Here is a 57,325-nt window from a genome sequence, read left to right as displayed (position 1 = left end):
TACCCGCATCGACCACGCCTTCGCACAGCGCAAGCTGGAGCCCCGCATCGTGCTCGAAGCCATCGACTCGGACGTGATCATCACCTATGTGCAACACGGTCTGGGCGTGGGCATCGTCTCCGAGATGGCCATGGTGCATGACCCCAAGCCCGGGCTTGTCTATCGCCGGCTGGGCACGCTGTTCGGCAAGAATGTCACCCGCGTCGCCTTCAAGCGCGGAGCGTATCTGCGCGACTTCGTGTACGAGTTTGCCGAATCGCTGAGCGAACGGCTGCCTCGCCAGCTGGTGATGAAGGCCATGACCGGCCAGTTCGAAGACTACGGACTCTGATCTTTCCGCTCCCATCGGACCCATCCGATGGGATGGCCCGAGGTACTGCTCTCATGAACGCACCCTGCAAGCCCCTGCTGTCTCCCCTGCCCTCGCGTCTGCCCGAGGTGGGAACCACCATCTTCTCGACCATGTCGGCACTTGCGGCGCAGACCGGCGCCGTCAACCTGGGTCAGGGCTTCCCCGACTTTGGCTGTGATCCCGCCCTGATCCGCGGGGTCACGCAGGCCATGGAGGCAGGATGGAACCAGTACCCGCCCATGCCGGGTGTTGCTGCGCTGCGCCAGGCCATCAGCGACAAGATTGTGCACCTGCACGGCCGCCGCTACGAGGCAGAAACCGAGATCACCGTCACGGCGGGCGCCACGCAGGCGCTGCTCACTGCGATTCTGGCACTGACGCAGCCCGGCGACGAAGTGATCGTGCTCGATCCGTGCTACGACAGCTATGTGCCCGCCATCGAGATGTCCGGTGCCGTGCCGGTGCGCGTGCCCCTCACACGTGGGAGTTTCCGGCCCGACTTTGCGGCGCTGGCTGCCGCGCTGGGTCCCAAGACCCGCCTGCTGCTGCTCAACACGCCCCACAACCCCACGGCCACCGTGTGGACCGAGCAGGAACTGCAGCAGCTTGCCGATCTTCTCGCTCCCACCGATGTGCTGGTGCTCAGCGATGAGGTGTACGAGCACATGGTGTACGACGGCCGAATGCACGTCAGCGCGGCGCATGTGCCGGGCCTGGCCGAACGCGGCATGGTGGTGAGCAGCTTCGGCAAGACCTACCACGTGACGGGCTGGAAGGTCGGCTATGTGGCAGCCCCTGCGCCGCTGATGCAGGAGTTCCGCAAGGTGCACCAGTTCAACGTGTTCACGGTCAATACCCCGATGCAGCATGGCCTGGCGGCATACATGCAGAACCCGGCTCCCTACATGGACCTGTCGGCCTTCTACCAGCGCAAGCGCGATGCGTTTGCGCAGGGACTGGCGCGCACCCCGCTGCGCCTGCTGCCCTGTGAGGGAACCTACTTCCAGTGCGTGAGCTACGCCGATCTGCGGGGACCGGAGCGTGATCTGGGAGAAGCGGATTTCTGCATCTGGCTCACCCGTGAACTGGGAGTGGCGGCCATTCCGGTGGCTGCCTTCTACGGCGATGGCACCGAGCAGAAGACCATTCGGTTCTGCTTTGCCAAGCAGGAAGCCACCCTGCAGGCGGCACTGGAGCGGCTGGCCCGGCTGGGCTGAGCCTGCGGGAGCACAGTGCGCTGCACCTGGGACCCCCAGCTCCTCAGCCACCCAGACAAGACAAAGGCGCGATGTGCCTCCCACAGGAGGATTCCATCGCGCCTGATGCAGACGGACCCGGCGCACGCCGGGGCCCGATTCAAAGAAGACGGAATCAGTCTTTCTTGGCAGCTTCCTTGGCCTTCTGGGCGGCTTCGTTGGCCTTCTGGAGAGCGTCGTTGGCGGTGTCCTTTGCCACGTCCTTGGCGTCCTGTGCAGCCTGCTTGGCTGCACCCTTGGTCACTTCGGTCGCGTGCTTGGCACCATCAGCGGCAGCCGATGCAGCCATGACTGCCGAAGAAGCAGCCATCTGCGCAGCCTGGTTGGCCTGATCGGCGGATTTCTGGGCCTGATCATCGGCCTTCTTGCCGCAGGCTGCGAGGGAAACGGTGCAAGCCAGTGCCAGCAGGCCGGCCATACGGGTCATGTTCATGGGAATCCTTTCATGCAACGAGGATGAGCACTGCATCCCTCCGTCCCCATGGACGGGCAGGACACGTGGCCGGGATGGAACACGCTTTCCACCAGGGGGGCAGCCAAGGCTGACAATTAATTGACGGTTCCTCCCGGTGCATGCAATGTACTCCATCCGTTGTCGCAGGGGTATGGTACGGGCCAACGAAATGTGACAAATGGTGCATTTCTCCCGGATGGATGCACGCCTCCGGTTCGCCGCCCGTCTGCTGGACACCCATGAAAACAACAAGGCTCCGGGAATGCCGGAGCCTTGCGGTGGGATGCTGCCCTGCCAGCGGGATGCCTGCACCGAGGCAGGGCCCGCCGGGAGCTGCACAGACCTTACTTGATCTGGGAGGTCATGTACTTGACAGCGGACTTCACTTCGTCGTCGGAAGCGGTGGAGCCGCCCTTGGGAGGCATCACGCCCTTCTGACCCTGGAATCCTTCCAGAGCGTGCTTGAACAGCACGGCATCGCCCTGGGCGATGCGGGGGCCCCAGTCGGCCTTGTCGCCGAACTTGGGCGCACCGGCCACACCGGCAGCGTGGCAGACGGAGCAGGTGGACTTGTACAGGGCTTCGCCTGCAGCGGCGTCGATCTTGCCGCCCTTGGCATCGCCTGCCACCTTCTTGGCGGTGTCCTTGACGTCGGCTGCGACGGACGCAGCGCTGGCGGCCGTAGCGGCTGCAGCAGAAGCAGTGGCCGTGGCGGCAGAAGCAGCTGCGCTGGCAGCGGAAGCAGCCACGTCGGCAGCGGATGCTGCGGCGCTGGCGGCAGCCTGGGCGTCATCCTTCTTGCCGCAGGCGGTCAGGGCTGCAGCAGCAGCCAGGGAAAGGATGAGCAGGGAACGTTGGAATGGCATGATGTCCTCTTGGAGATGAGACCAGCGGCAGAGACGCCGGTGGCCCCGCTGAACAGAAATGAAAAGGCAGTGCGTATACCACCATGACATCACGTCCCGCCCGGGGCGTTTGATGTCGGTTAAAACTATAGACGGTTGAATTACAGTTTTCTGTCAGGGTGGGGGTTTTCTTGATTCAGGTGAAGTGAATCTATGTTTTTTTGATGTATTGGCGCCACTGACCCGCAGACAGGGCCTCCGGGTCAGTGGATGAGCTGCTGCCAGGTTTTTTCGAGGCGCTTGACGCTCACCGGCTGGGGGGTGCGCAGCTCCTGCGCATAGAAGCTCACACGCAGTTCTTCGAGCATCCAGCGGAATTCCTGCATGCGCGCATCGACCTTGCCCTTGCGTTCGGCCACGAGCCGCCAGTAGCGCTGCTCCAGCGGACGGTGCTCGGCCATGCGGGCAGCATCGCGGGCGGGGTCGGCCCGCAGCTTGTCGAGCCGCATGACGATGGCCTTGAGATAGCGCGGCATATGGTGCAGCTGGGCCCAGGGGGTGTCGGCCAGAAAGCGCGAACCGCACAGGCGCTGGAGCTGCTGGGCGCAATCGGCCACGGCCTCGGGCTGGATGCGGGTGTCCTTGATCTTGCGGCTGGCGGCAGCAAACTCGGCGAGGACGCTGCCGGCCTGGCGGGCGACTTCCTGCGCGATGAGGGTGAGACGGGTGCGCCCTTCCTCAAGCCGCTGGCGGAAGCTGTCGGCATCATGCGGCAGGGGCTCGATCAGGAAGGCCCGGTCCATGGCCACCTGCAGGATCTGCTGGCGAAGCTCCTCTGCCGTACCCAGCGGCATGTAGGCTGCGGCCATGCGCTGGAAATCGGGCAGATTCTTTTCGAGATACTTGAGCGCGTCGCGGATGTGCAGCGCAAACAGGCGGCGCAGTCCGGCACGGTGGCGGGCCTCGGCCACCTCGGGTTCATCGAATACCGACAGGCTCACCGCAGTCTGCTGATCGACCAGCGCCGGGTAGCCGATGAGGGTCTGCCGTCCCCGACGGATTTCCATGATTTCGGGGAGTTCGCCGAAGTCCCAGGCGGTGTAGCGCTGGTCCTCGTCGATGCGCAGGGCATCGGGCGCATGCGGGGCTGCAGCGCCTCCGGAACCGGTGTCCGAGCTGCCGGTCTGGGTGGCCGGCGTGTGTCCACGCGAAGAGGGTATGGCAGCAGGAGATTCCGGGGCTTCGGCCCCTTCCGCTCCGGCATCGGGTCGCGTTCTGAGCACGGCGAGCGCCTGGAATGCACCCCGGGCCTGGGAACCGAGTTCCGCCTTGAGTGCCCCCAGATTGCGCCCCATGCCCAGCTGGCGTCCATGCTCGTCGGTGACGCGCAGATTCATGAACAAATGCGGGGGCAGCATGTCGAGCTTGAAGTCCGTGCGCTTCACGTCCAGTCCCGAATGGGCACGCACGGCCTGCAGCAGGGCCTCGACCAGGCTTCCATGGGCGAATCCGGGAGCCTCGTCCTGCAGCTGGGTGGCCAGACGCTGGGCGCTCTCGGGCAATGGCACAAAACGGCTGCGCGGACGCTGCGGCAGGCTCTTGAGCAGGGCCTGGATCTTGTCCTTGAGCATGCCGGGCACGAGCCATTCGCAGCGCTCTTCGTCCACCTGGTTGAGGGCAAAGAGCGGGATGTCGGCCGTGACGCCGTCGCGGGAGTCGCCCGGCTTGTGCAGGTAGCTGGCCCGGCAATCGACTCCGCCCAGCCGGATGGTGCGGGGAAACAGGTCGGTGGTGATGCCGGCAGCCTCGTGCCGCATGAGTTCCTCGCGGCTGATGCGCAGCAGCCCTGGCTGGCCACGGCTGGCGGCGCGATACCATTTTTCGAGCTGGTGGGCGTTGGTGACGTGTGCGGGAATCTGGGCCTCGTAGAAGGCGTAGATGAGTTCGTCGTCGACCAGCAGGTCCTGCCGGCGCGACTTGTGTTCCATTTCCTCGACCTGCCGGATCATCTTGCGGTTGGCGGCCACAAAGGGCAGCGGGCTGTCCCAGTCGTCGCCCACCAGGGCCTGCCGGATGAAGATTTCCCGCGCTGCCACGGGATCGACCTTGTCGTAGTCGACCTTGCGGTTGTTGTAGACCACGATGCCATAGAGGGTGGCGCGCTCCAGTGCCACCACCCGGGCCGCCTTCTTCTCCCAATGCGGATCCAGCAGCTGGCGGCGCATCAGATGGGCGCCCACTTCCTCGATCCACTGCGGCTCGATGCTGGCCATGCCGCGGCCGAACAGCCGGGTGGTCTCGACGAGCTCGGCACAGACGATCCAGCGCCCGGGCTTCTTGCGCAGATGCGCACCGGGATGGCGGAAGAACTTGATGCCCCGGGCTCCGAGGTATTCGCCGTGGGCATGCTTGCCATCTTCCTCGATGCGGCATCCCACGTTGCCCAGCAGCCCGGCGAGCATGGACTGGTGGATCTGGACATAGCTCGCCGGGGTGGCATTGAGCGTCCACTTCTGCTCACCGGCCACGGTCAGCAGCTGGCTGTGGATGTCTCGCCACTCACGCACCCGCCGCACGTTGATGAAATGCTGACGCAGCACGCTCTCGTACTGCCGGTTGCTGAGACGGTGGGTCGCAGGCGCAGCGGCGGGATGGGAGACTGCGGCCGGCTCCACGGCGGGTGCAGCCGCCTGCACACTGCGCTGTCCGACCGGCAGGACGGCATGGGAGGTGGGACGTCGGGCAGCGGCTTCCTGCTGGCGGGCCGAAGGCAGGGAGGGGTTGCCGCCCCGCACCTCATGCAGCCACTGCCACAGCTTGAGGTAACTGGAGAATTCGCTTCGATCGTCCTCGAAGCGCGCCTGCTGCTGGTCGGCCTGCGCCTGGGCGTCCAGGGGACGGTCTCGCACGTCCTGGACGCTGAGTGCGGAGGCAATGACGAGCGCTTCCTGCAGGGCTCCGCGCTGCTGGGCTTCGAGCAGGATGCGGCCGATGCGCGGATCGAGCGGCAGGCGGGCCAGCGCCTGTCCGACAGGCGTGAGGGCGAGGGCGTCGTCGACGGCACCGAGTTCGGCCAGCAGCTGGTAGCCATCCGAAATGGCCTTGGGACGGGGTGCCTCCAGAAAGGGAAAGGCGTCGATGTCCCCGAGATGCAGGGACTTCATGCGCAGGATCACGCCAGCCAGGGAGCTGCGCAGGATCTCGGGGTCGGTGAAGCGGGGCCGTGCGGCGAAGTCCTTCTCGTCATAGAGCCGAATGCATACCCCGTGGGCCACGCGCCCGCAACGGCCAGCGCGCTGGTTGGCTGCTGCCTGGCTGATGGGTTCGACCTGCAGCTGCTCGACCTTGCTGCGGTAGCTGTAGCGCTTGACGCGGGCTGTGCCGCTGTCGATGACATAGTGAATGCCCGGCACCGTGAGCGAGGTTTCGGCCACGTTGGTCGCCAGCACGATGCGGCGCCCCCCGTGCGGCTCGAAGACGCGGTCCTGCTCTGCCTGGCTGAGGCGTGCAAACAGCGGCAGCACTTCCACCTGCCGGCGGGCGGCCTCGGCCCCGAAATGGGCCCGGAGGTGATCGGCCGCTTCGCGGATTTCACGTTCACCTGGCAGGAAGACCAGGATGTCGCCCCCCGCCTGCGGATTGCGCCAGAGCTCGTCCACGGCATCGGCGATGGCGGTGTAGAGGTGGGTGTCGCGGCCCTCCTCAAAGGGGCGGTAGCGCACTTCCACCGGATACAGCCGCCCCGAGACCATGATGACGGGGGCCGGCCCCTGGGCAGAGGCAAAGTGCTGGGCAAACCGCTCCGCATCGATGGTGGCGGAAGTGACCACAATGCGCAGATCGGGGCGGCGCGGCAGAATCTGCCGGAGGTAGCCCAGCAGGAAGTCGATGTTGAGGCTGCGTTCGTGCGCCTCGTCGATGATGAGGGTGTCGTAGGCCTTGAGGAGCGGATCGCTCTGCGTCTCGGCCAGCAGGATGCCGTCGGTCATCAGCTTGACCGAGGCGCCCTTCTGCAGGCGATCGGCAAAACGCACCTTGTAGCCAACCACCTCGCCAAGGGGGGTGTCGAGCTCCTGGGCAATGCGCTTGGCCACCGAGCTCGCGGCAATGCGCCGTGGCTGGGTATGGCCGATCAGCCGGGGACGCTGCCCCGGGGCCGCATGCATGGCCCCACGGCCCAGCGCCAGGGCAATCTTGGGCAGCTGGGTGGTCTTGCCGGACCCCGTCTCGCCACACACGATCACCACCTGATGGGCGCGCATGGCCTGCATGATCTCCTCGCGACGGGAGGACACCGGCAGATTTTCGGGAAAGTGGAGAGAAACGGTCTGGGAAGGCGCGGGCTGCGCCTCCTGATGGGTGGACATGTATGCGGAACGGAAAGGGACAAAACGCCCGATTATCCCAGTCCCTCCCCTGCACTGCCAGCGGCACCTGATGCCGGCTCTGCCCTCACGGGTCCGTGCGGCTGCGATCCGGCAGGTTTCCGACCGTGGGGGCAGCCGTGGGGGCTCCAGCGGCAGGCACCGGCGTCGGCGGCTGACTCGCATCCGCCTGCACGCGGGGCAGTTCGAGGCGCAGCCGCGTCCCGCCTGCCGTACCGGACACCGCATCCGCGCTCACGTCGAGCCTGGCGCCGATCCCCTGCGCACGGTGCCGCATGCTGGCCATGCCCTTGCCCCCCGAGGCAGCGGACGACGATGACGATGCCTCCAGGCCACGGCCGTTGTCCCAGAGCTCGAGCGTCACCCTGTCGGCAAGGGCGTCATACCGGCAGGACAGCCCCATGCGCTGCGCCCCCGCGTGCCGAATGGCATTGGCCAGCCCCTCCTGCACGATGCGCAGCACCTGGCGCGCTCGCTCGCCCCGAACGTCATCGAGCTGGGGGGCCAGATCGACCTCCCACTGCAGCAGCACCCCCAGACGCGAGAGCACCGGCTGCACGCGGTAGCGCAGCGACGCCAGCAGATCGACGAGCGTCGCGGTACCGCCCCGGTCGCCCACCTCGTCGACCATCAGCTTGAGGTCGAGCAGGCACTGTTCGAGCGCCAGGGCGAGCTCCTGCTGGTGGACATCGCGGCGATCGAGCCCTGCGAGCAGATGCACCAGCTGCGACCCGACCCCGTCATGCAGTTCGCGGGAGATGCGCTGGCGCTCTTCGTGCAGCACAGATTCGCGCAGCCTGAGCTCCTGCCTGCGCAGGGCACGCAGGCGCCCGCTCGCCACGAGCCACAGCACCCCCATGGCACAGGCGTAGAAGAAATGGAAGGCCGTCACCATGGGCACGAGCTCGATCGAATGGTGCATGTCCACCATGAACAGACCGAACCCTGCGAGCGACAGAATGAGCAGAGCCGCACCCTGGGGATGGTCTCCGCGCAGTCCGAGGGTGGCGAGTGCCACGCAGTATCCTCCACAGAAAAGGGCGTTCCACCATTGCCAGACCTGCAGGCTGTCGAACAGCGCGCCATCGGGCCACATGGCGGCGCGCAGCACGATGATGAGCGAACCTCCCAGCCACTGGATGAAGCTGACCCATACGGTCAGCATGTGCAGCTGGTTGACCACCTCCAGAAAAAAGAGGAGCGCAGCCAGCAGGGTGAGCTGGTACCACAGCTGCACCTGGATCGAGGCAGCGGAGGTGTCTACCGCCGTCTGGCGCAGCGGGGTCCACGCCAGAAACACGGCCAGCGCCATCATGGACAGGGCGAACAGCACATCCAGGCGCCTGCGGCTGCGGCGCCAGAACACCGTGGCCGAGCCGCCATAGACCGACAGCACAAACGCTCCCACCCACGCCATCCAGTCATGCGATTGAATCAGCAGCATGATCTCCCTCCCCCACCCTCGCACTGAAGGCCATACAACAGCCTGAGGCGCCGGGTCTGCACCGCACCGCCACGACACCCCAAAGGTGCGCCTTCTCCTGCGCTTTGATGCCAGACGAACACCGCCCGGCCATCGTCCTTTTGGGTATTAGCACCATTCATTTCACCCGTCTACAGGGTAACCACTCAGTTTTGCATTCCCCTGCCATTTTCTGTCTGCTGCAACCGCACTGCTCCCATCTGGTGCACCTGCCATGGCTTGCACTGGTTCGCTGCCGCCGCCCCCTGCTACAGCCACCCGTGGGTAGTGGCCTTGTTGACGGCCTGGGCCCGGGTGCGCACCTGGAGCTTGCGGTAGATGTTCTTGATGTGGGCGTTGACGGTCTCGACGCTGATCATGAGCTTGCCGGCTGCTTCCATGCTGGTGTAGCCCGAGGCCACGAGCCGCAGCACGTCCTTCTCGCGCTGGGTGAGGTGTTCTGCTTCCGGCGCGGAACCGCCCGAGGCCGCGCCGGGAGACGCAATGCGCCAGAAAGGCGAGGTGGGCGTGCTGTCGAACCGGCGCAGAAGCCGCCGCGCGAGATTGGGGGTGATGGAGGCTCCTCCGTTGACCACCTGCAGCACGGCCTGCGCATAGGTGCCGAACCACGAATTCTTGACCAGATAGCCCGTGGCCCCGCAGGCAAAGGCCTTGAGCGCAAGGTCTTCGTCCTCCATGGCGGACACCACGACCACCTCCGCCATCGGACGATGCTGCTTGCAGCATTCGATAAGGGCAAAGCCGTCGCCATCGCCAAGATTCAGGTCGACCAGCAGCACCTCGAATTCATGGTGTGCGATGAGCTTGCGCCCCTCCTTCTGGCTGGTGCCGGTGGCCACGAGCTGCACGCGCATGTCTGCCATGAGCTCGTTGGTCACTACCCGCCGCATCTGGGCATCGTCATCGACCAGAAGCACCCGCACGGGCTGCCCCGGCTGGCCAGCCAGAAAGTGCGGCCATGCGGGTGTGTCCATGGCGATGACGCCCGAAGAAGTGCCCGTGATGTCCGCATGCTGTCGGGCATCCATGTCCTGCTGCAGGACGGAAGAAGGACGGGGAGGAATCATGGTCGTCTCCGGTCAGGGCCGACATACCCAAAAAGGTGTACCCAATATGGATATGAAAGTATCAATAAATATTGCTGCAGTGCGGGAATCTGAGTAAATGTTCCAACATGTGACTGATTTAAACAAAAAATGACGTTTCGGGGAATTTTTCACCAACTCAGGTCATTATTTTTTCACACTGTTTAATTCGTCACATTACGTTACTAACCTTTTCAGTATTGCACAAATTCGGTGCAAGTCCTTGAAACCCGTACGTTTTTTCCCGTCTGATCGCCCATGGATCCCCTCTTTCCGTTACCCCTTGCCGGCGATTGGGGGAGCTGGTCATCGGCCTGACACTGGCCTCGACTTCTGCGAAATCTCACTTTTCTACCGAGTTCTGCAGATGTCGGGTGTCTGGAATGAGCCATCACCCTTTTCGCTTGAGTTCACCCCCCAATGGAGGTTCATCATGAAAAAGCTTGCTCTCATCGCCGTCGCAGTTTCTGCCACTGCAGCCTTCGCCAGCGGGTCCGGCCATTCCGGCGGCGGCACGCCCCCCGCTCCTTCCACCCCCACGCCCTACATCGCCATCCATGCGCCTTCGGTGCAGGCGGTGGCTGCGGTGCAGTCCGGCATCCTCAACAAGTCCTCGGGCGGCTATTCGCTGGCGACCCAGAACCTGTCGACCAATGCCGGCAACGTGACGGTCAATGCACCCCAGATGCAGCTGACCGCCATGCGGAACTCCGCCGTGTTCAACTCCTCCACCGGCGGCTACAGCACGGCGGCCCAGAACCTCTCCACCAATGTGGGCCATGTGGACATCAACGGCCCCTCGCTGCAGCTGACCGCGCTGGCGAATTCCTTCGTGGGCAACTTCTCGTCGGGCTCGTACTCCAAGGCGGTCCAGAACCTGGCCACCAACAACGGGTGCACGAGCTGCAACTGACCGTGGTCGGCTGACGTGAGCTCAAGGGCGCCCCTGTGTCCCGTCCAGACATATGGGCGCCTCTTGTCCTGACTCTTTGCAGATCGAGGAGCACATCATGCATCCCACTCCTACTGTGTCGCTGTATCTGGCCGGGGGATGCCTCCTGGCGGGGCTCTCCATGCAGGCGATGGCGGCTCCGGGCGAGGACACCATCTATCTCAACCGGCCGGTGCAGTATCTGTCGCTGCCGAGCGGTGGCACCGCCAAATCCACCGACATTCAGAACAAGACCGACATTCCCGACTGGCTCAAGGCCAAGGTGTCCCGCTACGAAGCCAAGGCCTATTCAGCCACGGCCAATGACGGCTCCATGTTCACCGACGCCAACGTGATCACCAGCACGGCAGGCGAAGGGGTGCAGAAGTCCTGCCTGCAGGAAGTGGGCAACAGCACCTCCAGCAGCAGCACTCCCTTCAGCCGGCTCGGCAGCAACCAGCAGATCGTGGTGCTTAGAGGCGACCTGGTGAACGTCTGCCGATAAGGCAGCCTGCAGGGGAAGTGCCGCCTCTTCCCTCTTTCTTGTTTCCTCTTTCCCCCCGGAGCCCTGTCCGCCTGCATGCCTGGTGGCCAGGCGAACGGAGGGCCCCCTTTTCCGACCATTCCGGCCTGAAGCGTGCGCGCACGCGAAGAGAGTCATCATGGAAAACGCCCTCCTGCCCCCTGGAGCTGCTGCGCGGCTCCCCCTGTCTCCCTGGTCCACGCTGCGCCTGGGCAGCCTGCTGGCGTCGGGTGCCGTGCTTGGCGCCTGTGCCCCAATGAATCCGGCCGTGGATGCCGGCTACCAGTCCTATGCCAACGTGGCGGCCCGCCCGGTGGTGCGGCCGGTGCGCTCCATCTCCAGCTTCTCGGATTCGCTCATGTGCATGGACCGCCTGTTCCAGGAAGCCCATGTGCCGCCCACGCTCATTTCGAGCAAGACCATTCCGGACTATTCCGGCAAGGTGCCGGTGGCCACCAAGGAGATGATCCAGACCTCCCTGTCGCAGATGTCGCGCATCAGCAATGCCTTCCGCTACGTGGACTACGAGGTCAACATCGCCCAGCAGGACACGGTGCAGAACCTCACCACCATCCTGCTCAACAACGGCCAGATGCAGCTGCAGCGCCCCGCGCTGTATGTGTCGGGGGCCGTGGCCTTCGTGGATCAGGGCGTGCTCAGCAACCACATCGACGCCGGCACGTCGGCAAGCCGTCTGGAAACCGGCATCAGCCGCACCCGCAATGCCAACATCATCGGCCTGGAGCTGCATCTGGGGGACTTCAAGTCACGCACGCTGATTCCCGGGATGGACTCGGCCAACGAAGTGGCCATCGGCAGCGGTGGACAGGGACTGGATCTGGCCGGCGCCATCGGCAAGACGGGGTGGAAATTCAACGTCGGGCGCGATTACAGCCAGGGTACGGGCAGTGCCATCCGCACGCTCGTGGAGCTGGCCATGATCGAGCTCACCGGCAAGTGGGCGCGCGTGCCGTACTGGCAGTGCCTGACGCTGGAGCAGACGCACCCCGAGTTTCAGCACCAGCTGCGCATGTGGTATGACGAGGGCAGCCCCTCCTACCGCCAGACCATGGTGCAGCATTCGCTCATGCGGCAGGGCTATCTGCCCACCGGTTCGGCCATCCTGCCGGCCAACAGCCCGGTGCTGCGCGAGGCCATCGGCAAGTTCCAGGCCGATCGCGGGCTGGTGGTGACCGGCGAGATCGACTACACCACCTATGACCGCGCCCTGCGCAACTTCGTGGGCATGGCCGCCGACGGCTCCATCGAACGCATCGGCTGGAACGCGCTGGCAGCCCCCACCCCACCCCGGCAAGATGCGCCGCGCACGCTGCAGATTTCGCTGCAGATCGAGAACCCCGTCCCGGACAAGACGACCTTCCCCTCCGGCACCCAGCTCTTTCTCTCGACCCGTGTCTCGCGCAGTGCCCATCTGTACTGCTTCCATTCCAGCCCGCAGGGCAACGTGATCCGGCTGCTGCCGAACCAGTCGAACCCCTCGTCCTCTGTCTCGGCCAACACCACGATCCGCATCCCGGACTGGATGTCGCCCAACCCGCCCTTTGTGCTCGATACCGGCACGCCGGGTACCGAATCGGTGATCTGCCTGGCCACCCCGGATGAGGCCATGGAGCGGCTGCCGGCGGCGTTCCGGGTTCCGCCCCTGACCCTGGTACAGGGAGTGCAGGGTGTGCAGGGGGTCGAGACCCAGTTTGCCTCCGCCTTCGGCAAGAACGGCTATACCGCCCAGACACTGCACTGGAACGTGGTGCCTGCCGCCCCCGCCCCGAAACGCTGACACGCTGCCCTGCGCCACCTCTCCCGCCTGGAGCGCACGACCATGCACGCCCTCGCCTTCTGCCGCCGTATGGCTCTCCCCCTCTCCGGGGGCAGTCAGCGCACTGTTCTTCCGTCGACGGGGCTTCGACCACGCCACGGGCTGGGACTGGGACTGACCCTGTGCCTCCTGACGAGCATGGCAACGCATCCCGGCTGGACGCAACCCGCGACACACGCCGATGCCGCCACAGAGCCCCCCATTCGGCTGATTCATGCCAGCCCCCTGCCACAGCCTGCCGCCGCCCCCTCCGATCAGGACATCGCCCAGCGGCTGTCCGTCCTCATGCAGCAGGCCGACCGCGCAGCCACCCTGCACGGAGCCGCCCGTTCGGCAACGGAATCCCGCTCCGCCGCCCAGGCGGCCTGGACCCTGGGGCTGATCCATCTGCATGGGGCCGGGGTTCCACAGAACCGCATGCAGGCCCAGCAGTGGTTCATGCAGGCCGCTGCCGGGGGATTTCCTCTGGCCCAGGCCGGGCTGGCCTGGTGTGCCATGGACGGCTGCAGCGGTCCGCCGGATCTGGAGGCGGCAGACGCAGCCATTGCGGCGCTGCGCCCATCCGCGCCGGCACGGGCCGCCTTTCTGGCCTGGCTGGTGGAAGGACGCCGCGCCCGGAACCAGCCCTCGCAGCAGCTCGCCCCCGGGCGCTCTCCCCTGCTGCTTGCTGCGGCACAGGGAGGCGAAGTCCATGCACTCAATGCGCTCGGCATCGATGCCGCCCTGCACGGACAGGACGCCGTGGCCGAGGGCTACTTCCGCCGTGCGGCGCCGGGCTCGCCGGCTGCCCGCGCCAACCTGGAGCGCCTGACCCGCAGGCCATCGGCCCGCGACAGCACCGTCAGCCGCCCCACGTCCACCTCGGGCGAAGCCCATGCCTCGGCCGATGCGCTCTACCAAAAGGCACGTGCCTTGCACCGGGGCATCGGCCGCACGCCGAACTACAGCGAGGCCCTGCGCCTCTACGCCAAGGCGGCATCCCGGGGCAGCGTGGCGGCACAGCGCATGCTGCAGCTCATCTACGCGCGTCCTGCCCCGCAGGGCGGCGTCGACATTCTGTGGATGCAGCAGCTCGCGCAGGTCGATCCGGGCGTGGTCCCCTCCAGCGCCATCGTGCCGGACGGTGTACAGATCTGGCAGCGCGAACCCACCCCCCTCTACGACCTGCTGCCCACCTTCTGGCAGCAGCTCGTGGGCGAGGTGAGCCGCGGTGGCTAGAAGCGAGCCGGCACCTTCGCGCCAAGCAAGCGGCAACCGTGTGTGAAGGCACCGCAGGAACGGGGCCAATCGAGTACACAATAGGGGTTTTACATGCTGCTCCGGGCCGCCTGCCGGCACGGGACAGACCTCCCTGGTTCTCACCTCCATGTCCATGTCTGCGGTCTTCAACTTCACCTTTGTGCCCTGGTTCCGGGCGGTTGCACCCTACATCCACATGCATCGCGGCAAGACCATGGTGGTCGGCGTTCCGGGCGAAGCCATCGCCGCCGGCAAGCTGCCTAACGTGGTGCAGGATCTGGCCCTCATCAAGAGCATGGGCGTGAAGATCGTGCTCGTGCACGGCTTCCGCCCGCAGGTCAACGAGCAGCTGCGAGCCAAGGGCGAGGAGCCCCGCTATTACAAGGGCATCCGCATCACCGACGGCGTGGCGCTCGACAGCGCGCTGGAGGCCGCCGGACAGCTGCGCTACGAAGTCGAGGCCGCCTTCAGCCAGGGCCTGCCCAACACGCCCATGGCGGGTGCCACCGTGCGGGTGATCTCGGGCAACTTCCTCACGGCGCGGCCCGTCGGCATCGTGGACGGGGTGGACTACAAGCATTCCGGGCTGGTGCGCAAGGTCGATTCCAGCGCCATCCAGTCCATGCTCGACCAGGGGGCGCTGGTGCTGCTTTCTCCGCTCGGCTTTTCTCCCACCGGCGAAGCCTTCAACCTCAACATGGAGAACGTGGCCACCGAGGTCGCCAGCGAGCTGCACGCCGACAAGCTCATATTCCTCACCGAGATCGGCGGCCTGCGCCAGCGGCCCCTCGATCCCGAGAGCGAGGACAACCCGGTCGACACCGAACTGTCGCTGGCCGATGCCCAGCGGCTGCTGACCAGGCTCCCCGCCCCCGAACACCCCAACGATCTCGCGTTTTATCTCCAGTACTGCGTCAGGGCCTGCATCAAGGGCGTGGAACGCAGCCACATCGTGCCCTACTCGGTGGATGGCTCCATCCTGCTGGAGATCTACACCCACGACGGCATCGGCACCATGGTCGTGGACGAAAAGCTGGAGAACCTGCGCGAGGCCACCATCGAGGACGTGGGCGGCATCCTGCACCTGATCGAGCCGTTCGAGCAGGACGGCACGCTCGTCAAGCGCAGCCGCACCGAGATCGAGCGCGATGCGCACCTCTACACCATCATCGAACACGATGGGGTGATCTTCGGCTGCGCGGCCCTCTACCCCTATGCCGAGGACAGCACGGGCGAAATGGCCTCCGTGACCGTGAGCCCCGCCGTGCAGGGCCAGGGCGACGGTGACAAGCTGCTGCGCCGCATCGAGCAGCGCGCCCGGGCCATGGGGCTCAAGAGCATCTTCGTGCTCACCACGCGCACCATGCACTGGTTCATCAAGCGCGGCTTCCAGGTGGTCGATCCCTCCTGGCTGCCCGAGGCACGCAAGCGCAAATATAACTGGGACCGCAAAAGTCAGGTTTTGGTCAAAAAACTGTAACGGCGGCCCCAATAGTCCTAAAATCCCAAGGGATATTTCCACTCGCTAAGGAGCTCCCCTATGGCCACCTCTTCCAAGTCCCCCACGGCCTCCCAGGACAAACCCCGCCTCGCCCGATCCGGAGATGTGGTGCTGGGCAAGACAGCCCCCCGCAACATCGACCGCGTGGCCACCCGCGAGGCGGAAGACTCCGCGCTCACCCGCCGCGAAGTGGCCATCGAACAGATCCTGGAGAAGGCAGAGGACAAGGTATCGGCCATGCAGACCCTGCTGAGCCGCGCCTCCAAGGACGAGGTGGCAGCCCTGCGCCGCATGCTGGCAGAATCCGGCACCGGCAGCAAGACCATCAAGGTTTCCCCGGATGACGAACTCGCGCCCAACTGGCGCAAAGGCGGCTATCCCTACAAGAACCTGATGATCCGCAAGAACTACGAGAAGCAGAAATACAAGCTGCAGGTCGAGTTGCTCAAGCTCCAGGCATGGGTCAAGCAAACGGGAGCCCGCGTCGTGATCGTCTTCGAAGGACGCGACGCTGCCGGCAAGGGCGGCGCCATCAAGCGCTTCATGGAACACCTCAACCCCCGTGGCGCGCGCGTGGTGGCCCTCGAAAAGCCCACCGACGAGGAACGCGGCCAGTGGTACTTCCAGCGCTACGTCAAGAACCTGCCCACCAACGGCGAAATCGTGCTGTTCGATCGCTCCTGGTACAACCGCTCCGGCGTGGAGCGTGTCATGGGGTTCTGCTCGGACGAGGAATACCAGGAATTCATGCTGCAGGCGCCCCTGTTCGAGCGCATGCTCACCCGCAGCGGCATCCATCTCTTCAAGTTCTGGTTCTCGGTGAGCCAGGACGAACAGCGCCGCCGCTTCAAGGAACGCGAGCTGCACCCCCTCAAGCAGTGGAAGCTCAGCCCCGTGGACAAGGCCAGCCTCGACAAGTGGGACGACTACACCCGCGCCAAGGAAGCCATGTTCTTCGAGACCGACACGGTGGATGCACCCTGGACCGTCATCAAGAGCGATGACAAGAAGCGCGCCCGCCTCAACGCCATGCGCTATGTGCTCAACAAGGTGCCCTATTCCAACAAGGACACCGACAACATCGGCACGCTCGACACCCTGCTCGTCGGCCGTGCCAACAACATCTACGAAACCGGCGAGCATCCCATGGGCGAGGTACGCCCGCTCACGACGCCGCTGGCTCCCGTCAAGCGCTGATCATGCTGCAGAGATCCGGGAAGGGGCACTGCCCTTTCCCGGGTTCTCTCTTTCGAGCGACCCCGCTGTGGCAGTGAGGTCGCTTTTTTGTCTCTGAACGTCGGTGCCGCAAGGTGCATGCGCTCCCGCCGCGCAGCAGCCTGTGTCCTCTCAGGCCCTGGGGCCGTCGATGATCTCGGCCGCAGCCCGGAAGCCCTCCACCGCCGCCGGAATACCGCAGTAGATGCTTGCGTGGAGCAGCACTTCCTGGATTTCCTGCACCGTGGCGCCGTTGTGCAGGGCGCCGCGCACATGACCACGCAGCTCCTGCGACTTGCCCAGTGCGGTCAGCATGGCAATGGTGACGAGGCTGCGTGTCTTGAGATCCAGTCCCTCACGCTGCCAGGTGTCACCCCAGGCGTTGCGGGTGATGTAGTCCTGCAGCGGTGCCGTGAACTCGGTGAGCCCGCTGAAAGCCTTCTCCACAAAGGCGTCTCCCATGACGCGCTTGCGCATGGCCAGACCCTGGTCGAAATCCTTGCCCTGGGGGGTACTCATCGGGAAACTCCTGCAATCAATGAATGGTGAGTGAAACGGAACGGAACGGAACGCATCTGCATCCATATCGGCATGCGGATACAAACGCGACAGATTCCGATTCTAGAACCCTGCACAGGCATACCCCTTCACCCTTGCTCGTACCTCTGCCCCCGGCGCACTTCTCGCATCGATGCTGCAAAGCTGCTACGCTCGCCCCACACGGCTGCACGCCGCCCCTCGCGGCCTCTGCGTGCAGCGCCGTGGCTGCGATCTCCGTTCTTCTGTGCGGGACGTGGCGTTTTGTTCAGTTTCGGATGTCGTCCCTGCCTCCACTCACCGTCTCAGTCACTGCGCTGGCTGCCTTCTGCCGGGAAGGCGACCTGGATCATCGTTACGCGCCGGGCCCCTCCGCGCTCGAAGGCATGGAAGGCCACCGCACGGTGGCGGGGCGGCGCAGCGGCGAATGGGACACCGAAGTTCCGCTGGAGCTGGCCCACGGCCCCCTTCTCGTGCGGGGGCGGGCCGATGCGTGGTCACGCACTCTCGCCACGGTGGAAGAAGTGAAAACCCACAAGGGGTCCTGGGAGCGCATTCCCGAAACCCAGCAGGCGCTGCACTGGAGCCAGGCCCGACTCTATGCCCACATGCTGTGTGTGCAGCACGGACTTGCCTCCATCCGGGTCTGTCTGCGCTACCACGACCTGCTGCGTGACCGTGACACCGTGCTCGAACGCACCTGCGAAGCCAGCGAGCTGGCCACCGATTTTGCAGCCCTGTGCGCACGCTATACCGCCTGGGGCGAACAGGAAGCACTGCACCACGAAGCGCGCACCCAGGCCCTGCGGGCACTGGCATTTCCGCTGGCGCGCATGCGGCTTGGGCAGCGTCAACTCGCAGAGAACGTCTATACCGCCGCGCGCCGGGGCCGGGTGCTGCTGGCCGAAGCCCCCACCGGGGTGGGCAAAACGCTTGGCACCGTGTTTCCCATGCTCAAGGCCATGGGCGAGGATCTGGTGGACCGCCTGTTCTTTCTGACTGCCAAGACCACCGGCCGCACTCTGGCGCTCGATGCACTGGTCACGGTGCGCCAGGCCAGTTCCCCCGCCATTCCCCTGAGAGCACTGGAACTCAGCGCCAAGGACCGGGTATGCCCCCATCCCGGTACGCCCTGTCTGGGGGCCACATGTCCGCTGGCGCAGGGCTTCTACGACCGCCTGCCTGCCGCCCGCCAGGCGGCCATTGATGCCGCTGCCGGCGCTGTGCTCGACCGCCAGACCCTGCAGACCCTTGCCGATGCCCATGCCATCTGCCCCTACTACCTGACCCAGGAGCTGGTGCAGTGGGCCGACGTGGTGGTGTGCGACTACCACTACCACTTCGACACCACCGCCCTGCTGCCTGCCCTGACCCAGCAGGAAGGCTGGCGCACTGCCGTGCTCGTGGACGAGGCCCACAACCTCGTCAACCGGGCACGCGACATGTACAGTGCCGCGCTGCAGGCGGGCGATCTGCGGCGCCTGCAGCGCAGCCTCCCCACCCCTCTCAGGCGGGCCGTGGGCAGCGTGCGCAAAGAGTGGAACCGCGTCCTGGCCCACGCCCGCCCCGGCTACCAGACCTGCGAGCCCGACGATGCCCTGCATGCGCGCATCCAGGATCTGGTGGCACGCATCACACGCCATCTGGCCGATGCCCCTGAAGCCCTCGCGGGCGAGGCGCTGGATGCCTTCTTCATGCTGGTGGCCTATGCGGGCGCCATCGAGCGCTTCGGCCCCCATTCCATCGCCGATCTGGTCTGCCCTGCCGACGCGCCGCCGCCGGCCGATCTGGCGGGCGCCGCCCCTGAACGCCCTGTGCGCGGCTTCCTGCCCGGCACGCTCACGCTGCGCAACGTGATCCCGGCGCCCTTCGTGCAGGAAAGGCTCCGCCACGCCCACTGTGCGGTGCTGTTCTCGGCCACCCTGCGTCCCATGGATTTCTATGCCGACATGCTCGGGCTGCCGGCCAGTCACGTGCGGCTGCAGGCCCCTTCGCCCTTCCGGGCCGACCAGCTGCAGGTGGACATCCTGCCACTGTCCACGCGCTGGCAGGACCGGGAAGCCTCGGTGGCTCCGCTGGTTCAGGCCATGGCCGAGCGCCTGGCTGCACGGCCCGGCAACTACCTCGCGTTCTTCAGCAGCTTCCGCTACCTCGATGCCGTGCGCACGCATCTGACCTCCACCCATCCCGACCTTCCGGTCTGGACGCAGACGCCGGGCATGGACGACGCAGCCCGCGCCGCGTTTCTCCACCGCTTCCAGCCCGGCGGATCGGGCATCGGCTTTGCCGTGCTCGGGGGCGCCTTCGGCGAAGGGGTGGACCTGCCGGGCGAGCGGCTCATCGGGGCCTTCGTCGCCACACTGGGCCTGCCGCCGGTAGACCCGGTTCACGAAGCCATGCGGCGCACCGTGCAACAGGCGCTGGGGCACGGCTTCGACTATGTGTATCTGTACCCCGGCCTGCGCAAGGTCATCCAGGCCTGTGGCCGCGTGGTACGCACCGAGTCCGATGCGGGCTCCCTGCTGCTCGTCGATGACCGCTACCGCGACCTCGCCCGCCGTGGCCTGCTGCCTTCTTGGTGGGGCCTTGCTCCGGTCTGAAGACACCCAGTCTCTGCGGGAAAAGGCGGGAGCCGGACAGTCCGTGCTTGCACACTCTCTTATATATGAGATTGAAATATATACATCATTAAAAAGTAGTTTGAATTGGAATAAAGAAAGGTACATTCCTGATTCCACGAATATTCCGATGCGTCCGCGCTGGTCATCTCCTCGCCGCGTGCGCACAGGTCCCGTCAGAGCCGCTTCATGTACCAGTATTCCGCTTTCGACCAGCACTTCATCGAACAACGCGCAGCCCAGTTCCGCGACCAGCTCGCGCGCAACCTCGCCGGCGAGCTCTCCGACGCGGCCTTCCGGCCCCTGCGGCTGCAGAACGGCTGGTACATCCAGCGCTATGCCCCCATGCTGCGCGTGGCCGTGCCCTATGGCGAAATCGCCGGCCGCCAGCTGCGCGTGCTGGCCCGCATCGCACGCGACTACGATCGCCCCACCCCCGAGCTGCTCGCCCAGGCCCAGTCCACTCAGGATGCGCTGCAGGCAGCCCAGCCGGGCCTGACGCTGGCGGCCCCGCCCCTGCGCTACGGTTACGGGCACTTCTCGACCCGCACCAACGTGCAGTTCAACTGGATTCCGCTGCCCCGCGCGGCCGAAGTCATGGAGCTGCTGGCCACCGTGCAGATGCACGGCATCCAGACCAGCGGCAACTGCATCCGCAACATCAACGCCGACGCGCTCGCCGGCATCGCCCCCGACGAGGTTGCCGATCCGCGCCCCTTTGCCGAAATCCTGCGCCAGTGGAGCAGCCTGCATCCCGAATTCGCCTTTCTGCCCCGCAAGTTCAAGATTTCGCTCGCAGGCGGAGCCGAAGACCGCGCCGCCCTGCACTGGTATGACGTGGGACTGCGCCTCGTGCGCGACGCAGGGGATGCGCTGGGCTTCGAGGTGAGCGTCGGCGGCGGCATGGGGCGCACCCCCATCAACAGCCCGGTGGTGCGCGACTTCCTGCCCTGGAACCAGCTCCTCAACTATCTGGAAGCCGTCATCCGCGTCTACAACGCCTATGGACGGCGTGACAACCTCTGGAAGGCGCGCATCAAGATCCTCGTCAAGTCCGAGGGCCAGCGCTTCGTCGATGCCGTCGAGGCCGAATACCGCGCCATCGTCGAGCAGGACGGTGCCCCCCACACCATCAGCGACGCCGCACTCGCCGAGATGACTGCCCGGTTCGCCGTGCCACCCCTGCAGCCGGCCGGCATCGCCGCTGCCGTCGATCCCGCATCGCGCGATTACCAGCGCTGGCTCGAACGCAATGTGCGCCCCCACCGCATCGAGGGGCTGCGCATCGTCGGCCTGTCCTTCAAGCGTCCCGGCTACGCTCCCGGCGATGCCGATGCCGACACGCTCGACGCCGTGGCCGATCTTGCCGACCGCTTCAGCGCCGGTGAGGCCCGCCTCACCCACGAGCAGAACCTCCTGCTGCCCTGGGTCCATGCCGAAGACCTCCCCGCGCTCTACGAACAGGCACGTGCGCTGGGTCTGGCGCGCCCTAACCTGGGCCTGCTCTCCGACATGATCTCCTGCCCCGGCGGCGACTTCTGCTCGCTCGCCAACGCCCGCTCCATCCCCATCGCTGCCGCTCTCACCGAGCGCTACCAGGATCTGGATGAGCTGTGGGACCTGGGCGAGATCGACCTGCACATGAGCGGCTGCATGAATTCCTGCGGCCACCATCACAGCGGCCACATCGGCATCCTCGGCGTCGACAAGGACGGCAAGGAGTGGTACCAGATCACCGTGGGCGGTGCCGACGGCTCGGCCCTTTCCGGCCCTGCCACCCCCGGCAAGGTCGTAGGCCCTGCCTTCAGCGCAGCCGAAGTCCCCGAGGTGATCGAGGCCCTGCTGGGCACCTACCGCCAGCTGCGCACGCCGGGCGAGCACTTCATCGACACCCTGCGCCGCACGGGCCATGCCCCGTTCCGGGAGGCCGCCCAGTCCGCACGTCGCGTCGACCTCCACGCCCCCACCCCCGCCTGAGCCCCATCGCTCCGCCCCGCCCGCCATTTTCCGGAATGTTTGCCATGAGCCAGTCGCCCCTTACCCTCATCCCTGCCGACCATGACCAGCCCGAGCCCCAGGGCCTGCTGACGCTGCCCAACGATGCCGATCTCTCCAGCGTGGACCTCACCGGCATCTCCGTCATCGCCCTGCAGTTTCCCGCCTTCACCGATGGCCGTGCCTACACCCAGGCCCAGCTGCTGCGTCGCCGCGCGCACTACACCGGCGTGCTGCGCGCCGTGGGAGATGTGCGCATCGACCAGCTCCAGCTCATGCAGCGCTGTGGCTTCGACCAGGCCGTGCTGGCCCCCGGCGAAAGCCTCGACCACGCCCAGCGCCTGCTCGCCCTGTTCCCCGAAGGGTTCTACCAGGACGGCCCCATTCCCCGCGCCGCCTGACCCCCGATCCAGGAGATAGCCCATGACGCCCATCGCCATCACCCCCCTGCCCGCCACCGTGCTGCATGACAAGCCGAGCGCCCACCACGCCGCCCTGGTGGATGAGGCCACGGAACTCCTGCGCGCCGCCGTGGCCGAATTCGGTGCAGCCCACATCACCCAGGCTTCCAGCCTCGGTGCCGAGGACATGGTCATCACCCACCTGGCCCAATCGGCCGGCCTGGGCATCCCGCTGTTCGTGCTGCAGACCGGAGCCCTCCATCCCGAGACGCTGCAGCTGCTCGCCGAGCTGCAGGCCGACCCCGGCCTGTCAGTCTCCGTCTACGAACCCGATGCTGCCCATGTGGCCGATTTCGTCGCCCGCGAAGGCCAGGACGCCATGTACCGCAGCATCGCCCTGCGCAAGGAATGCTGCCGCATCCGCAAGCTCGAACCGCTCGCACGCGCCCTGCAGGACAAGGCTGCCTGGATCACCGGCCTGCGCCGCGAGCAGTCCGACGCCCGCTCCGACGTCCACCTGCGCGACGACAGCGAGGTGCCCGCCGGCAAGCCCGTCAAACTCAGCCCCCTGGCCAACTGGACCTGGGGCGACGTGTGGCACTACATCGCCACCCATCACGTGCCCTACAACCCCCTGCACGACCAGTTCTTCCCCAGCATCGGCTGCGCCCCCTGCACCCGCGCCATCACCCTGGGCGAAGACTTCCGCGCCGGCCGCTGGTGGTGGGAGGACGATCAGGCCCGCGAATGCGGCCTCCACGTCCATGCCGACACCGCTCCGGCAGCAGGCCACGCCCCTGCCAGCCCGCTGCCCGGTGCTTCCCACGCCTGATTTCCGCATCCACAGACTTCCCGATTTGCCATGAACGCCCTGTCCACCCCCTCCCGGCCAGCCGCTGCAGCCCCCGCCCCCCAGGCAGCTCCCCTGTCGCTGCGCAATGCCCACCTCGATGCCCTCGAAGAGGAAACCATCTTCATCCTGCGCGAAGTCGCAGCCGCCTTCGACCGCCCCGCCCTCCTGTTCTCGGGCGGCAAGGACTCGCTGGTCCTGCTCAAATGCGCCGAAAAGGCTTTCGGCATCGGCCAGATCCCGTACCCGCTCCTCATGATCGACACCGGGCACAACTTCCCCGAAGTCACGGCCTTCCGCGACCGGCGCGCCCAGGAACTCCAGGCCACCCTCATCGTGCGCAGCGTCGAGGACTCGATGAAACGCGGCACGGTCCGCCTCGCGCGCCCCGATGAAAGCCGCAACGCCCACCAGTCCGTCACCCTGCTCGAAGCCATCGAGGAATTCCGCTTCGATGCCCTCATCGGCGGAGCCCGCCGCGACGAGGAAAAAGCCCGCGCCAAGGAGCGCATCTTCAGCCATCGTGACAGCTTCGGCCAGTGGCAGCCCAAGCAGCAGCGCCCCGAACTCTGGACGCTGTTCAACACCCGGCTGCACCCCGGCGAGCACTTCCGGGTGTTCCCCATCAGCAACTGGACCGAACTGGACGTCTGGCAGTACATCGACCGCGAGCACATCGCCCTGCCCGAGCTGTACTACGCCCACGAGCGCCAGGTCGTCGAGCGCCGGGGCCTGCTGGTGCCCGTCACCGCTCTCACCCCGCCCCGCGAAGGCGAACAGGTCGAAACCCGCACCGTGCGCTTCCGCACCGTGGGCGACATCACCTGCACCTGCCCGGTCGCCAGCGACGCCGCCTCCGCCGCCGACATCGTGCGCGAAACCCTGTCAGTCGACGTCAGCGAACGCGGTGCCACCCGCATGGACGACCAGACCAGCGAAGCCAGCATGGAAAAGCGCAAACTTGAAGGATATTTCTGATGAGCACCTCCCTCCAGTCCCCCCTCGCCGCGGCCAGCACCTCCACCGCCCAGACCGCCCCCGATACCGCGGCCGCCCTGCGCTTCATCACCTGCGGCAGCGTCGATGACGGCAAGAGCACCCTGATCGGCCGCCTGCTGCTCGACAGCCGGGCTGTGCTGCAGGACCAGCTGCGCAACGTCACCCACCAGGGCAGCGGCCAGATCAACGCCGCCGAGCTCTCCCGCCTCACCGACGGCCTGCAGGCCGAACGCGAGCAGGGCATCACCATCGACGTGGCCTGGCGCTACTTCACCAGTGCGGCTCGCAAGTTCATCATCGGCGACGCTCCTGGACACGAGCAGTACACCCGCAACATGGTCACTGCCGCCTCGCAGGCCGACTGCGCCGTCGTCCTCGTCGACGCCACCAAGCTGCCCTGGGCCGGCCAGCCCGACGCCGCAGGCGCAGCCAGCCATGCCCTGCTGCCCCAGACCCGGCGCCACACCCTACTGGCCCACCTGCTGCGAGTGCCGCACATCGTCTTTGCCGTCAACAAGCTCGACGCCGTCGCGCACGACGCAGCCGCCTTTGCCGACATCTCGGCCGCCCTGCAGGCCTTCTGCGCGCAGGCAGGCATCACGCCCCGTGCCATCGTCCCCGTCTCCGCCCTCATGGGCTGGAACGTGGTGGATGCGCGCACCGACGGCTGGTGCGGCTACCAAGGCCCCGGCCTGCTGCCCCTGCTGGAAACCCTTCCCGTCACCCCCGCCGACACCGAAGGCCCCTTCGCATTCCCGGTGCAGTGGATCGAGAAGCACGCCAGCAGTGCCGACATTTCCCAGGCCCGCCGCATCCTGTGGGGTCGCATCGCCAGCGGACGACTCGCCCCCCAGGATCGCGTCACCCTGCACCCCAGCGGACAGGAAGCCACCGTCCTGCGCGTGCTCGACCACGTCCGTCGCGACACCACCGGCCTCGCCTCTCCAGCGAGCGCCGGCATCGTGCTCGACCGCGAACTCGACATCTCACGGGGCGACTGGCTCCTCCAGCCCGGTGCCCTCACCCCCACCACCACCTTCGAGGCCACGCTCGCCTGGCTCGACACCACCCCCCTGCTGCCCGGCCGCACCTACTGGGCGCTCGCCGGACACAGCTGGGTCAAGGCCCGTGTCACCGAAATCACCCACCAGCTCGACATCCACACCCTGGAACGCCAGCCCGCAGGTGAACTCGACGCCAATGCCATCGGCCGCGTCCGCATCCAGCTGCAGGCCCCCCTGCCCCTGCTGCCCTACCGCGAGAATCGCCGGCTCGGCTCGCTGATCCTGGTGGACATGGCCAGCAACGCCACCGCAGCGGCTGCCCTGGTCGACCACATCGCCCCCTGATCGGCCACCAGCCCCATTCGCCGGAGAGGAATACCACAGACAAGATGCCATGCACTTGATTTGCGGCAAACCTCTCCGGCCCGAATGGATCTACAAATACATGAAGTGTCTTCGCCCCCTGTGCGAAGGCTAAAATAACAGGGTTTTATTCCCTACCGAACCACTCAGAGCCCCCCTATGACGCACGTAGTAACCGAAGTCTGTATCCGCTGCAAATACACCGACTGTGTGGATGTCTGCCCGGTCGACTGCTTCCGTGAAGGCCCCAACTTCCTGACCATCGATCCCGACGAATGCATCGACTGCGCAGTCTGCATTCCCGAGTGCCCTGTCGGCGCCATCTATGCCGAGGAAGACGTGCCAGCCGACCAGCAGCACATGATCAAGCTCAATGCCGACCTGGCCAAGCTCCCCACCTGGAAGAGCATCACCAAGCGCCACGACCCCCTTCCCGATGCCGAGGAATGGAAGGACAAGACCGGCAAGCTCAAGGAACTGGTTCGCTGATCCTGCGATCTCTCCGCGCCCCGGCCGTGACGCAGTCCTGCCTGGGCGTGCTCCCGCGGCACATCCCTGCCCTCCGGCCCCACGGATGCTCCTTCGCCCGCACGGCAGCGCCTGCTGCCTTTTTTCCCTCTCTCTCCCATGAACACTGAGCGCAATCTCGCCAATGCCATCGATGCCGACGCGGTCATCGTGGGCGCCGGCCCCGTCGGGCTGTTCCAGGTCTTCGAACTCGGTCTGCTCGAAGTCAAGGCCCATGTGATCGACTCCCTCGCCTATCCCGGCGGCCAGCCTGTCGAGCTCTACCCCGACAAGCCCATCTACGACATTCCGGCCGTGCCCGTGTGCACCGGCCGCGAGCTCACCGACGCCCTGCTCAAGCAGATTGAACCCTTCGGCCCCACCTTCCACTTCGGGCAGGAAGTCAGCGTGGTCGAGCGCCAGCCCGACGGCCGCTTCTACGTCGAGACCAGCAAGGGCACCAGCTTCCTCACCAAGACCATCTTCATCGCTGCCGGCGTGGGCGCCTTCCAGCCGCGCACCCTCAAGGTCGAAGGCATCGACAAGTTCGATGGCTCCCAGCTCTTCTACCGCGTCCGCAACCCCGCCGACTTCGCGGGCAAGAACCTCCTGATCGTCGGTGGCGGCGACTCCGCCCTGGACTGGACCCTCAACTTCGTCGAAGGCGAGCACAAGGCCGAAAGCGTCATCCTGCTGCACCGCCGCGACGGCTTCCGTGCCGCTCCGGCCAGCGTGGCCCGCATGCACGAACTGTGCGGCCTCATGGAAATGCAGTTCATGGTCGGCCAGATCACCGGCTTCGAGGAACGTGACGGCAAGCTCGTCAACGTCAAGGTCACTGGCGGCGACGGCGTCACCCGCACCGTGCCCGTCGATGTGCTGCTCGTGTTCTTCGGCCTCTCGCCCAAGCTCGGCCCCATCGCCGAATGGGGACTCGAAATCGAACGCAAGCAGCTCGTGGTCGACACCGAGAAATTCGCCACCAACGAACCCGGCATCTTTGCCGTGGGCGACATCAACACCTACCCCGGCAAGAAGAAACTCATCCTCTCCGGCTTCCACGAGTGTGCCCTCGCGGCCTTTGCCGCCATGGACTACATCTTCCCCGAGAAGAAGGTCTTCCTCCAGTACACCACCACCAGCCCCAAGCTGCACAAGGTGCTGGGAGTCGAGACTCCCAACTTCGACTGAGTTGTCTCAGTCCGGCCGAACGGAGCCCGCTCCGTTCACCCATGAAAAAACCCGCCTTGGCGGGTTTTTTCATGGAATCTGCGAATGGTGGTGCTGCCGAGGCATGGAGGGCTACCTGATGAATACCCCTCCCTCAGCCTGTCAGCCGGCAACCACCCGCAGCGAATAATCGGTGGCCACCACATCCTTGGTGAGCTTGCCGATCGAGATGCGATCCACGCCGGTCGCGGCAATGGTACGCAGCCCCTCGAAACCGATTCCTCCGGACGCCTCCAAGAGGGCGCGCCCCGCCGTGAGGCGCACTGCCTCGCGCATCCGGTCAGGAGTGAAGTTGTCCAGCAGCACACTCTGTGCACCTGCATCCAGGGCCTCCTGCAGCTGTTCGAGCGTCTCCACCTCGATCTGGATGGGCACGCCCGCATCAAGCGCACGGGCATGGGCCAGGACTTGCCGAATGCCTCCGGCTGCTGCAATGTGGTTCTCCTTGATCAGGATGCCATGCCACAGCGCCAGACGCTGGTTTCGCCCCCCTCCGGTCCGCACGGCATATTTCTGCGCCTGACGCAGGCCAGGCAGGGTCTTGCGCGTATCGAGCACGGCACAGGCATGCGGAGATGCCCCCTCGATCGCCTGCACATGCCGCCGCGTCACGGTCGCCGTGCCGCTGAGGAGCTGCAGAAAATTGAGCGCCGAACGCTCGGCCGTCAGAATCGAGCGGGCCTCGCCCCGAATGTGACACACCTCCGTGTCAGCCCGCATCAGGTCCCCTTCGGCATAGTGCCAGTCGATCTGCAACCCGGCATCCACGCCATGCATGCAGCCCTCGAACCAGTCACGGCCGCAGAGCACGGCTTCCTCTCGCACCAGCACACGGGCCGTGACCTGATGAGGAAAGGGCACGAGCTGCCCCGTCCAGTCACCTGCGCCAATGTCTTCCATCAGGGCATCATGGACATTGCGGCTCCGGGCCTGCTCCAGGGTTTCGTTGTGATCAAACATGCAAAAAGGAAATGGCAACCGCACAGGAAGCCGACTCGGGTCTCCTGCGACGGAAATGAACAAAAAAGGCAGCAGAACGCACCCTGCTGCCTTCGCGAATCAGGCCGCCCCGATGCCCGGCGTCATGCCGGGCAGGCGCCCCCCACCCTGCACCACCAGGGCTTCGGGATGCTCCTTGACGAAATCCAGCATGCGGGTGATGCAGCCACTGGCCTGGTGCCCCACCATCGGATCGACATGAATCTCTCCCGTGCGCTGCTCCAGACAGTCGATCACCCCCTGCAGGCTGTTCATGGCCATCCAGGGACAATGCGCGCAGCTCTTGCAGGTGGCACTGTTGCCCGCCGTGGGCGCCTCGATCAGCGTCTTGCCCGGAGCCAGCTGGCGCATGCGGTGCATGATGCCGTTGTCGGTGGCCACAATGAAGGCGTCGCCTTCGCGGCCATCCAGCACGGCCTTGAGCAGCTGTGAGGTAGACCCCACCACGTCGGCCTGTGCCACTACACTCAGGGGAGATTCGGGGTGCACCAGCACCTTGGCTCCCGGATGCTGCTGTCTCAGCAGCTCCAGCTCCAGCCCCTTGAACTCGTCATGGACGATGCAGGCCCCCTGCCACATCAGCATGTCAGCGCCTGTCTGGCGCTGGATGTACTCCCCCAGGTGCCGATCCGGCGCCCACAGGATCTTCTCGCCCTGCGCCTTGAGATGGTTCACGATGGCGAGCGCACAGGAACTGGTCACCATCCAGTCCGCACGGGCCTTGACGGCGGCACTCGTGTTGGCATACACCACCACCTTGCGGTCGGGATGCGCGTCGCAGAAGGCTGCAAATTCGTCGATCGGGCAACCGAGATCCAGCGAGCAGGTCGCATCCAGATCAGGCATGCGCACGGTCTTTTCGGGGCTGAGAATCTTGGCCGTCTCTCCCATGAAGCGCACACCGGCCACCACCAGGTTCTGGGCAGCATGATCGCGCCCGAAGCGGGCCATCTCGAGCGAATCGGCCACGCACCCTCCAGTGGCCAGGGCCAGATCCTGCAGGTCGCCGTCGACATAGTAATGCGCCACCAGCACCGCTCCCTGGGCACGCAGGCACTCGGCGGCCCGCTGCATGGCGGCTTCACGCTGCGCAGGATCGAGCGCCGGCGGCACCTTGGCCCACGCATGTGCCGTGCAGGTAGCCCCCTGGGCATCCTGCAGCGGAAAATCAAATACCCGCGTTGCCGACACACCGGCTGCGGAACTCGTCATTTCAATATCGGACATGACACTTTGCCTCGCTCACAAACCTGAGGCGCTATTGTGACTGAATTTGCCCAGGCAAGAATGCGCAGAAGAGTGCGTGGACTCCGTCAGGACGTCACGGAGCGGCCACTGCGCTCGCACTCCAGCCACTCCAGCACGGGAACCGCACCAGGAAGCACAGGCTCCACTGTGACAGGCAGCTGCTGCCAGATGCACTGCTGCCCTTCCCGCATGGTCAGCACCCCGCTCCACTCGCGCACCTTGCAGAAATGCAGATGGACAAGCGCATGCGGATAATCCACCACGCTGCTGCGCCAGGCCTGTGCGTGTGCAATCGTGATGCCGATTTCCTCCTGCAACTCCCGTCTCAGGGCCTGCTCCACCGTTTCCCCGGCTTCGAGCTTGCCGCCCGGAAATTCCCAGTACCCCGCATACACCTTGCCCTGGGGCCTGGAAGTAAGCAGAAAGGCATCGTCGGAACGCAGCAGCACGCCCACCGCCACCTCGACCAGCCTGCGGGGCTGCCCGTCGATGGCATCGACGCGCGGACGCTCTCCGTCCGCCACGAGATCGACCGGAGCCGCAGAAGCAGCAGCGCCGTTCATGGTGTGATCCTTCCCGCCACATCCCGTGCGAACTGATAGGCCACCCGGCCACTGCGCGAACCGCGTTCCAGCGCCCAGACCAGAGCTTCGGGCTCTGCCGCTGCAGCCTCGGCATCCGGCACACCGAGAGCATGCAGCCACTGCCGCACAATGGCCAGATACTCTTCCTGGCTGAAGGGATAGAAGCTGATCCACAGCCCGAAGCGTTCGGACAGCGACACCTTTTCCTCAATCACCTCGCCCGGGTGCACCTCGCCGTCGGGCGTATGGGTATAGCTGAGGTTGTCGTTCATGTACTCGGGAAGCAGATGCCGGCGATTGCTCGTGGCATAGATGAGCACGTTGGGAGTGCTGGCTGCCACGGAGCCGTCCAGCATGGACTTGAGCGCCTTGTACCCTGACTCCCCTTCGTCGAAACTCAGGTCATCGCAATACACGATGAAGCGCTCCTGCCGTGCAGCCACCAGATCCACGATATCCGGCAGATCGACCAGATCGCCCTTGTCCACCTCGATGAGACGCAGGCCCTGATCGGCATAGGCATTCAGACATGCCCGAATCAGCGATGACTTGCCCGTGCCCCGCGCCCCCGTGAGCAGCACATTGTTGGCAGGCCTTCCGCGCACGAACTGCTCGGTATTGCGCACCAGACGTTCTTTCTGACCATCGATTTCCTGCAGGTCGTCGAGTGCGATGGTCGCCACATGGCGCACCGCCTCCAGCACGCCGGTCTGTCCGGCAAAGCCTGCGTGGCGCCTGCGATAGCGAAATGCCACGGAAGCACCCCAGTCGGGTTGCTGCATGGGCTGCGGCAACACCTGTTCGAGCCGCTCCAGCACGACCTCGGCACGCTGCACCAGTCGCTCAAGAGAAGAATTGTCCATTTCTCACCATCCAGAAAGCAGAAGACCCGGGAGCCGATCACCGATCTCCCCGGGTACACGAATCAGCCCGCCTTTTCAGGGTCTGCGGGCCATGGACTGAGCATACACCAGTCCACCCGCACAGATCCTGCTTCGCTCCTATCACGGGCTGGCTGCGTACCTGTGCACCACCCATAAAAAAACCGCCAGACAGGCTGGCGGTTCTTGGAGCCTCCGTCCCTGGGGACGGGAGACAGTGCGGTATCAGGCGGTTTCGCCGTAGACCACCACATTGACTTCGACGACCACGTCGGTGTGCAGAGCCACTTCGACGGTGTTGTCGCTGACAGTCTTGATCTGGCCGTTGGGCATGCGGATCTGGGACTTGTGCACGTCGAAGCCCATCTTGTTAAGCTCTTCGGCGATGTCGTGGTTGGTCACGGAACCGAACAGACGGCCATCGACACCTGCCTTCTGGGTCAGCTTGACCACGGCACCGGCCAGCTTCTCGCCCTGGGCCTGTGCAGCAGCCAGCTTCTCGGCTGCAGCCTTTTCGAGTTCGGCACGCTTGGCTTCGAATTCCTTCTTGGCGGCTTCGGTGGCACGACGCGCACGGCCGGTAGGAATCAGGAAGTTGCGTGCATAGCCGTCCTTGACCTTGACGATCTCGCCCAGGTTGCCCAGGTTCACAACTTTGTCGAGCAGAATGATTTGCATGGTGTGACTCCTTAGACGCGGTGCTGGTCGGTGTACGGCAGCATGGCCAGGAAGCGTGCACGCTTGATGGCGGTGTTGAGCTGGCGCTGATAGATGGCACGGGTGCCGGTCAGACGTGCGGGGATGATCTTGCCGTTTTCAGAGATGAAATCGCGCAGGGTGTCGATGTCCTTGTAGTCGATCTCTTCGACCTTGGCGACCGTGAAACGGCAGAAGCGCTTGCGCTTAAACAGCGGGGATTGGGTGTTGCGCTTCGGGCGCTTGTCTTTGTTGCTCTTGAAGGCCATGGTGTGGACTCCTGAAAATCTGGTTGTTAAAGGCTTGGCGTAGTGGCAAGCAAGGTCATGTCCTGAATGTGAAAAACCAGGGTGGGCCGGGCAGGCGCGGAAGATGCATCGTGCCGTCTTCCTCTCGCCGGGGTAGCCAGAAACCCCTCGAACCGCGCTGCGCGTCCGAGCTCCTGGCGATCCAGCCGTTCGGCCATCACACCCATGGCAATGGCTCTTACCCTTGTCGTCACCTGCCGGAGGTCTCCTGCCTCGATCTGTGTGGAGCCATGCTCCAGCACACAATCGCAGACCGGAATGCCAGCCGGGGTCAGCCGCAGGGGCTGTCTCTCGACGACTGAAGCCATCAGCACCCAGTGGTTGAGGCTCTGGGATGCGGCCGAGGCTTCGTTTTCCACCTGTGCGTCACGCACGGATCAGGATGCTTCTGCCTCGCTGGCTTGCTGGCTCTTGCGGGCTTCTTCGCGTTCGACGGACTTCATCATCACGGAAGGAGCGGTGTCCGCATGCTTCTTGAGGACGGTCAGGGAGCGCAGCACGGCATCGTTGAACTTGAATGCGTGCTCCAGATCGGCCATCACCGCCTGGTCTGCCTCGATGTTCAGGCACAGGTAGTGCGCCTTGTTGAGCTTGTTGATCTGGTAGGCCAGCTGGCGGCGGCCCCAGTCTTCCACACGGTGGATCTGGCCATTGCCGGCCGTGACCATGCCCTTGTAGCGGTCCAGCATGGCCGGAACCTGTTCGCTTTGATCCGGATGGATCAGCAGAATGATTTCATAATGACGCATTGATGCTCCTTGTGGGATGAAGTGCCACCCGCAGCGTCAGTGTGCGATGTGGCAAGGGAAACCACACATTATAGAACAAACCGCTTCAGATGGGGAAATCGCCTTCTTCCTGGTGACCGGGTTCCGGCATGTGAGGCGTGATCAGGCTCACCAGCACCAGCACCAGCACCCCCACTGGCACGCCGAACACGCCTGCCGAAATGGGCTGGATGTCCCACCACAGATGGCCACCCCCCAGCCAGGGAAACCAATGCTGCATCCGCGTACTGTTGACCGCCATGTAGCCCGCCGTGACGGCACACCCCGCGACCATTCCGGCCACTGCCCCCTGCCCCGAAGCCTTGCGCCAGAAAATACCCATCACCATGGCAGGAGCGAAGGTGGCTGCCGCCAGCGAGAAGGACGCGGAGACGAGCGCAAGTATTTCGCCCGGCCGATGCGCTGCCACATAAGCAGCCGCCAGCGCCATGACCAGCAGCACCAGCTTGGAAAGCATCACGAGCCGGATTTCCGGCGCCTTGGGATTGATTTCGCGGTAATAGCCGTCATGGGCAATGGTGGTTCCCATGGTGAGCAGCAGGCCATCGGCCGTGGACAGCGCGGCCGCCAGCCCGCCCGCTGCCACCAGAGCAGAGATCACATAGGGCAGTCCTGCAATTTCCGGCATGGCGAGCATGATGAGGTCGGCATTGATGTGCAGCTCACCGAACTGGAGGACGCCGTCATGATTGATGTCCTCGACCGACAGCAGTCCGGGGTCCACCCGCGACCATAGCCCGATCCACTGGGGCAGCTGCCCGAACCGGGTTCCCACGAGGTCGTGCATGATCTGGTACTTGAGCAGCACGGCAAGCGCCGGAACCACCAGATACAGCAGGGCAATGAACAGCAGGGCCCAGGCCACCGAAGACCGTGTCTGCGCCACGCTGGGAGTGGTGAAAAAGCGGGTCAGCAGATGCGGCAGCCCGAGAGTGCCCACCATCAGACAGAACATGAGAGCCAGAAAATTGCGCCGCGACACCTCGAAGGCTCGCTGCTCCTCGGCTGAACCATGGGGACTGCCCGCAAACGCCTGCGCGGAAAACGGCATGCCCGCCAGAGGCTGGCTGTACGAATGGTTGGCGGCGTAGGAGGCCCGCCACTGGGCCCGAGCCTCGGACTCGGTGCGCGGCAGCTGGCTCAGGGCATGGCTGGCTGCAAAGATGGTGGAGGTGTCGGCATTGGCATCCTTGAGCTCCTGGAGCTGGCGCAGCAGCTGGACGCGATCGCGCTGCAGCGAAGTTCGTGCGTCCTGAATGCGCTCCAGGTCGAGCTGGGCGCGCTGGCCATACAGGTCGGCCACCTCCTGCTCCTGCCCAGATGCCAGCAGATGCAGCTCCAGCGAGTTGACCTTGTCGATCTGCTGCCCATAGGCCACCGCTGCCCAGGGAGTTCCCATCTGGTGATAGGCCAGCATGGAGGCAGGTACCACAAAGGCCAGCAGCAAAATCACATACTGTGCTACCTGTGTCCATGTGACTGCACGCATGCCGCCCAGGAAGGAACATACCAGGACGCCGCTGAGCCCCAGCAGCATGCCGATTTCGAAGCGCACCCCCGACAGGCGCGAGGCAATCAGTCCGACGCCATAGATCTGGGCCACCATGTAGATGAAGGTCACCAGAATGGTGGCAAGCATCGAGATGCGACGGGGCCAGTCTCCCCCGTAGCGCTTCTCGAAAAACTGCGGAATGGTGAGCAGCTGCATGCGCCGCAGATAGGGAGCAGCCAGAAATGCCACCAGACAGAAGCCCCCCGTCCAGCCAAGCAGATAGGCAAATCCGCCCGCCTGCAGGGCGTTGCCCGAGAATCCCTGCAGATACAGCCCTCCCGCCAGACTGATGAAGGTGGCGGCGCTCATCCAGTCTGCGGCACTGGCCATGCCGTTGTAGAACGCCGGCACCGACCGGCCGGCCACATAGTATTCGTCCATCTGCGTGGTGCGGCAGTACACCCCGATGAGGGCATAGCTCACGATGGACCCGGTCAGACAGATGCCGCCCAGCCACTCGCGCGAGAGCCCCTGGCGTTCGGCCCAGGCCATGACCAGCACGAACAGCACCGTTCCAACCACGTACAGGCCAAACAGAGCATGGATCAGATATCTGCGCTTCATGTGCGTTCCTGCTCCGGGAGTGCCGTCGCCACGACGTCCCGAGAATCTCCCGAACGCTCCGAGCGGACCACCGGTTCCCCATCGGGCATGGCCCCCCTCCCCCGCTGGCGGGATTCCCTGCGGTTGGCTGTCCACGCATACAGCGCAACCAGTGCCACATACACCACGATGATGCCCTGTGCGGCAAGCCAGTAGGCCAGCGGCCAGTGCATGATCTCGATCTGCTCCAGATCGCGCGCCACGTACATGGTTCCGAATCCTGCAAGCGCCCAGAGTGCCAGCAACAGCAGCCGCATCCCCCAGCCCACAGGCTCTGAATCAGCGATATCCGTGTAATGACGTGCCGCGTGCATGCACACCCCCTGTTGACGACGCGATGACGATCGATGCATGGGCACTGGGCCCGTTGCGACTCTCCCCTCAAGAGAGACCGTATTTCATGATGCCGCATGTCTGCAGGATCGCCACAGGGTTGCGGCCGCCGGGCACAGAAAAACCGTCCGATCAGGCATTCATGATGAATGCACCAACGGGACGGCTCGGAAGCTTGCGGAAGGCAGGGTGGTCACCTCAGTGACCACCCTGCCTCACAAGACCTTCAGGCGGAAGCCAGCTGCTTCCAGGTGTCGATCACCGTGTCGGGGTTGAGGGAGATGGACACGATGCCTTCCTCGGCCAGCCACTTGGCAAAGTCGGGATGGTCGCTGGGGCCCTGGCCGCAGATCCCGATGTACTTGCCCTGAGCACGGCAGGCTGCAATGGCACGGCTGATCAGGAAGCGCACGGCAGGATCGCGCTCGTCGAAATCGGCGGCCAGCAGCTCCATGCCGGAATCGCGGTCCAGGCCCAGGGAGAGCTGGGTCAGATCGTTCGATCCGATGGAGAAGCCATCGAAATACTCAAGGAACTGCTCGGCCAGAATGGCGTTGCTGGGGATCTCGCACATCATGATGAGGCGCAGGTCGTTCTCGCCGCGACGCAGACCATGCTCGGACAGCAGCTCGGTGACCTTCTTGGCCTGGCCGAGCGTACGCACGAAGGGAATCATGATCTCGACATTGGTGAGCCCCATGTCGTTGCGCACGCGCTTGAGGGCTTCGCATTCCATCGCGAAGGCTTCGGCGAAGTCCTCGCTGACGTAGCGCGCAGCTCCACGGAAGCCGAGCATCGGGTTCTCTTCATCGGGCTCGTAGCGGCTGCCACCGATGAGCTTGCGGTACTCGTTGCTCTTGAAGTCGCTCATGCGGACGATGACCGTCTTGGGCCAGAAGGCCGCAGCGATGGTAGCCACTCCTTCGGCCACCTTGTCCACGTAGAAAGCACGCGGAGAGGCATGACCACGGGCCACCGATTCGACGGCCTTCTTGAGGTCGGGATCGACGTTGGGATAGTCCAGGATGGCCTTCGGGTGCACGCCGATGTTGTTGTTGATGATGAACTCCAGGCGAGCCAGCCCCACCCCGCTGTTGGGCAGCTGGGCAAAGTCGAAGGCCAGCTGGGGGTTGCCGACGTTCATCATGATCTTGGTGGGGATCTCGGGCATGGTGCCACGCTCGACCTCGGTCACCTCGGTTTCGAGCAGGCCGTCGTAGATGCGCCCGGTATCACCCTCGGCGCAGCTCACGGTCACCAGGGTGCCTTCACTCAGGCGCTCGGTGGCATCGCCACATCCCACCACGGCCGGAATGCCCAGCTCGCGTGCAATGATGGCGGCGTGGCAGGTACGGCCGCCACGGTTGGTGACGATCGCGCTGGCGCGCTTCATGACGGGTTCCCAGTTGGGGTCGGTCATGTCGGTGACGAGCACATCACCTGCCTGCACCTTGTCCATCTGGCTGATGTCGTTGACGAGGCGAACGGGACCGGTGCCGATCTTCTGGCCGATGGCACGCCCCTCGACCAGCACAGTGCCGGTACCCTTGAGCTTGTAGCGCTGCTCGACCTTGCCCTCGGCCTGGCTCTTGACCGTCTCGGGACGGGCCTGGAGGATGTAGAGCTGGCCGTCGGTGCCGTCCTTGCCCCATTCGATGTCCATGGGACGGCCGTAGTGTTCCTCGATCACCAGGGCGTAGCGTGCCAGCTGCTCGACTTCGTCGTCGGTCAGGGAGTAGCGGTTGCGCAGCTCGGCCGGCACGCTGGTGGTCTTGACCAGCTTGCCGCTGGCTGCCTTTTCCTCGGGCGTGGCGAATTCCATCTGGATGAGCTTGCTGCCCAGGTTGCGGCGGATCAGGGCCTTCTTGCCTTCCTGCAGCTTGGGCTTGTGCACGTAGAACTCGTCAGGGTTGACGGCGCCCTGCACCACGGTCTCGCCGAGGCCATAGCTGCTGGTGATGAACACAACATCGCGGAAGCCGGATTCGGTATCGAGCGTGAACATGACGCCCGCCGCGCCCAGATCGGAACGGACCATGCGCTGCACCCCTGCCGACAGGGCCACGTCGCTGTGGGTGAAGCCCTTGTGCACGCGATAGCTGATGGCGCGGTCGTTGTAGAGGCTGGCGAACACTTCACGCATCTTGCGCAGAACGTCGTCGATGCCGACCACGTTCAGGAAGGTTTCCTGCTGGCCGGCAAAGGAGGCATCGGGCAGATCCTCGGCCGTGGCGGAAGAACGCACAGCAAAGCTGGCCTGATCGTTGCCGGCGCTCAGGGTGGCAAATGCTTCGCGAATGGCCTGTTCGAGATCAGCCGGGAAGGGCTGGTTCTCGACCATTTCGCGGATTTCGGCACCGGCCTTGGCCAGGGCGTTCACATCGTCGGCGTCGAGGTTGTCGAGAATGGCGTGGATCCGCTTGTCGAGCCCGTCGTTCTTGAGAAAGTCACGGAAGGCATAGGCCGTGGTGGCAAAGCCGGTGGGCACCCGGACACCCTGAGGCAGCTGGGAGATCATTTCGCCGAGGCTGGCGTTCTTGCCGCCGACGGTGTCCACATCGGACATCCGCAGTTTCTCGAAAGGCACGACCAGATCGGTCGCCGTGAAAAGTGCAGTCATTGCATGCTCCAAAAGTTAAACCGGTCTCGTGCGGAGCACCTGCGCGCAGTGATTGTTCTTGTTGGAAGGGCAGGCGGTCGGCCGCTGGGAAAAGCCCAAAGTCCCTGGGGATGCTTTTCCAGAATCCCGGTATTGTAGGGTGGCCTGCCTGCCGATGACAGACTGCAGGCTCACATTTGGTGCGAAGATGCATGTGTTTACATCTCGATGCGGTAATGTGTTGGGTGCATGCAAATCGTGAGATGGATTTTTTTGATGTGAAATCCACAGTCGGTCACCTGCAGTCGCGCGGGATGCGGCACGGCAGCAGAATGAGCCCAAAGCACACACTTTGTGGACATGGTGCACATGCAGTCTGTCTCGGACGATTCTGGAAAGGCGCTCATGCGCTGCGCCCTACGACGTCCGTCCGCTTCTCGCAGAAGTTCTTGTGCTCGTTTTCCAGCACGACCCTCCCTCATCCTGGGCAGGTTGAACGCACTTGACGTGAACTTCACGTCACCCAGACATTCGCCGCCGTGTAGCTCCCTGTCTGGTGGCCTTGACGCACGAACAGCGCCTCGCGGGTTACTGCACCTTGTCATGGGCGAGCCCATTGCTCCCCAAGCTTCCTGCCTGCACCTGCAAGAAGCTTCCGCGCCATCCGACCGTGCACGCCCCTGCGGCACGGTCGGAAATTGCCGCGTTCGCCCTAGTGGCAGATGCCAAGATGAGGCCGCAACAGCTTTCTACCGACATCATGGCTTCATTGCCTTGGCAGACTCGTCGCTTACCCTGTTCCTGCCGCTAGCGGCCGCCCGGCATTCTTGGGACTCGCCGCATCTGGCCATCTGGGCGACAGGACCGTTCGTGATTCGCTGGATCTCTGCGTGCAGTACGGCCAAGTGCACACGTGGAGAGCTCGTCGTGGATGCACTGGAAGCAACGCATGGCCTATGTCATCGAATGCATGGCCAGCCCGGAGGGACTCGAACCCCCGACCTACTGCTTAGAAGGCAGTTGCTCTATCCAGTTGAGCTACGGGCTGTGATGGAGACACCCCCAGCGCTCCCTGTCCAGTATGGCGCAGCAAGGCCCATAAGGACGCGGAACAGGCGATGCGATCGTACCCATTGCTGCCATCGCCGCTCGCGAAGGCGATGGTGGCAGCATCCAGGATGCTATGGAGAAACGGGCCGGACGTCATGTCCGGATATGGCTGCACCGCTGTGCCGGGCACTGCACGACACCCCACGGAATGGGGGAAGTGCAGACAAGAAGAATTGGTCGGAGCAGAGAGATTCGAACTCCCGACCCTCTGGTCCCAAACCAGATGCGCTACCAGACTGCGCTATGCTCCGAGAAGGTGAGCATTGTAGCCTGAGTCGGCCATGCCGTGCCACTGGGCGGCACACGGAATTTGCGGTGCATGCCCTGTCTCGCAGGGACCTGCACTGTGCAGCATGGATGCATCAGGCTGCAGCCATGTGCACGTTTCTGCGCCCCGCCTCTGATGCCTTCTTGCCATGATGCTTCCAGACGATCTTCCTGATGCCCCCTCCTCTGCCCTGTCGATGCTCCACCGGGTGGTGCTGCAGCCGGAAGGCTCCACATTCCCGGCGCCTGAATCTCAGACGGTGCTGCAGTCGGCCGATGCAGCCGGTGTGGCGCTGCCCAGCCTCTGTCGCAACGGCGTATGCCGTACCTGTCTGTGCAGGCTGCATGCAGGACGTGTGCGCTACGTGGTGGAGTGGCCGGGCCTGAGCGCAGACGAAAAGGCCGAAGGCTGGATTCTTCCGTGTGTGGCGGTGCCGGAATCCGATCTCGTCATGGAGGCGACCCCCCTGTGGTGGGATGAAACCTCCGGAGACGGTGCCTCCTGAAGCGAACGATCGCGTTCGCGTCCGTCCCGCATCAGACGGCAGCTGCGGCGGGCGAAGCCAGCAATCGGTCATAGGAAGTGGCTTCCCGCCCCAGAAGAGCGGCGAACGGCCCGGGTGGAGCCACATTGTCGGTGGCCAGCATGGCCAGGCTGGTATGGCACCAGGGGGAAGCGGGAATACGATCGCCCACCGATGCGCTGAGCTCCGTCACCCAGTCCGGCAAAGGCCATTGCCAGCCCGCCGACCGCCCCGCCTGACGGCGCAGGCTGGTGACGAATTCGGCCATGGTGACGGGCTGCGGCCCCACCGCCTCCACCCATGCAGGGAGCGATGCCGCGCCGGAGCGCAGAAGATGGGCCACAGCCTCGGCCAGCTCCCCTACTGCGACCGGCTGGATGCGCGCTTCGATCACCGGACGCGGAAGCAGGCGCACCGGCAGACGCGCAAGATTCAGGAACAGGGCGGTGCTGCTGCCCCCCTGACCAAAGACCACACTGGGCCGCACGATGGTGGGCTGAAGTCGCCCCTGACGGGCAAGCTGCTCCAGATGCCGATCCGCCGCCAGCTTGGTGCCTGCATAGTCACTGGTGCCCTGAGTCACACCCAGTGCAGAAATCTGCACCACACGCTGCACGCCCACCTCGGCACAGGCATCGAACAGGGCTATGGGGGCGAGCGCATGAATGGATTGAATGGGTCTGCGGGGCGTATCACGCAGGACGCCCACTGCATTGATGACGGCGTCGACGCCCGCGAGTCGGGGCAACCAGACGGCCGAAGCATGATCCCGCGTGTAATCGACCACCACCTCGTCCGGCAGACCTCGGGCATGGGAAACCCCGGGCAGCACGTGGTGCCCTTCGGCCTGCAGGGCACGCATGAGGGCTCGGCCCACGAATCCCGTGGCACCGCACAGCAGAATGTTCATGACCTGTTCTCCTGATCCGGATCTCCGGCACACGCCCAAACGGCGGTTCCTGCCCCGATTCTGAAAGAAATGCATTCTTTGTGCAGCAACCATGCGGCACAGCCTTTCAGATTCCCGCTCAATGAGGGCATGGCCTGGCAGAAAACGAAAGACCCACGTGCAGGCGCAGGGGGTCTCAGTGCGCGATGCGCACGATGCCCTGCCCCTGCACGGCCGCCAGGCGGTCGGGAGGCACGAGGTGCGGAGCGATTTCGGCCAGGGGGACCAGCACAAAGGCCCGCTCCATCATGCGGGGATGCGGGAGCTCCAGCTCGGGGGTGCACTGGCAGGTGGTGCCATGGCACAGCACGTCGATGTCGAGCGTGCGGGGAGCGTTGCGGTAGGGCCGCTCACGGCCTGCCGCCTTCTCGATGGCCTGCACGGCATGGAGCAGTGCCAGCGGGGAGAGCGTGGTTTCCACGGCCACCACTGCATTGACATAATCCGGCCCGCTCGACTCGATGGGCGCGGTGCGGTAGAGCGAGGAAACCGCCCGGAGGTGCGTGGACGGCAAGGCATCTATGGCCTGCATGGCCGCCTGCACGGCACGGACCGGGTCTCCCAGATTGGCTCCCAGTGCCAGATAGGCGATGCTGGGAGTCGGTTCTGGAGATGCGCTGCCGCAGGAAAACCTGGCTGCCGCTTCAGGCTGCCTGCCTCGGGGCTCACTCATCGGCTGCCTGCCGGGGGGCATCCCCTTCTGCAGATGCTGCAGGCTTGCGACGCCGGCGCCGCTTGGGCGGTGCTGCGGCCAGGTCGCGTTCGTCATCGCCCTCTGCTGCGGAGGCAGAGGCGGCCTCTTGCGATACCGCCATTCCCGGCTGTGTCGATGGGGTCCCGATGGACGATGAAGCAGACGGTTCCGCTGCCCCCATGTCTGCCGCCGACGGAGCATCGATCCCGGCAGCGGTGCCCTTGCGATGCCGCTTGCGGCGCTTGCGCGCAGGGGTGCTGCCGGGCTCGCCGTGAAGGGTTTCCGCCTGGCCCTGAGCGGAGGCTTCGGCCTCCACCGATTCCTCAGACGCTGTGGACAGCGATGCGCCGGACACGCGATGCACCTTGCCGGTGGGTTTGACCTTGCCAGTGGTGGCCTGACGGGCCTGTTTCTGCTGCTGGCGCTGCTGCTCGCGGGCCTCTGCAAGCAGATCGTCACGCACGGCATCGTTGGCGGTACTGAAGGTCTGCCACCAGTCGGCCAGTTCGTCGGTCACCTCTCCCACCGATGCACGCAGACGGAAGAAGTCGAAACCTGCCCGGAAACGCAGCTGTGCCACGAGGCTGTAGGGCCCGTTGCCGGTGCGCTTGTCGAATCGGGGCTGCATCATCCAGATTTCGCGCATGTCGGCGGCCAGCTTGCCCCGCCCGGACACATCGCCGATGCGGGCCTCGAACACTTCGTCGATGGCATCCTGCAGCGCAACGAATGCGGGCTTGTGTGCATGCACCTGCCGTTGCCAGGCTTCGCGCACGTCCTGCCACAACAGGCAGGCGAGCAGGAAGCTCGGGGCCACGGGCTTGCCCTCTCCGACGCGGCGGTCGGTATCTTGCAGGGCTCCGCGCACAAAGGGATCGCTGGCTCGATCCACGGCCAGCCCCAGCAGCGGATAGATGGCATCGGCAAAGCCGAGACGCGCCAGCAGCTCGACCGTGGCCATGGCGTGTCCGGTCTGCAGCAGCTTGAGCATCTCGTCGAACATGCGACTCTGCGGCACATGGGTCAGGAGCGGCAGGCAGTCACGCAGGGGAGCCACGGTAGCCTTGTCTGCCTTGAAGCCCAGGGGGCTGAGTTTGGCAGCGAAGCGGATGGCCCGGATGATGCGCACCGGATCCTCGTGATAGCGCAGCGCAGGCTCGCCGATCATGCGGATGACGCGCTTCTGCACATCGGCCATGCCCTTGTGATAGTCGACCACGATCTCGCTCTCGGGGTCGTAGTACATGGCGTTGATGGTGAAGTCGCGCCGGGCGGCATCTTCCTCCTGCGGGCCCCACACGTTGTCGCGCAGGAGCCGGCCGGAGGCGTCCACAGCATGCTCGACACCTTCGAGGGCACGCCGGCTGGTCTTTTCGTTGCCGTTCACATGGGCCGCATCGGCGGCATCGAGATAGGCACGGAAGGTGGACACCTCGATGACCTCGTGCTCGCGCCCCCGTCCGTACACCACGTGCACGATCCGGAAGCGCCGCCCGATGATGAAGGCGCGCCGGAACAGACGCTTGACCTCCTCGGGGGTGGCATTGGTTGCCACATCGAAATCCTTGGGCTTGAGCCCCACGAGCAGGTCGCGCACCGCTCCGCCGACGATGTAGGCATCGAAACCGGCTCTGCGCAGGGTCTGCACCACATCCTTGGCCCGGTCGTCGACCAGCGCGGGATCGATGTGATGAATGCTGGCCGGCACCTCCACCCGCTTGCCGAACGAGGGACGGCGCCTTTTTTCCGCAGCCGGCTTGCCCAGCAGCTTGTGAAAGAGGTTCTTGATCATGTCAGTGGGTGGGAAAGAGATCCAGAATGCGCCAGCCCTCGCGGGTGGCATGGACACGCAGGCGGTCGTCGGGGTTGGTGGCCACCGGCACGGCCGCCCGTTCGAGCAGCGGGAGATCGTTCATCGAATCGGAATAGAAGGTCACCCTTACCTGTTCCGAAGCCAGATTGCGGCGCGCAAGCCAGAGACCGAAATTGTGCACCTTTCCCTCTCGGAGATTGGGTTCCCCGTCGATCTCGCCAGTAATGTGGCCGCGCGTGTCCCGCTGCAGCTCGGTGGCGATGATGTGGTCATCGGCAAACCCAAGGGCCTCGCCGATCGGGCCCGCAATGAAACGGTTGGTGGCGGTGATCATCACGAGCGCGTCGCCAGCCTGGCGGTGCGCAGCCAGCAGGTCGAGCGCCGGGCGGGTGATCTGCGGACGGATGAACTCGTCGAGATAGCGCTGCTGGGCCGCCTGGGCCTCCGGCAGGGTGTGGGCCCGCACGGCCCGGGTGACGAAACGCACGTATTCACGCATGTCGAGCGTGCCGGCCACGTACTGCTGATAGAAGATGTCGTTCTGGCGCAGAGATTCCTCGGGATCGGTCCATCCGATCTCGTTGGTGAAGCGCGCCCAGGTGTAGTCGGAGTCGATCGGCAGCAGGGTATGGTCGAGGTCAAACAGGGCAATGTTCATGTTTCGTGCAGCATTTGCTTGAGCAGGGGAATGGTGATGTTGCGGCGCGTTTCGAGCGAGTAGCCGTCGAGCATGCCCAACAGCTCGTTGAGGCTGCCCAGGTCGCGCGAGAAACGCTTGAGCATGAAGTGCAGCACCTCGTCACTGAGCACGATGCCGCGTTCGGCAGCGGCCCTGCGCAGCGCGGCGCGCACATCGTCGTCGCCCAGGGGTTGCAGGGCGTAGACCTGCCCCCAGCCCAGACGGGTGCGAAGATCCTCGCGCAGGGGCAGATCGGTCACGGGCAGGCTGCCAGCGGCCAGCACCCAGCGCGGCTCGCCCTGCAGTGGCGCCATGGCGTTGATGAACCAGTTGAAGGCCGTGTGCTGCTGTTCGTCGTTGTAGAGATCCACGTCATCCATGAAGACGGCACTCCACCGCGGATCGAATTCGCGCACATAGCCGCTGCAGATGGTGTCCGCATCGAGCCAGCCTGCCGTCAGACCCTGCTCCTGCAGCTCCTGCAGTGCACCGAGCAGCAGGTGGGTCTTGCCGCTCCCCTCATCGCCCCAGATGTAGGTGGGTGCCGCCGTGGCCAGGGGATGCGTGACGAGCTGCTGCACATGGGCCAGGACCTGCGCATTGGAACCGGCTACCCAGGTATCGAGCCGGGGGCGCGGCACGAGGCCGATGTCGAGAGGAATCTGTTTCATGGATGCTTGCACGGCCGCTATTTTAGAGGGTCTGCCCGCACCTCCCCTGTCTGTCCACTCGCCATACTGCTCAAAGATCGGTCGCAGCACCTCCTCCGGTCAGTCGTGATTGTAGAGATCACTGCGAAAATACTGCTCGCGCAGGCGGCGCACTGCCACCAGCAGCACGGCACTGCACGGCAGCGCCACCAGCACCCCCACGAACCCGAAGAGCTGCCCGAAGGCCATCAGCGCAAAGATCACCACAAGCGGATGCAGCCCGATGCGCTCCCCCACCAGGCGAGGGGTCAGATAGAAGCTCTCCAGCACCTGCCCCACACCGTACACCACAGCCACCATGAGTGCCGTGGAGGCAAACCCCATCTGCAGCAGCCCCGTCAGAGAGGCCAGCAGCAGCCCTGTGCCATAGCCCAGGTAGGGAACAAAGACAGCCAGCCCGGTGAAGATGCCCACTGGCAGGGCCAGATCGAGCCCGAACAGCGACAGCCCCACGCTGTAGTACAGGGCCAGCACCAGCATGACGATGAGCTGCCCCCGCAGATACTGCCCCAGCACGGCATCGGCATCCTCGGCAAAATGCTCCACGGCCCCGCGCATCTTGCGGGGAACGAGCTTGAACATGAAGAAGACAAAACGCTTCCAGTCCATCAGGAGATAGAACAGCACCATCGGAATGAGCATCACGTTGCCCAGCACCGACAGGGCCGCACTGCCGCCGATCTTGAGGGAGGACCACACCGAACTGCCGACGGTGGAGCTGTCCCCGTTGCTCATGGCCCGCAGCATGAGATCCCTGAGGGAGCTGAAGTTGAACTGGAAGGGCACGCCAAACCGGTTGAGCATCTGCTGCGTCCAGGCCCCGCCGCGGTCCACCAGCATCGGGAGCTGCTGCCGCATGATGGGCGCCTCCTTGAGAATGACCGGCACGATGAGCATGACCAAGCCCGTGACGGCCAGCAGAAAGACCGTCATCACCAGCATGACTGCCGCCCAGCGCGGCATCCTTCCCCGGCAGGCCGCCTCGAAATGGGTCACGGCTGGATTGAGCGCATACGCCAGGACCGCCCCCACGATGAAGGGCGTGAGGACAGCCCCCAGCAGCCAGAGCATGAGGACGAACACGCAGGCAATGACCAGCCATGCAGCCACGCGCTTCTGGTAGTCGGTAAATTCCATGGGAGAGCCGGTTGAAGCTATTTACAATACGGGAATTGTCCAATAAAGACGGGGCCGGCGCCTCGGCCCAGTTGCAACATTTTTCGTACAGTGCAACCTCCATCGCGCCTTTCCCCTTTCACTCCCATGCAGACCCCCATTTCCTACAAAGACGCCGGCGTTGACATCGACGCAGGCGACGCTCTCGTCGAACGCATCAAGCCCCTGGCCAAGAAGACCATGCGCGAGGGGGTGCTGGCCGGCATCGGCGGCTTTGGCGCACTCTTCGAGATCCCCAAGCGGTACAGCGAGCCCGTGCTGGTTTCCGGCACGGACGGTGTGGGCACCAAGCTGCGTCTGGCCTTCGAGTGGAACATGCACGACAGCGTCGGCATCGACCTTGTGGCCATGAGCGTGAACGACGTGCTGGTGCAGGGTGCCGAGCCTCTCTTCTTCCTGGACTACTTTGCCTGCGGCCACCTTGACGTGGACACCGCGGCTGCCGTGGTGGGCGGCATCGCCCGCGGCTGCGAAGAAAGCGGATGTGCCCTCATCGGCGGAGAGACGGCCGAAATGCCCGGCATGTATCCCGACGGCGAATACGACCTTGCCGGCTTCGCCGTCGGTGCAGTCGAAAAGAGCCGCATCCTCACCGGTCGCGACGTGCGCCCCGGTGACGTCGTGCTGGGTCTCGCCAGCCACGGTGTGCACAGCAATGGCTTCAGCCTGGTGCGCAAATGCATCGAGCGCGCCGGTTCCAGTCTGCCTGCCACGCTCGACGGCATGCCTTTCCGGGACGCCATCATGCGCCCCACCCGCCTGTACGTGAAGAGCGTGCTGGCGGCACTCGCACGCTTCAACGGTCAGGACCATGCCCCTGCGATCAAGGCTCTGGCCCACATCACCGGCGGCGGCCTGCTCGAAAACATTCCGCGCGTCCTGCCGGCAGGTACCGGCGCCGCACTGCAGCAAGGCTCCTGGCCCCGCACCGAACTGTTCGCCTGGCTGCAGGGCACGGCCGGCATTGACGACATCGAAATGAACCGCACCTTCAACAACGGCATCGGCATGGTCGTGGTGGTCGATGCAACCCAGGCCAGCGCCGTGGCGGATGCGCTGCGCGAACAGGGGGAAACGGTCTACGCCATCGGCGAAATCACCGCTCGCACCGACGATGCACCGCAGGTGACGGTAGCCTGATGTTCCCGGTGCGCCTCGCGCGCACCAGCGTCTACTCCCTGCAAGGCAAAAAGCCGTGCTCCATGAGAAGCACGGCTTTTTTTATGGAAAAGTGCCCTGCTGCCATCCTGTGCCCTGTTCCCCACGGAAGAGGGGTGAGATGCCTGCTCATGCCCCTCTCATGCGGGGGCATGCGTGGCCCGTGCGCCTGGTGATGCTGCAACCTTCTTCATTCGGCTGCAGCACGGCACTGCCTGTCAGCGCCGCAACAGCGTACGGACCCTGAACCCTCCAACCGCCAGCGCGCCGAAATAGAGCACGGCCGCCACCGCGATCACCCATGTGAACTGCACGATGCGGTGCAGGCGATTCATGCCTGCGAGCCAAGCGAGCTGCTCATCGGCCCACAGCAGGAACGCCAGCATCAGCAGCGTAGCCGCCAGCACCTGCAGGGCAAAGCGCAGCCACCCGCGTGCAGGCTGATAGCTACCGCGGCGCAGCAACCCCGCCAGCAGCATACCGGCATTGCCCATGGCCGCCAGACCGATCGACAGGGACAGCCCCCCCACCTGCAGGCGCGGCACGAACACGAGATTCATGAGCTGTGTCGCCACGAGCACCCCTATGGCGATCTTCACGGGCGTCTTGATGTCCTGCCGTGCATAGTAGGCAGGGGCCAGCACCTTGATGGCCACAAGCCCCACCAGCCCGGAGCCATAGCCCATCAGGGCCAGCGTGGTCTGCTGCACGTCGGACACCTTGAAGGCCCCGTAGTGGTAGAGCACGCTCACGAGCGGCATCGAGAACGCCAGCAGCGCCGCCGCACAGGGCACCGACAGCAGCACCACGAGTCGCAGCCCCCAATCGAGCATAGAGGAATAGGCGGCCGCATCGTTGGAGGCCTTGGCACGGGCCAGCTGCGGCATCAGCACCACGCCCAGCGCTACCCCCAGCAGCGCCGTGGGGAACTCCATCAGGCGATCCGCATAGCTGAGCCAGCTCACGCTGCCCGGTGCAAGATGGGAGGCAATCTGTGTGTTGATGAGCAGGGAAATCTGCGCCACGCTCACCCCCAGGATGGCAGGCAGCATGAGCCTGCCAATGCGTCGGGTGTGCGGATCGGCCAGCGACACCCGCAGGCTCGCCACACTGGCCCCGATGCGGGGAAACATTCCGAGTCGCTTGAGTGCCACGAGCTGCGTCACCAGCTGCAGCACCCCGCCGACCATAACCCCCATGCACAGCGCATACACCGGATGGATGCCCATGCGCGCAAACCACGGCGCCCCCCACCAGGCCGAGGCAATCATGGCCACATTGAGCAGTACGGGCGTGGCCGCCGGCACGGCATAGTGCTTCCAGGTGTTGAGCACCCCGGCCGCGAGAGCCACGAGCGACATGAAGCCGATATAGGGAAAGATCCAGCGCGTCATGACCACTGCGGCGTGGAACCCTTCTGGGCGCTGCTCCAGTCCGCTGGCCATGGCCCAGACCAGCACCGGCGCCCCGAGCACCCCCAGGATGCAGAAAACCAGCAGCACCCAGAACAGGACCGTGCTCACATGGTCGATCATGCGATGGGTGGCCGCGTCGCCCTCCTGCTCGCGGGAAGCGGCCAGCACCGGCACGAAGGCCTGGCTGAAGGCCCCTTCGGCAAAAAGGCGCCGAAACAGGTTGGGGATGCGAAACGCCACGTTGAACGCATCGGTGTACATGCTCGCCCCGAAGGCCGAAGCAATCAGCAGCTCACGCACCAGACCCGCGATGCGGGATGCCAGCGTCAACAGGGAAACGAGGGAGGCGGATTTGAAAAGACTCACAACGGCACGGCAGAAGGCCAGTGCCTCCAGGCCCCCAGCCCTGCAGCCGGGGCCGGAATGCACCGGCGCGTGAAAATGGATGCAAGTGTAGCGCGCAGCCACCCCGCGCCATGGCCCTGCTGCGGCCTCAGATGCAAGCAGGCGTCACATCCTCTTGCCAGCCCCGCCACTGTATCCGGCACGCGCATTTGCGGGCGGCAGAGCCATCAGGCTATAATGCTCGGCTTTGCTGGCAACATCCATCAACACAAGGAATTATTGATATGGCTTCCGGAAAACCCAAGAAAAAGAACCCGCGTCTTGCCTCTGGCCGCAAGCGCGCTCGTCAGAACGTCAAGCTCAACACCGCCAACACGTCCCTGCGCTCCAAGTACCGCACTGCAGTGAAGAACGTCGAGAAGGCCGTTGCAGCCGGCGACAAGGACAAGGCCAAGGAACTGTTCGCCAAGATGCAGTCCGTGGTCGACACCGTCGCCGACAAGGGCATCTTCCACAAGAACAAGGCTTCCCGCGACAAGAGCCGCCTGTCCGCACAGGTCAAGGCTCTGGCCGCTGCCTGATCCTCTTCAGGCAACCCGCACGGTGTGGCTGGCCCACACCGCCGTTTGTCTGGGTGCGCTGCCAGCACTCCCAAGAAACCGCCTCCGGGCGGTTTTTTCATGTCTGGGGCGAGGCTGCAGACACAGTATCAAGGCCTGCTGCCCTCATGCCCATGATGTTCCCCGCCCGGGACAGGTCTCGGCACTGCGCCCCCTGCCACCTCCTCAGGCGCGGTGAAAGAAGGCATAGCCCACACATACCGCCGCCACGATGCCCACGGCATCGGCAAACAGGGCACAGGCCAGCGCATGGCGGGTGTTGCGCACTCCCACGCTGCCAAAGTACACGGCCAGTACGTAGAAAGTCGTTTCGGTCGATCCCTGAATGATGGCCGCCACCTGGGCCGGAAACGAGCCCACTCCATAGGTCTGCATCACGTCCACCATCAGCCCCCGGGCTCCGGAACCCGAAAGCACCTTCATCAGCCCCACCGGCAGTGCCGGCAGAAAATCGACCGGCAGCCCCAGAGCCGCCACTCCAGCCCCGATGCCCTGCATGATCCAGTCGAGTGCCCCGCTGGCCCGGAACACGGACACGGCGCCCAGCATGGCCACCAGGTAGGGGATGATCTGCACCGCTACCTGGAAACCTTCTCGCGCGCCTTCGACGAAGGTGTCGTACACCGGCACCCGGCGTACCGCTCCCGCCACCAGAAACAGCACCACCAGGCCGAAGATGATGCCTGCCCCCAGTGCGCCAACGAAGCGCGACGCCTGGGCCGCAGGCCACTGTGCGAGCCACCATGTCAGCGCCCCCAGCCCCGCACCGAAAAGAACTATGGGCAGCCATACGGCCAGGCGCCACAGCGGCAGACGCTGCACAGCAGCCACCATGAGCAGCGCTGCCAGCAGCGAAACGGAAGTGGCCACCAGAGTCGGCAGGAAGATGTCGGCCGCATTGAACCCCACGAGCCCCTGCTTGAGAGCCAGGGTCTGGCGGATGGCGATGACAGAGGTGGGGATCAGCGTCAGTCCGGCCGTGTTGAGCACGATGAACAGGATCTGCGCATTGGTGGCCGTGTCGGGTCGGGGATTGAGATGCTGCAGCTCCTGCATGGCCTTGAGGCCTAGGGGAGTGGCCGCATTGTCGAGCCCCAGCAGGTTGGCCGACAGGTTCATGGTCATGGCCCCCTGGGCGGCATGCCCCGAAGGCACACCCGGGAACAGATGACGAAACATGGGGTTGACCATGCGCGCGAGCAGAGCAATCAGGCCTGCCTTTTCACCGATGCGCAGAATGCCCAGCCACAGCGCCATGATGCCCGTGAGCCCCAGGGAGATGTCGAAGCCGGTGCGGGCGGCATCGAACAGCGCCGAAAGCAGGCGCGCGAACACATCGACCTGCCCCTGTGCCAGCTGCACCAGCGCGATCAGGAACGACACCACAAAGAATCCAAGCCAGACCAGATTGAGCACCATGGCGCAAACCATACCGCAAAAAGACGCGAATGCCGGTGCAGCCAGTGCGGCCGGGGGGAGGTCTCATGGCCGGTTTCCCCTCGGTCCGGAAGGGCCACACGATCGGTGTACGATAGCTCGCCATAGCCCCGGACGCCGCGTGCCGGCATGTGGCCCACCAGAGTCGCCTGCGGTGTGTGGCACCCGTTTTTCCGTTCGCATTTCCCCGAAAGGATTCTGCATGAAGCTCTACTACTCGCCCGGCGCCTGTTCCCTGTCCCCCCATATCGCCCTGCAGGAAGCCGGCGTGCCCTACGAGACCGTGCTGGCCTCCACCAGCACCCACAAGCTGCCGGATGGCACCGATTTTCACACCATCAATGCGCTCGGCTATGTGCCTGTGCTGGAGCTTGACGACGGCACCCGCATGACCGAAGGCCCTGCCCTGGTGCAGTACATCGCAGACCAGGCCCCGGAAAAGCACCTTGCTCCGGCCAACGGCACCCTTGCCCGCTACCGGCTGCAGGCATGGCTCAACTTCATTGCCACCGAGCTGCACAAGAACTTCGGCCCCCTTTTCCACGACATGGGCGAAAAGGCCAAGACGGAATCGACCGCACTGCTGATCGAGCGGCTGAAATGGGTCGAGTCCCAGCTCGAAGGCAAGGAGTACCTGATGGGAGACACCTACTCGGTGGCGGACATCTACTTCTTTGTGGCGTCCAACTGGTGCCGCCTCACACGCATCGACATCTCCGGCATGCCCCGCATCCTGGCCCTGCGCCAGCGCGTCATGGCCCGGCCAGCCGTGCAGGAAGCGCTGCAGGCAGAAGGCCTGCGCATGCCGCCGTTCTGAAGGGGGAGGTCCTCCATGGCAACGCCTCATGTGGGCTCGGGTGAAGTGGTGTCATTGCCGGGCTTATGCTCGGATGTCATGCATGCAACCACACAGGCCTTGATGAAAAGCCGGCAGCTTGAAATCGTGCGGATCGTACTTCATGCCGGCAAGAATCTGCCCGAACATCAGGTGGAAGGCGAACTGACCTTGCAGTGTCTCAAGGGTCTATGCGCCCTTGCCACGCCAGAGAGGACAGTCTCCCTCAAGGAGGGTGACTGGGTACATCTCCAAGCCCATGAGCCGCATGCGCTGACTGCAGTGACAGATACCGTGATGCTCCTTACCCTGCGGCTGCCAGACTGAATCCCCTCATCTGCCACGCGTTCCCCTCTGCGGATTTCAAGGAACTTCATGCCTCAAGACCATCTGCTGCGCTGGGCCAATGGCCGCTGGACCGCTCCGCTGGTGCGCAGGCTGGGGTTGCCCCAGCCCCGCGTGCTGCCACGCTGCACCTCGGCTTACGGGCCACGGGAATTCGAGGGCCGGCATGTACAGCGGGTGCGCGTTCCCTCCGGGGCGCCAGACTCCGGAGGGCTGGCAGACTGGCTGCGGCACCAGGGTGCCCAGCTGTGGCCAGAGTCCGGGCGACTCGGTGTGCCTGCTCCCGATGCGCAGCCGTCTCCCCGGCTGCAGACCTGCATCGTCGATGCACGCGCGCTGATCCGCACCGCACTGCTCGACGAACTGCATGACGCACTGAGCGACGCCGTGCGCCAGATGGCTCCGGGAGGGCGCATGCTGTTCCTGGCGCCTGCAGCCGAGGAAAGCTGCCGTGCAGCCTTGCCAGAGGCCCTGCTCTGCCGCCGTGCGCTGGAAGGATTCATGCGCTCGCTCGCCAGGGAGCTGGGGCGCCGGGGCGCCACTGCCAACATGGTGTGCCTGCCCCAGGGGCCTCTGTACGATGCCCCGGAGCAGTGGGCTCCCATGCTCCGTTTCCTGGGTACGGACCGCAGTGCCTATGTGTCCGGTCAGGTGGTTGTGCTGCAGGACGAGGCGGACCATCCCTTTGGCCCAGCGGCCTCCCCCTGGAACGACACCCTGGCAGTCGTCACCGGCGCTGCGGGAGGCATCGGTGCTGCCACGGTACGACGGCTGGCCGCCGAGGGAGCGCGTGTGGCCTGTGTGGATCGCCCCGAAGCCGCCCCGGTGCTCGATACCCTCGCCCATGAAGTACGGGGACTTGCCATGCCGCTCGACATCATCCAGCCCGATGCCCCCGATATCCTGGCCGCCGCCCTGGCTGGCCACGGGGGAATCGACCTCATGGTGCACAACGCCGGCATCACGCGCGACCGCACCTTCGCCCGCATGCGTGCCGACGACTGGCACGCGGTAATGACAGTCAACCTGCAGGCGATTCTGGCCATCGATGCAGCGCTCGACGCGGCGACCCTGTGGAAACCCGGCGCTCGGGAAGTCTGCCTCTCTTCGATCAGCGGTCTGGCCGGCAATGCCGGACAGACCAACTACGCCGCCACCAAGGCAGGCCTCATCGGCCATGTGCAGCAGCGGGCGCGCATCTGGCAATCCAGCGGCCGACGCATCAATGCCATCGCCCCGGGATTCATCGAAACTCCCATGACAGCCCATATGCCCTGGATGGCACGCGAAGCCGCACGCCGACTCAATGCGCTCAGCCAGGGAGGTCTTCCAGCCGATGTGGCCGAAGCCATCGCCTTCATCTCCCATCCGGAAGCCACCACCGTGCAGGGGCAGGTGCTGCGCGTGTGCGGACTCTCGCTGCTGGGCGCCTGACCGCTTCCTCTGGCGGTACCGAACCTGCCGACTCACGGTTTGCTTGCCAGAACGCCGCCCGCTTCTGGATTTTTCAGGACCTTTTCCCAAAACCTCATCAAACAGCAAGTGATCGATACCCATTGCTTGCGCCAGCAACTTCCTTTATATCGACTGAAGCGCGGCGATTTGTTTTACAGCTCCCGAACAAGAATCGGAACCTGCACCTTGGGCAGCAGGCGCTGGGTGAACAGGTCTTCCTGGTAATAGCAGATCTTGTCCACGAGTGCAGGGTGTGCCATGCCTTCGATGATCAGGATTTCCCGGTCGCTGCCCATGGCCTTGAGTTCCTGCGGCAGCATCAGCGCACGCTTGTCCTCCACCTCGGTATAGCTGCGGTCCTTGCCCTGCGTGTACTGGCGCCGCCTGACCGTGGTGTACCCCAGCATTTCCGAATAGTCGTTGGCATCCTGCTGTTCGCGCGGCGCATAAACGATCTGTGTGGCATGGTTGGTGATGATCGTGCGGGCACGCTCCTTGCCATAGGTGGCATCGAGCTGGGCCATGCTCTGGATGATGGGCAGCAGGCGCAGGTTGTAGCCAGCCATGTAGCTCACCGCGTGCGCAATGATGTCCACTGCACCGATGCTGGTGAACTCATCCATCAGCAGCAGGCATTGGCGTGTCAGCGTGCTGTCCTGGCTCGGCAGGGCCTTGGTGTTCTCGTTGATGAGTTGAGAGAAGAACAGATTGAACACGAGCGCCGCCTGGCTGAGCTTGTTGGGCGACACGCAGAGGTAAATGCTCATGGGCCTGCGCCGCACCTCGCGCAGGTCGAAATCGTCGGCACTGGTGGCGGCATCAAGCAGGGGATCGGCCCAGGCCGTGAGCGGCGCATTGAAGGTGCCCATGATGCTGGAGAAAGTCTCCTGTGCCTGCGACAGGAAGCCCGCAAAGGCAGTCCTGCAGGACTCCGACAGATAGTCTCTCGCCGCAAGTGCGGAAAGATACTGCTTGAGGTCTGCTCCTTCGCCCGCAGCGACCCGATAGAGTAAACCGAATGTAGGATAAGTGACGACGCGTTTGAAACACTGACCAAAGGTATACGTTTCGAACAGATACAGGCACAGAGCCAGAAACACGTTGCGCGCATGATCGGTGAAGAACTGCTGATTGCCGGTGCCATCGCCATCCGGATACAGCATCTGCGCAATGGCACGGAGGTCTCCGACACGCTGCCCCGGATGCTCGGAGACATACCGCAGCGGGTTCCAGCGGTGGGTGGCTCCGTTTGCTGCAAACGGGCTGAACATGAACACTTCCTGTCCAAGGCTTCTGCGGTAGCCGCTGGTGAGATCGTAGTTTTCCTGCTTGATGTCGAGCACCACCACATTCTGCCGATAGTCGAGCAGCACCGGAACGACCACCCCCACCCCCTTGCCTGATCGCGTGGGAGCCGCAAGCACGATGAAGCGCTGGCCCTTGTCTCTCAGATAGGTGCGTCCCAGACGGCCAATCAGCACTCCGGTGGGATCGTCACTGGTCAATCCGGCCTTGGCCAGATCACTGCTGTCTGCAAAGCGTGCATCACCATGCGTGGAGCGGCGCGGAGATCGGAACATCCAGAGCACCATGCCCAGCCACAGCAGCAGAGACAGCCCCAACCCCGCCACGCCCGTCGCCTTGATCCTGGTGGCATATGCGGCATAGCGCGGATCGTTCACAAAGTGAAAGTACTGCAGCCAGGTGAAAAGTCCGGGTTGGCGATTGTCAAAACCAAACCAGATGAAGAGCAGCTTGCCGGAAATCCAGCACCCACCGAAAAATGCTATTGGCAATGCCACAAACAGCATTGCCGCTTTCACAGAGAGCTTCATAAAACAATGGAATAAGTAAAAAAATCACACAGCAATGACAGGTCCTGCGGCTACGCGGCTGTGGACCTGTTCTTGAGCCTGTGCCTGCTGCGCCATGTGCGCGTCCTGCATCTGAGCCAGACTGTCCTGCACAGGAATTTGCACAGCCTTGTCTATGTGGACGGTGGCAAAGCTGGTGTGTGCATTGACAGCCTGCTTGTGGACATCATCCACCATGAGCATGGGAGCCCCCTTGAATTCACCATAGGCCACATTCAGGGCATCGAGATTCAAGCCCATTTTCTGGACTTCCACACCGGCAGCCGCTGCCACACGATGCTGTTCGATTTCTCCCAGAGAAGGAAGTGCTTCCTTGACCTGCCCGAGCAGATCCGCCATCCGGGCATTCCGGGCGAGCAGAGCCGTTTCCGGCAAGTGATGAACAGTACCCTCTTGCTCCCCCTGGGATATCTGTTTGGAAGCGTTCGGTGGACTCTCCGAACGTTGGGGAGTCTGCGTAGTGGAGGAATTTCCTGGGAAATACTTCAGATCGTCAACGTGCACAGAGGAAGATGCAGGATGACTCGCACCATCCACATGAACATGAATGCGATGTCCTGCTGCATCGAATTTGTACGTTCGGTAAAAAACCTGATGCTGATCCGATCGGTGTATCAGGTTCATATCCTGCTGCCGCGGCACTTCGCGATGCTGCAGCAGTGGCTTGTCCGAAAGCTTGTTGAGAAAGTCCGTCATGACATTCTCGCTGCGCACGGACAATCCATCACGGATATAAGAGCCACCCACATCACTATGCGCACCGCCCACTGTGGCGTTCAGAAAGCGTCCATCCTTGGAAAGGCCGGGAGGCAGAATGTCTGCTGATTGGAAAAGGTCTCGCCTCTCATCCGCCGCCGTGAGCTGCAGACCTGCCACAACCGATTCAGGTACATGGGCATTCTGTCGTTCCAGAACCCCTGTATTGACGGGATCGTACAAACCCACAGCCATCTTGACCTGTCCGGGCTCCACCAGAGGCGGCTTGGTAAATTCCAGGCTTTGGATACTTCCATCTGTATTTCTATGAATAACTTTTCCCTCTGGATTCTGGATACCGCGTTTTTCCACCAGCCGTGCAAACAAGGCCGCTTCCACTGCGCCACGGCTGAATCCCACCGCCGCAATGTCGATATGCGCATCAGGATCGGCCTGCTTCCATTCTGCAGCCTGAGTAATGAACTTCAGATACATGCTCTCCAGATGGGATACATAGCTGTGCCCACGGATGCCGTCCATGACTCCAATCAACCCTCCCTGGGTTCCTACACCGGGTTCGTAGCCAGCATTTATTTTCGCATTCTTATCATCTTTGAATTGTTTATTTATCTCTTTATAATGTTCTGCCACATTGGTGATTTTCTCGCCAGAGGGAACATGGTTCATGTCATTGCCTGTCCCATCAAAGAACGCCATATACAGACGGCTGTGCGGATCTGCGGAACTGACCAGCAAAGGAAGCTGCATCGACGCAAGAGTCTGGCCGGCCTGGGTGTAGCTGTCCATGACGGAGGCGTCGGCCAGCCACGTGTCCACACCATCATCACGCGGACCGGCAAGAAGAGTCGGGGTTGCCATCACTCGCTCCTTCAAAACGTCTGGCTGTAGGCCAGGGTGAGATAAGAGTGCATATCAACTTCACTCAGCATGTACACCTTGATGGTGCGATCATCCACGACCAGCAGAATGGTGACATCTTGAAGCGTATTTTCTGGTGCATG

49 protein-coding genes and 2 tRNA genes (1 of these 51 cut by a window edge) are annotated in these 57,325 nt (G+C 64.3%); 22 read left to right on the top strand and 29 right to left on the bottom strand.

What is annotated here, in order from left to right; genetic code table 11:
* Window positions 1-331 carry the final stretch of a CysB family HTH-type transcriptional regulator gene (locus ACP2WS_RS00255; RefSeq protein WP_374492584.1) on the top strand. The gene continues 611 nt to the left of window position 1, outside the view, so the window shows 331 of its 942 coding nt (coding positions 612-942); the start codon falls outside the window, past its left edge; its stop codon occupies window positions 329-331.
* 53 nt (window positions 332-384) lie between these two features.
* A complete protein-coding gene (locus ACP2WS_RS00250; RefSeq protein WP_426458937.1) occupies window positions 385-1,569 on the top strand; it encodes a pyridoxal phosphate-dependent aminotransferase in 1,185 nt (394 codons plus the stop codon).
* A gap of 154 nt (window positions 1,570-1,723) precedes the next feature.
* Here the strand turns inward: ACP2WS_RS00250 and ACP2WS_RS00245 are convergent, their stop codons facing one another.
* The 5 genes from ACP2WS_RS00245 to ACP2WS_RS00225 form a co-directional block, all read right to left on the bottom strand.
* Window positions 1,724-2,041, bottom strand: coding sequence for a hypothetical protein (locus tag ACP2WS_RS00245; RefSeq protein WP_426458936.1), 318 nt, complete (start codon window positions 2,039-2,041; stop codon window positions 1,724-1,726).
* A gap of 365 nt (window positions 2,042-2,406) precedes the next feature.
* On the bottom strand, window positions 2,407-2,928 hold the full coding sequence (locus ACP2WS_RS00240) for a c-type cytochrome (protein WP_426458935.1): 522 nt from the start codon (window positions 2,926-2,928) through the stop codon (window positions 2,407-2,409).
* Window positions 2,929-3,170: 242 nt separating this feature from the next.
* Complete coding sequence (hrpA, locus tag ACP2WS_RS00235; RefSeq protein WP_426458933.1) at window positions 3,171-7,274, bottom strand: ATP-dependent RNA helicase HrpA; 4,104 nt, start codon at window positions 7,272-7,274, stop codon at window positions 3,171-3,173.
* An 85-nt stretch (window positions 7,275-7,359) separates the two neighbouring features.
* Window positions 7,360-8,736: a sensor histidine kinase gene (locus tag ACP2WS_RS00230; protein ID WP_426458932.1), complete on the bottom strand. Its 1,377-nt coding sequence runs from the start codon at window positions 8,734-8,736 to the stop codon at window positions 7,360-7,362.
* 287 nt (window positions 8,737-9,023) lie between these two features.
* The gene (locus ACP2WS_RS00225; protein WP_374492769.1) at window positions 9,024-9,749 is read right to left on the bottom strand and encodes a response regulator transcription factor; all 726 of its coding nucleotides are present in this window, start codon (window positions 9,747-9,749) and stop codon (window positions 9,024-9,026) included.
* A gap of 544 nt (window positions 9,750-10,293) precedes the next feature.
* Between ACP2WS_RS00225 and ACP2WS_RS00220 the strand changes: the two genes are divergently transcribed.
* From ACP2WS_RS00220 to ppk2, 6 genes are all read left to right on the top strand, one after another.
* Window positions 10,294-10,773 carry a hypothetical protein gene (locus tag ACP2WS_RS00220; protein ID WP_426458931.1) on the top strand — a complete coding sequence of 160 codons (480 nt, stop codon included), beginning with the start codon at window positions 10,294-10,296 and terminating at the stop codon, window positions 10,771-10,773.
* Between the two features lie 97 nt (window positions 10,774-10,870).
* Window positions 10,871-11,296: a hypothetical protein gene (locus ACP2WS_RS00215; protein WP_374493664.1), complete on the top strand. Its 426-nt coding sequence runs from the start codon at window positions 10,871-10,873 to the stop codon at window positions 11,294-11,296.
* Between the two features lie 157 nt (window positions 11,297-11,453).
* Window positions 11,454-13,112, top strand: coding sequence for a DUF4384 domain-containing protein (locus ACP2WS_RS00210; RefSeq protein ID WP_374493662.1), 1,659 nt, complete (start codon window positions 11,454-11,456; stop codon window positions 13,110-13,112).
* Between the two features lie 177 nt (window positions 13,113-13,289).
* Entirely contained in the window at window positions 13,290-14,369 is a 1,080-nt protein-coding gene (locus tag ACP2WS_RS00205; RefSeq protein WP_426458930.1) for a tetratricopeptide repeat protein, read from the top strand.
* A 154-nt stretch (window positions 14,370-14,523) separates the two neighbouring features.
* The gene (gene argA, locus ACP2WS_RS00200) at window positions 14,524-15,870 is read left to right on the top strand and encodes an amino-acid N-acetyltransferase (protein ID WP_374493711.1); all 1,347 of its coding nucleotides are present in this window, start codon (window positions 14,524-14,526) and stop codon (window positions 15,868-15,870) included.
* Window positions 15,871-15,930: 60 nt separating this feature from the next.
* A complete protein-coding gene (gene ppk2 / locus ACP2WS_RS00195) occupies window positions 15,931-17,088 on the top strand; it encodes a polyphosphate kinase 2 (protein ID WP_374493659.1) in 1,158 nt (385 codons plus the stop codon).
* Between the two features lie 150 nt (window positions 17,089-17,238).
* On the opposite strand, the gene ACP2WS_RS00190 is transcribed toward ppk2, so the two are convergent.
* Complete coding sequence (locus ACP2WS_RS00190) at window positions 17,239-17,625, bottom strand: carboxymuconolactone decarboxylase family protein (protein WP_374493656.1); 387 nt, start codon at window positions 17,623-17,625, stop codon at window positions 17,239-17,241.
* A 296-nt stretch (window positions 17,626-17,921) separates the two neighbouring features.
* On the opposite strand from ACP2WS_RS00190, the gene ACP2WS_RS00185 reads away from it, so the two are divergent.
* From ACP2WS_RS00185 to ACP2WS_RS00150, 8 genes are all read left to right on the top strand, one after another.
* A complete protein-coding gene (locus ACP2WS_RS00185) occupies window positions 17,922-20,243 on the top strand; it encodes an ATP-dependent DNA helicase (protein ID WP_426458929.1) in 2,322 nt (773 codons plus the stop codon).
* A 207-nt stretch (window positions 20,244-20,450) separates the two neighbouring features.
* On the top strand, window positions 20,451-22,238 hold the full coding sequence (locus ACP2WS_RS00180) for a nitrite/sulfite reductase (RefSeq protein ID WP_426458928.1): 1,788 nt from the start codon (window positions 20,451-20,453) through the stop codon (window positions 22,236-22,238).
* Between the two features lie 44 nt (window positions 22,239-22,282).
* The gene (locus tag ACP2WS_RS00175; protein ID WP_426458927.1) at window positions 22,283-22,657 is read left to right on the top strand and encodes a DUF934 domain-containing protein; all 375 of its coding nucleotides are present in this window, start codon (window positions 22,283-22,285) and stop codon (window positions 22,655-22,657) included.
* Window positions 22,658-22,679: 22 nt separating this feature from the next.
* Window positions 22,680-23,489 (top strand): phosphoadenylyl-sulfate reductase, encoded by an 810-nt coding sequence (locus ACP2WS_RS00170; protein ID WP_426458926.1) that lies wholly within the window; start codon window positions 22,680-22,682, stop codon window positions 23,487-23,489.
* Window positions 23,490-23,519: 30 nt separating this feature from the next.
* Window positions 23,520-24,485, top strand: coding sequence for a sulfate adenylyltransferase subunit CysD (gene cysD, locus ACP2WS_RS00165; protein WP_426458925.1), 966 nt, complete (start codon window positions 23,520-23,522; stop codon window positions 24,483-24,485).
* Window positions 24,485-25,855 (top strand): sulfate adenylyltransferase subunit 1, encoded by a 1,371-nt coding sequence (locus ACP2WS_RS00160; RefSeq protein WP_426458924.1) that lies wholly within the window; start codon window positions 24,485-24,487, stop codon window positions 25,853-25,855. Before cysD ends, ACP2WS_RS00160 begins: the two co-directional genes overlap by 1 nt.
* A 177-nt stretch (window positions 25,856-26,032) precedes the next feature.
* Entirely contained in the window at window positions 26,033-26,362 is a 330-nt protein-coding gene (gene fdxA / locus ACP2WS_RS00155) for a ferredoxin FdxA (protein ID WP_374493645.1), read from the top strand.
* Between the two features lie 138 nt (window positions 26,363-26,500).
* The gene (locus ACP2WS_RS00150) at window positions 26,501-27,571 is read left to right on the top strand and encodes an NAD(P)/FAD-dependent oxidoreductase (RefSeq protein WP_374493644.1); all 1,071 of its coding nucleotides are present in this window, start codon (window positions 26,501-26,503) and stop codon (window positions 27,569-27,571) included.
* Between the two features lie 141 nt (window positions 27,572-27,712).
* Here the strand turns inward: ACP2WS_RS00150 and nadC are convergent, their stop codons facing one another.
* From nadC to ACP2WS_RS00085, 13 genes are all read right to left on the bottom strand, one after another.
* On the bottom strand, window positions 27,713-28,570 hold the full coding sequence (gene nadC / locus ACP2WS_RS00145) for a carboxylating nicotinate-nucleotide diphosphorylase (protein WP_426458922.1): 858 nt from the start codon (window positions 28,568-28,570) through the stop codon (window positions 27,713-27,715).
* Window positions 28,571-28,669: 99 nt separating this feature from the next.
* A complete protein-coding gene (gene nadA, locus ACP2WS_RS00140; RefSeq protein ID WP_426459559.1) occupies window positions 28,670-29,821 on the bottom strand; it encodes a quinolinate synthase NadA in 1,152 nt (383 codons plus the stop codon).
* Window positions 29,822-29,922: 101 nt separating this feature from the next.
* Window positions 29,923-30,420 carry an NUDIX domain-containing protein gene (locus tag ACP2WS_RS00135; protein ID WP_426458921.1) on the bottom strand — a complete coding sequence of 166 codons (498 nt, stop codon included), beginning with the start codon at window positions 30,418-30,420 and terminating at the stop codon, window positions 29,923-29,925.
* Window positions 30,417-31,304 (bottom strand): ATP-binding protein, encoded by an 888-nt coding sequence (locus ACP2WS_RS00130; protein WP_426458920.1) that lies wholly within the window; start codon window positions 31,302-31,304, stop codon window positions 30,417-30,419. The genes ACP2WS_RS00135 and ACP2WS_RS00130 overlap by 4 nt, the downstream gene beginning before the upstream one ends.
* A 243-nt stretch (window positions 31,305-31,547) precedes the next feature.
* The gene (rplI, locus tag ACP2WS_RS00125) at window positions 31,548-32,000 is read right to left on the bottom strand and encodes a 50S ribosomal protein L9 (protein WP_374493640.1); all 453 of its coding nucleotides are present in this window, start codon (window positions 31,998-32,000) and stop codon (window positions 31,548-31,550) included.
* An 11-nt stretch (window positions 32,001-32,011) separates the two neighbouring features.
* A complete protein-coding gene (gene rpsR, locus ACP2WS_RS00120) occupies window positions 32,012-32,287 on the bottom strand; it encodes a 30S ribosomal protein S18 (RefSeq protein WP_374493638.1) in 276 nt (91 codons plus the stop codon).
* 26 nt (window positions 32,288-32,313) lie between these two features.
* Window positions 32,314-32,700, bottom strand: a complete 387-nt coding sequence (gene priB, locus ACP2WS_RS00115; protein WP_426458917.1) for a primosomal replication protein N — start codon at window positions 32,698-32,700, stop codon at window positions 32,314-32,316.
* Window positions 32,701-32,703: 3 nt separating this feature from the next.
* Window positions 32,704-33,075, bottom strand: a complete 372-nt coding sequence (rpsF, locus tag ACP2WS_RS00110; protein WP_374493634.1) for a 30S ribosomal protein S6 — start codon at window positions 33,073-33,075, stop codon at window positions 32,704-32,706.
* An 85-nt stretch (window positions 33,076-33,160) separates the two neighbouring features.
* Window positions 33,161-35,230: a VC_2705 family sodium/solute symporter gene (locus tag ACP2WS_RS00105; RefSeq protein WP_426458916.1), complete on the bottom strand. Its 2,070-nt coding sequence runs from the start codon at window positions 35,228-35,230 to the stop codon at window positions 33,161-33,163.
* The gene (locus ACP2WS_RS00100; RefSeq protein WP_426458915.1) at window positions 35,227-35,583 is read right to left on the bottom strand and encodes a DUF4212 domain-containing protein; all 357 of its coding nucleotides are present in this window, start codon (window positions 35,581-35,583) and stop codon (window positions 35,227-35,229) included. The genes ACP2WS_RS00105 and ACP2WS_RS00100 overlap by 4 nt, the downstream gene beginning before the upstream one ends.
* A 245-nt stretch (window positions 35,584-35,828) precedes the next feature.
* On the bottom strand, window positions 35,829-38,222 hold the full coding sequence (gene ppsA, locus ACP2WS_RS00095; RefSeq protein WP_426458914.1) for a phosphoenolpyruvate synthase: 2,394 nt from the start codon (window positions 38,220-38,222) through the stop codon (window positions 35,829-35,831).
* A 950-nt stretch (window positions 38,223-39,172) separates the two neighbouring features.
* Window positions 39,173-39,249 (bottom strand) — tRNA-Arg (locus ACP2WS_RS00090).
* A 236-nt stretch (window positions 39,250-39,485) separates the two neighbouring features.
* Window positions 39,486-39,562: transfer RNA gene (locus ACP2WS_RS00085), tRNA-Pro, on the bottom strand.
* Between the two features lie 165 nt (window positions 39,563-39,727).
* Here ACP2WS_RS00085 and ACP2WS_RS00080 point away from each other — a divergent pair.
* Window positions 39,728-40,084, top strand: coding sequence for a 2Fe-2S iron-sulfur cluster-binding protein (locus ACP2WS_RS00080; RefSeq protein ID WP_426458913.1), 357 nt, complete (start codon window positions 39,728-39,730; stop codon window positions 40,082-40,084).
* Window positions 40,085-40,115: 31 nt separating this feature from the next.
* On the opposite strand, the gene ACP2WS_RS00075 is transcribed toward ACP2WS_RS00080, so the two are convergent.
* The 6 genes from ACP2WS_RS00075 to ACP2WS_RS00050 all read right to left on the bottom strand — a co-directional run bounded on the left by ACP2WS_RS00075 (window position 40,116) and on the right by ACP2WS_RS00050 (window position 46,084).
* Window positions 40,116-41,012, bottom strand: a complete 897-nt coding sequence (locus tag ACP2WS_RS00075; protein WP_426458912.1) for an NAD-dependent epimerase/dehydratase family protein — start codon at window positions 41,010-41,012, stop codon at window positions 40,116-40,118.
* 175 nt (window positions 41,013-41,187) lie between these two features.
* Window positions 41,188-41,724 carry a 2-amino-4-hydroxy-6-hydroxymethyldihydropteridine diphosphokinase gene (folK, locus tag ACP2WS_RS00070; RefSeq protein ID WP_426458911.1) on the bottom strand — a complete coding sequence of 179 codons (537 nt, stop codon included), beginning with the start codon at window positions 41,722-41,724 and terminating at the stop codon, window positions 41,188-41,190.
* Window positions 41,717-43,537, bottom strand: a complete 1,821-nt coding sequence (pcnB, locus tag ACP2WS_RS00065) for a polynucleotide adenylyltransferase PcnB (protein WP_426458910.1) — start codon at window positions 43,535-43,537, stop codon at window positions 41,717-41,719. The genes folK and pcnB overlap by 8 nt, the downstream gene beginning before the upstream one ends.
* Before the next feature lies 1 nt (window position 43,538).
* Window positions 43,539-44,216 (bottom strand): HAD family hydrolase, encoded by a 678-nt coding sequence (locus tag ACP2WS_RS00060; protein WP_426458909.1) that lies wholly within the window; start codon window positions 44,214-44,216, stop codon window positions 43,539-43,541.
* Window positions 44,213-44,908: a DnaA regulatory inactivator Hda gene (hda, locus tag ACP2WS_RS00055; protein WP_426458908.1), complete on the bottom strand. Its 696-nt coding sequence runs from the start codon at window positions 44,906-44,908 to the stop codon at window positions 44,213-44,215. Before hda ends, ACP2WS_RS00060 begins: the two co-directional genes overlap by 4 nt.
* A gap of 99 nt (window positions 44,909-45,007) precedes the next feature.
* Window positions 45,008-46,084, bottom strand: coding sequence for an AI-2E family transporter (locus ACP2WS_RS00050; protein WP_426458907.1), 1,077 nt, complete (start codon window positions 46,082-46,084; stop codon window positions 45,008-45,010).
* 126 nt (window positions 46,085-46,210) lie between these two features.
* Between ACP2WS_RS00050 and purM the strand changes: the two genes are divergently transcribed.
* Window positions 46,211-47,263 carry a phosphoribosylformylglycinamidine cyclo-ligase gene (gene purM, locus ACP2WS_RS00045; protein ID WP_426458906.1) on the top strand — a complete coding sequence of 351 codons (1,053 nt, stop codon included), beginning with the start codon at window positions 46,211-46,213 and terminating at the stop codon, window positions 47,261-47,263.
* A 236-nt stretch (window positions 47,264-47,499) separates the two neighbouring features.
* On the opposite strand, the gene murJ is transcribed toward purM, so the two are convergent.
* Window positions 47,500-49,062, bottom strand: coding sequence for a murein biosynthesis integral membrane protein MurJ (gene murJ / locus ACP2WS_RS00040; RefSeq protein ID WP_374493614.1), 1,563 nt, complete (start codon window positions 49,060-49,062; stop codon window positions 47,500-47,502).
* 263 nt (window positions 49,063-49,325) lie between these two features.
* On the opposite strand from murJ, the gene rpsT reads away from it, so the two are divergent.
* Window positions 49,326-49,622: a 30S ribosomal protein S20 gene (gene rpsT / locus ACP2WS_RS00035; protein WP_374493612.1), complete on the top strand. Its 297-nt coding sequence runs from the start codon at window positions 49,326-49,328 to the stop codon at window positions 49,620-49,622.
* Window positions 49,623-49,826: 204 nt separating this feature from the next.
* Here rpsT and ACP2WS_RS00030 read toward each other — a convergent pair whose 3' ends face one another.
* On the bottom strand, window positions 49,827-51,080 hold the full coding sequence (locus ACP2WS_RS00030) for a nucleoside recognition domain-containing protein (protein WP_374493610.1): 1,254 nt from the start codon (window positions 51,078-51,080) through the stop codon (window positions 49,827-49,829).
* Window positions 51,081-51,300: 220 nt separating this feature from the next.
* Between ACP2WS_RS00030 and gstA the strand changes: the two genes are divergently transcribed.
* From gstA to ACP2WS_RS00015, 3 genes are read left to right on the top strand one after another with little or no spacing between them, the layout of a single operon-like run.
* A complete protein-coding gene (gene gstA / locus ACP2WS_RS00025; RefSeq protein ID WP_374493608.1) occupies window positions 51,301-51,915 on the top strand; it encodes a glutathione transferase GstA in 615 nt (204 codons plus the stop codon).
* A 15-nt stretch (window positions 51,916-51,930) separates the two neighbouring features.
* Complete coding sequence (locus tag ACP2WS_RS00020) at window positions 51,931-52,260, top strand: cupin domain-containing protein (protein WP_426458905.1); 330 nt, start codon at window positions 51,931-51,933, stop codon at window positions 52,258-52,260.
* Between the two features lie 48 nt (window positions 52,261-52,308).
* Entirely contained in the window at window positions 52,309-53,712 is a 1,404-nt protein-coding gene (locus ACP2WS_RS00015) for a 3-oxoacyl-ACP reductase (protein WP_426458904.1), read from the top strand.
* 173 nt (window positions 53,713-53,885) lie between these two features.
* On the opposite strand, the gene ACP2WS_RS00010 is transcribed toward ACP2WS_RS00015, so the two are convergent.
* Complete coding sequence (locus tag ACP2WS_RS00010) at window positions 53,886-55,568, bottom strand: type IV secretory system conjugative DNA transfer family protein (protein ID WP_426458903.1); 1,683 nt, start codon at window positions 55,566-55,568, stop codon at window positions 53,886-53,888.
* A gap of 24 nt (window positions 55,569-55,592) precedes the next feature.
* Window positions 55,593-57,182, bottom strand: a complete 1,590-nt coding sequence (locus tag ACP2WS_RS00005) for a phospholipase effector Tle1 domain-containing protein (RefSeq protein WP_426458902.1) — start codon at window positions 57,180-57,182, stop codon at window positions 55,593-55,595.
* Between the last annotated feature and the right edge of the window lie 143 nt (window positions 57,183-57,325).

The sequence above is a fragment of the Brachymonas moutaii (nom. illeg.) genome, assembly GCF_049977365.1.
GTDB lineage: Bacteria > Pseudomonadota > Gammaproteobacteria > Burkholderiales > Burkholderiaceae_C > Brachymonas.
Note: the sequence above shows the minus strand (reverse complement) of the source record. Positions and strands in the feature narration are given on the sequence as shown.

Excerpts from the sequence above, each read along its gene's own strand:
- rplI (WP_374493640.1), bottom strand. The coding sequence starts at position 32,000 with ATGCAAATCATTCTGCTCGACAAAGTTGTGAACCTGGGCAACCTGGGC.
- ACP2WS_RS00215 (WP_374493664.1), top strand. The coding sequence starts at position 10,871 with ATGCATCCCACTCCTACTGTGTCGCTGTATCTGGCCGGGGGATGCCTC.
- ACP2WS_RS00030 (WP_374493610.1), bottom strand. The coding sequence starts at position 51,080 with ATGGTGCTCAATCTGGTCTGGCTTGGATTCTTTGTGGTGTCGTTCCTG.
- ACP2WS_RS00160 (WP_426458924.1), top strand. The coding sequence starts at position 24,485 with ATGAGCACCTCCCTCCAGTCCCCCCTCGCCGCGGCCAGCACCTCCACC.
- ACP2WS_RS00205 (WP_426458930.1), top strand. The coding sequence starts at position 13,290 with ATGGCAACGCATCCCGGCTGGACGCAACCCGCGACACACGCCGATGCC.
- ACP2WS_RS00060 (WP_426458909.1), bottom strand. The coding sequence starts at position 44,216 with ATGAACATTGCCCTGTTTGACCTCGACCATACCCTGCTGCCGATCGAC.
- ppk2 (WP_374493659.1), top strand. The coding sequence starts at position 15,931 with ATGGCCACCTCTTCCAAGTCCCCCACGGCCTCCCAGGACAAACCCCGC.
- ACP2WS_RS00185 (WP_426458929.1), top strand. The coding sequence starts at position 17,922 with ATGTCGTCCCTGCCTCCACTCACCGTCTCAGTCACTGCGCTGGCTGCC.
- ACP2WS_RS00190 (WP_374493656.1), bottom strand. The coding sequence starts at position 17,625 with ATGAGTACCCCCCAGGGCAAGGATTTCGACCAGGGTCTGGCCATGCGC.
- folK (WP_426458911.1), bottom strand. The coding sequence starts at position 41,724 with ATGAGTGAGCCCCGAGGCAGGCAGCCTGAAGCGGCAGCCAGGTTTTCC.
- ACP2WS_RS00130 (WP_426458920.1), bottom strand. The coding sequence starts at position 31,304 with ATGGACAATTCTTCTCTTGAGCGACTGGTGCAGCGTGCCGAGGTCGTG.
- gstA (WP_374493608.1), top strand. The coding sequence starts at position 51,301 with ATGAAGCTCTACTACTCGCCCGGCGCCTGTTCCCTGTCCCCCCATATC.
- ACP2WS_RS00230 (WP_426458932.1), bottom strand. The coding sequence starts at position 8,736 with ATGCTGCTGATTCAATCGCATGACTGGATGGCGTGGGTGGGAGCGTTT.
- ACP2WS_RS00080 (WP_426458913.1), top strand. The coding sequence starts at position 39,728 with ATGATGCTTCCAGACGATCTTCCTGATGCCCCCTCCTCTGCCCTGTCG.
- fdxA (WP_374493645.1), top strand. The coding sequence starts at position 26,033 with ATGACGCACGTAGTAACCGAAGTCTGTATCCGCTGCAAATACACCGAC.
- rpsF (WP_374493634.1), bottom strand. The coding sequence starts at position 33,075 with ATGCGTCATTATGAAATCATTCTGCTGATCCATCCGGATCAAAGCGAA.
- ACP2WS_RS00180 (WP_426458928.1), top strand. The coding sequence starts at position 20,451 with ATGTACCAGTATTCCGCTTTCGACCAGCACTTCATCGAACAACGCGCA.
- ACP2WS_RS00220 (WP_426458931.1), top strand. The coding sequence starts at position 10,294 with ATGAAAAAGCTTGCTCTCATCGCCGTCGCAGTTTCTGCCACTGCAGCC.
- nadA (WP_426459559.1), bottom strand. The coding sequence starts at position 29,821 with ATGACGAGTTCCGCAGCCGGTGTGTCGGCAACGCGGGTATTTGATTTT.
- ACP2WS_RS00250 (WP_426458937.1), top strand. The coding sequence starts at position 385 with ATGAACGCACCCTGCAAGCCCCTGCTGTCTCCCCTGCCCTCGCGTCTG.
- ACP2WS_RS00150 (WP_374493644.1), top strand. The coding sequence starts at position 26,501 with ATGAACACTGAGCGCAATCTCGCCAATGCCATCGATGCCGACGCGGTC.
- ACP2WS_RS00075 (WP_426458912.1), bottom strand. The coding sequence starts at position 41,012 with ATGAACATTCTGCTGTGCGGTGCCACGGGATTCGTGGGCCGAGCCCTC.
- argA (WP_374493711.1), top strand. The coding sequence starts at position 14,524 with ATGTCTGCGGTCTTCAACTTCACCTTTGTGCCCTGGTTCCGGGCGGTT.
- ACP2WS_RS00135 (WP_426458921.1), bottom strand. The coding sequence starts at position 30,420 with ATGAACGGCGCTGCTGCTTCTGCGGCTCCGGTCGATCTCGTGGCGGAC.
- hrpA (WP_426458933.1), bottom strand. The coding sequence starts at position 7,274 with ATGTCCACCCATCAGGAGGCGCAGCCCGCGCCTTCCCAGACCGTTTCT.
- rpsR (WP_374493638.1), bottom strand. The coding sequence starts at position 32,287 with ATGGCCTTCAAGAGCAACAAAGACAAGCGCCCGAAGCGCAACACCCAA.
- nadC (WP_426458922.1), bottom strand. The coding sequence starts at position 28,570 with ATGTTTGATCACAACGAAACCCTGGAGCAGGCCCGGAGCCGCAATGTC.
- ppsA (WP_426458914.1), bottom strand. The coding sequence starts at position 38,222 with ATGACTGCACTTTTCACGGCGACCGATCTGGTCGTGCCTTTCGAGAAA.
- purM (WP_426458906.1), top strand. The coding sequence starts at position 46,211 with ATGCAGACCCCCATTTCCTACAAAGACGCCGGCGTTGACATCGACGCA.
- ACP2WS_RS00105 (WP_426458916.1), bottom strand. The coding sequence starts at position 35,230 with ATGAAGCGCAGATATCTGATCCATGCTCTGTTTGGCCTGTACGTGGTT.
- ACP2WS_RS00175 (WP_426458927.1), top strand. The coding sequence starts at position 22,283 with ATGAGCCAGTCGCCCCTTACCCTCATCCCTGCCGACCATGACCAGCCC.
- ACP2WS_RS00050 (WP_426458907.1), bottom strand. The coding sequence starts at position 46,084 with ATGGAATTTACCGACTACCAGAAGCGCGTGGCTGCATGGCTGGTCATT.
- ACP2WS_RS00245 (WP_426458936.1), bottom strand. The coding sequence starts at position 2,041 with ATGAACATGACCCGTATGGCCGGCCTGCTGGCACTGGCTTGCACCGTT.
- pcnB (WP_426458910.1), bottom strand. The coding sequence starts at position 43,537 with ATGATCAAGAACCTCTTTCACAAGCTGCTGGGCAAGCCGGCTGCGGAA.
- ACP2WS_RS00240 (WP_426458935.1), bottom strand. The coding sequence starts at position 2,928 with ATGCCATTCCAACGTTCCCTGCTCATCCTTTCCCTGGCTGCTGCTGCA.
- ACP2WS_RS00015 (WP_426458904.1), top strand. The coding sequence starts at position 52,309 with ATGCCTCAAGACCATCTGCTGCGCTGGGCCAATGGCCGCTGGACCGCT.
- ACP2WS_RS00170 (WP_426458926.1), top strand. The coding sequence starts at position 22,680 with ATGACGCCCATCGCCATCACCCCCCTGCCCGCCACCGTGCTGCATGAC.
- ACP2WS_RS00010 (WP_426458903.1), bottom strand. The coding sequence starts at position 55,568 with ATGAAGCTCTCTGTGAAAGCGGCAATGCTGTTTGTGGCATTGCCAATA.
- ACP2WS_RS00020 (WP_426458905.1), top strand. The coding sequence starts at position 51,931 with ATGGCAACGCCTCATGTGGGCTCGGGTGAAGTGGTGTCATTGCCGGGC.
- ACP2WS_RS00225 (WP_374492769.1), bottom strand. The coding sequence starts at position 9,749 with ATGGACACACCCGCATGGCCGCACTTTCTGGCTGGCCAGCCGGGGCAG.
- hda (WP_426458908.1), bottom strand. The coding sequence starts at position 44,908 with ATGAAACAGATTCCTCTCGACATCGGCCTCGTGCCGCGCCCCCGGCTC.
- rpsT (WP_374493612.1), top strand. The coding sequence starts at position 49,326 with ATGGCTTCCGGAAAACCCAAGAAAAAGAACCCGCGTCTTGCCTCTGGC.
- ACP2WS_RS00210 (WP_374493662.1), top strand. The coding sequence starts at position 11,454 with ATGGAAAACGCCCTCCTGCCCCCTGGAGCTGCTGCGCGGCTCCCCCTG.
- ACP2WS_RS00005 (WP_426458902.1), bottom strand. The coding sequence starts at position 57,182 with ATGGCAACCCCGACTCTTCTTGCCGGTCCGCGTGATGATGGTGTGGAC.
- cysD (WP_426458925.1), top strand. The coding sequence starts at position 23,520 with ATGAACGCCCTGTCCACCCCCTCCCGGCCAGCCGCTGCAGCCCCCGCC.
- ACP2WS_RS00100 (WP_426458915.1), bottom strand. The coding sequence starts at position 35,583 with ATGCACGCGGCACGTCATTACACGGATATCGCTGATTCAGAGCCTGTG.